This window comes from Priestia sp. TRN 1309 (genome assembly GCF_050846875.1).
Classification (GTDB): domain Bacteria; phylum Bacillota; class Bacilli; order Bacillales; family Bacillaceae_H; genus Priestia; species Priestia zanthoxyli.
Genome location: NZ_JBOZGM010000006.1, coordinates 173014 through 230684 on the forward strand (window position 1 = coordinate 173014; position 57671 = coordinate 230684).

General features: G+C 38.9%; 58 protein-coding genes, 1 tRNA gene, 1 riboswitch and 4 other annotated features (2 of these 64 only partly in view). Of the genes, 6 read left to right on the forward strand and 53 right to left on the reverse strand.

What is annotated here, in order from left to right; all coding sequences use genetic code 11:
• The 14 genes from ilvC to ACRPLQ_RS22425 all read right to left on the reverse strand — a co-directional run.
• Nucleotides 1-587: the 5' portion of a ketol-acid reductoisomerase gene (ilvC, locus tag ACRPLQ_RS22360; RefSeq protein ID WP_028411737.1), read on the reverse strand. It extends 439 nt beyond the left edge of the window; 587 of the gene's 1026 nt are visible here — the first part of the coding sequence; the start codon lies at nucleotides 585-587; its stop codon lies off the left edge, out of view.
• A 64-nt stretch (nucleotides 588-651) separates the two neighbouring features.
• Nucleotides 652-1164, reverse strand: a complete 513-nt coding sequence (gene ilvN, locus ACRPLQ_RS22365) for an acetolactate synthase small subunit (protein WP_013059375.1) — start codon at nucleotides 1162-1164, stop codon at nucleotides 652-654.
• Nucleotides 1161-2888: an acetolactate synthase large subunit gene (gene ilvB / locus ACRPLQ_RS22370; protein ID WP_205689536.1), complete on the reverse strand. Its 1728-nt coding sequence runs from the start codon at nucleotides 2886-2888 to the stop codon at nucleotides 1161-1163. Before ilvB ends, ilvN begins: the two co-directional genes overlap by 4 nt.
• 68 nt (nucleotides 2889-2956) lie before the next feature.
• Nucleotides 2957-3210, reverse strand: a binding site (T-box leader).
• Nucleotides 3211-3539: 329 nt separating this feature from the next.
• Nucleotides 3540-3613 (reverse strand) — tRNA-Arg (locus tag ACRPLQ_RS22375).
• Nucleotides 3614-3738: 125 nt separating this feature from the next.
• Nucleotides 3739-4251, reverse strand: coding sequence for a metallophosphoesterase (locus ACRPLQ_RS22380; RefSeq protein ID WP_028411739.1), 513 nt, complete (start codon nucleotides 4249-4251; stop codon nucleotides 3739-3741).
• A 15-nt stretch (nucleotides 4252-4266) separates the two neighbouring features.
• The gene (locus ACRPLQ_RS22385; protein ID WP_028411740.1) at nucleotides 4267-4860 is read right to left on the reverse strand and encodes an XTP/dITP diphosphatase; all 594 of its coding nucleotides are present in this window, start codon (nucleotides 4858-4860) and stop codon (nucleotides 4267-4269) included.
• Nucleotides 4861-4869: 9 nt separating this feature from the next.
• Nucleotides 4870-5616 (reverse strand): ribonuclease PH, encoded by a 747-nt coding sequence (rph, locus tag ACRPLQ_RS22390; protein WP_033579641.1) that lies wholly within the window; start codon nucleotides 5614-5616, stop codon nucleotides 4870-4872.
• 134 nt (nucleotides 5617-5750) lie between these two features.
• A complete protein-coding gene (locus ACRPLQ_RS22395) occupies nucleotides 5751-6836 on the reverse strand; it encodes a GerMN domain-containing protein (protein WP_033579640.1) in 1086 nt (361 codons plus the stop codon).
• Between the two features lie 113 nt (nucleotides 6837-6949).
• The gene (racE, locus tag ACRPLQ_RS22400) at nucleotides 6950-7744 is read right to left on the reverse strand and encodes a glutamate racemase (RefSeq protein ID WP_028411743.1); all 795 of its coding nucleotides are present in this window, start codon (nucleotides 7742-7744) and stop codon (nucleotides 6950-6952) included.
• A 10-nt stretch (nucleotides 7745-7754) separates the two neighbouring features.
• Complete coding sequence (locus tag ACRPLQ_RS22405) at nucleotides 7755-8198, reverse strand: MarR family winged helix-turn-helix transcriptional regulator (protein ID WP_013059382.1); 444 nt, start codon at nucleotides 8196-8198, stop codon at nucleotides 7755-7757.
• A 186-nt stretch (nucleotides 8199-8384) separates the two neighbouring features.
• Nucleotides 8385-8999: a PH domain-containing protein gene (locus ACRPLQ_RS22410; protein WP_013085147.1), complete on the reverse strand. Its 615-nt coding sequence runs from the start codon at nucleotides 8997-8999 to the stop codon at nucleotides 8385-8387.
• A 113-nt stretch (nucleotides 9000-9112) separates the two neighbouring features.
• Nucleotides 9113-10111 (reverse strand): inorganic phosphate transporter, encoded by a 999-nt coding sequence (locus ACRPLQ_RS22415; protein ID WP_071270392.1) that lies wholly within the window; start codon nucleotides 10109-10111, stop codon nucleotides 9113-9115.
• Nucleotides 10112-10126: 15 nt separating this feature from the next.
• Entirely contained in the window at nucleotides 10127-10759 is a 633-nt protein-coding gene (locus ACRPLQ_RS22420) for a DUF47 domain-containing protein (protein WP_029711160.1), read from the reverse strand.
• 442 nt (nucleotides 10760-11201) lie between these two features.
• On the reverse strand, nucleotides 11202-13220 hold the full coding sequence (locus ACRPLQ_RS22425) for a penicillin-binding transpeptidase domain-containing protein (protein WP_049166240.1): 2019 nt from the start codon (nucleotides 13218-13220) through the stop codon (nucleotides 11202-11204).
• A 238-nt stretch (nucleotides 13221-13458) separates the two neighbouring features.
• On the opposite strand from ACRPLQ_RS22425, the gene ACRPLQ_RS22430 reads away from it, so the two are divergent.
• Nucleotides 13459-13665 (forward strand): hypothetical protein, encoded by a 207-nt coding sequence (locus ACRPLQ_RS22430; protein WP_013059387.1) that lies wholly within the window; start codon nucleotides 13459-13461, stop codon nucleotides 13663-13665.
• 66 nt (nucleotides 13666-13731) lie between these two features.
• On the opposite strand, the gene ssuD is transcribed toward ACRPLQ_RS22430, so the two are convergent.
• The 13 genes from ssuD to ACRPLQ_RS22495 all read right to left on the reverse strand — a co-directional run bounded on the left by ssuD (nucleotide 13732) and on the right by ACRPLQ_RS22495 (nucleotide 24801).
• Nucleotides 13732-14856 (reverse strand): FMNH2-dependent alkanesulfonate monooxygenase, encoded by a 1125-nt coding sequence (gene ssuD / locus ACRPLQ_RS22435; protein WP_033579638.1) that lies wholly within the window; start codon nucleotides 14854-14856, stop codon nucleotides 13732-13734.
• Nucleotides 14853-15407, reverse strand: coding sequence for an NADPH-dependent FMN reductase (gene ssuE / locus ACRPLQ_RS22440; RefSeq protein ID WP_028411747.1), 555 nt, complete (start codon nucleotides 15405-15407; stop codon nucleotides 14853-14855). Before ssuE ends, ssuD begins: the two co-directional genes overlap by 4 nt.
• Nucleotides 15408-15476: 69 nt before the next feature.
• Complete coding sequence (locus tag ACRPLQ_RS22445) at nucleotides 15477-16331, reverse strand: ABC transporter permease (protein ID WP_028411748.1); 855 nt, start codon at nucleotides 16329-16331, stop codon at nucleotides 15477-15479.
• 10 nt (nucleotides 16332-16341) lie between these two features.
• Nucleotides 16342-17328, reverse strand: coding sequence for an aliphatic sulfonate ABC transporter substrate-binding protein (locus ACRPLQ_RS22450; RefSeq protein ID WP_028411749.1), 987 nt, complete (start codon nucleotides 17326-17328; stop codon nucleotides 16342-16344).
• Between the two features lie 33 nt (nucleotides 17329-17361).
• Complete coding sequence (locus tag ACRPLQ_RS22455; RefSeq protein ID WP_412762036.1) at nucleotides 17362-18105, reverse strand: ABC transporter ATP-binding protein; 744 nt, start codon at nucleotides 18103-18105, stop codon at nucleotides 17362-17364.
• Between the two features lie 187 nt (nucleotides 18106-18292).
• A complete protein-coding gene (locus tag ACRPLQ_RS22460; RefSeq protein WP_028411751.1) occupies nucleotides 18293-19507 on the reverse strand; it encodes a cation:proton antiporter in 1215 nt (404 codons plus the stop codon).
• Nucleotides 19508-20008: a cation:proton antiporter regulatory subunit gene (locus ACRPLQ_RS22465; protein WP_013085158.1), complete on the reverse strand. Its 501-nt coding sequence runs from the start codon at nucleotides 20006-20008 to the stop codon at nucleotides 19508-19510.
• Nucleotides 20009-20156: 148 nt separating this feature from the next.
• Nucleotides 20157-20483, reverse strand: a complete 327-nt coding sequence (locus ACRPLQ_RS22470; RefSeq protein ID WP_028411752.1) for a hypothetical protein — start codon at nucleotides 20481-20483, stop codon at nucleotides 20157-20159.
• A gap of 203 nt (nucleotides 20484-20686) precedes the next feature.
• A complete protein-coding gene (gerE, locus tag ACRPLQ_RS22475) occupies nucleotides 20687-20911 on the reverse strand; it encodes a spore germination transcription factor GerE (RefSeq protein WP_013059396.1) in 225 nt (74 codons plus the stop codon).
• 174 nt (nucleotides 20912-21085) lie between these two features.
• Nucleotides 21086-21535, reverse strand: a complete 450-nt coding sequence (locus tag ACRPLQ_RS22480; RefSeq protein WP_165635121.1) for an acyl-CoA thioesterase — start codon at nucleotides 21533-21535, stop codon at nucleotides 21086-21088.
• A gap of 63 nt (nucleotides 21536-21598) precedes the next feature.
• Nucleotides 21599-22372 (reverse strand): succinate dehydrogenase iron-sulfur subunit, encoded by a 774-nt coding sequence (sdhB, locus tag ACRPLQ_RS22485; RefSeq protein WP_013059398.1) that lies wholly within the window; start codon nucleotides 22370-22372, stop codon nucleotides 21599-21601.
• A gap of 3 nt (nucleotides 22373-22375) precedes the next feature.
• Nucleotides 22376-24163: a succinate dehydrogenase flavoprotein subunit gene (gene sdhA, locus ACRPLQ_RS22490; protein ID WP_013059399.1), complete on the reverse strand. Its 1788-nt coding sequence runs from the start codon at nucleotides 24161-24163 to the stop codon at nucleotides 22376-22378.
• Between the two features lie 29 nt (nucleotides 24164-24192).
• Nucleotides 24193-24801, reverse strand: a complete 609-nt coding sequence (locus tag ACRPLQ_RS22495) for a succinate dehydrogenase cytochrome b558 subunit (protein WP_028411754.1) — start codon at nucleotides 24799-24801, stop codon at nucleotides 24193-24195.
• 489 nt (nucleotides 24802-25290) lie between these two features.
• Here ACRPLQ_RS22495 and ACRPLQ_RS22500 point away from each other — a divergent pair, with 489 nt between their 5' ends.
• On the forward strand, nucleotides 25291-25818 hold the full coding sequence (locus ACRPLQ_RS22500) for a YslB family protein (RefSeq protein ID WP_028411755.1): 528 nt from the start codon (nucleotides 25291-25293) through the stop codon (nucleotides 25816-25818).
• A gap of 51 nt (nucleotides 25819-25869) precedes the next feature.
• Here ACRPLQ_RS22500 and ACRPLQ_RS22505 read toward each other — a convergent pair whose 3' ends face one another.
• The 8 genes from ACRPLQ_RS22505 to ACRPLQ_RS22540 all read right to left on the reverse strand — a co-directional run bounded on the left by ACRPLQ_RS22505 (nucleotide 25870) and on the right by ACRPLQ_RS22540 (nucleotide 35247).
• Nucleotides 25870-27102: an aspartate kinase gene (locus ACRPLQ_RS22505; RefSeq protein WP_033579633.1), complete on the reverse strand. Its 1233-nt coding sequence runs from the start codon at nucleotides 27100-27102 to the stop codon at nucleotides 25870-25872.
• 141 nt (nucleotides 27103-27243) lie between these two features.
• Nucleotides 27244-27421: riboswitch (Lysine riboswitch) on the reverse strand.
• Nucleotides 27422-27486: 65 nt separating this feature from the next.
• Nucleotides 27487-29253 (reverse strand): excinuclease ABC subunit UvrC, encoded by a 1767-nt coding sequence (uvrC, locus tag ACRPLQ_RS22510; RefSeq protein ID WP_014458075.1) that lies wholly within the window; start codon nucleotides 29251-29253, stop codon nucleotides 27487-27489.
• Nucleotides 29254-29476: 223 nt separating this feature from the next.
• Entirely contained in the window at nucleotides 29477-29791 is a 315-nt protein-coding gene (gene trxA / locus ACRPLQ_RS22515; protein WP_013059404.1) for a thioredoxin, read from the reverse strand.
• Between the two features lie 408 nt (nucleotides 29792-30199).
• Entirely contained in the window at nucleotides 30200-31180 is a 981-nt protein-coding gene (locus ACRPLQ_RS22520; RefSeq protein WP_033579632.1) for an electron transfer flavoprotein subunit alpha/FixB family protein, read from the reverse strand.
• 33 nt (nucleotides 31181-31213) lie between these two features.
• Nucleotides 31214-31987: an electron transfer flavoprotein subunit beta/FixA family protein gene (locus tag ACRPLQ_RS22525; RefSeq protein ID WP_016765685.1), complete on the reverse strand. Its 774-nt coding sequence runs from the start codon at nucleotides 31985-31987 to the stop codon at nucleotides 31214-31216.
• An 18-nt stretch (nucleotides 31988-32005) separates the two neighbouring features.
• The gene (locus ACRPLQ_RS22530) at nucleotides 32006-32779 is read right to left on the reverse strand and encodes an enoyl-CoA hydratase (RefSeq protein ID WP_028411759.1); all 774 of its coding nucleotides are present in this window, start codon (nucleotides 32777-32779) and stop codon (nucleotides 32006-32008) included.
• Between the two features lie 79 nt (nucleotides 32780-32858).
• Complete coding sequence (locus tag ACRPLQ_RS22535; RefSeq protein ID WP_013059408.1) at nucleotides 32859-33443, reverse strand: TetR/AcrR family transcriptional regulator; 585 nt, start codon at nucleotides 33441-33443, stop codon at nucleotides 32859-32861.
• A gap of 112 nt (nucleotides 33444-33555) precedes the next feature.
• A complete protein-coding gene (locus tag ACRPLQ_RS22540) occupies nucleotides 33556-35247 on the reverse strand; it encodes an AMP-binding protein (RefSeq protein ID WP_165635119.1) in 1692 nt (563 codons plus the stop codon).
• A gap of 218 nt (nucleotides 35248-35465) precedes the next feature.
• On the opposite strand from ACRPLQ_RS22540, the gene ACRPLQ_RS22545 reads away from it, so the two are divergent.
• Nucleotides 35466-36572 (forward strand): 5-methyltetrahydropteroyltriglutamate--homocysteine S-methyltransferase, encoded by a 1107-nt coding sequence (locus ACRPLQ_RS22545; RefSeq protein WP_165635118.1) that lies wholly within the window; start codon nucleotides 35466-35468, stop codon nucleotides 36570-36572.
• 151 nt (nucleotides 36573-36723) lie between these two features.
• Here the strand turns inward: ACRPLQ_RS22545 and ACRPLQ_RS22550 are convergent, their stop codons facing one another.
• The 5 genes from ACRPLQ_RS22550 to zapA all read right to left on the reverse strand — a co-directional run bounded on the left by ACRPLQ_RS22550 (nucleotide 36724) and on the right by zapA (nucleotide 42420).
• On the reverse strand, nucleotides 36724-37131 hold the full coding sequence (locus ACRPLQ_RS22550; protein WP_013059411.1) for a DUF350 domain-containing protein: 408 nt from the start codon (nucleotides 37129-37131) through the stop codon (nucleotides 36724-36726).
• Nucleotides 37132-37312: 181 nt separating this feature from the next.
• Nucleotides 37313-39676, reverse strand: coding sequence for an endonuclease MutS2 (locus ACRPLQ_RS22555; RefSeq protein WP_165635117.1), 2364 nt, complete (start codon nucleotides 39674-39676; stop codon nucleotides 37313-37315).
• 19 nt (nucleotides 39677-39695) lie between these two features.
• Nucleotides 39696-41408 carry a DNA polymerase/3'-5' exonuclease PolX gene (polX, locus tag ACRPLQ_RS22560; protein ID WP_028411763.1) on the reverse strand — a complete coding sequence of 571 codons (1713 nt, stop codon included), beginning with the start codon at nucleotides 41406-41408 and terminating at the stop codon, nucleotides 39696-39698.
• 197 nt (nucleotides 41409-41605) lie between these two features.
• Complete coding sequence (locus tag ACRPLQ_RS22565; protein ID WP_014458067.1) at nucleotides 41606-42163, reverse strand: CvpA family protein; 558 nt, start codon at nucleotides 42161-42163, stop codon at nucleotides 41606-41608.
• The gene (zapA, locus tag ACRPLQ_RS22570; RefSeq protein WP_013059415.1) at nucleotides 42160-42420 is read right to left on the reverse strand and encodes a cell division protein ZapA; all 261 of its coding nucleotides are present in this window, start codon (nucleotides 42418-42420) and stop codon (nucleotides 42160-42162) included. Before zapA ends, ACRPLQ_RS22565 begins: the two co-directional genes overlap by 4 nt.
• Before the next feature lie 143 nt (nucleotides 42421-42563).
• On the opposite strand from zapA, the gene rnhC reads away from it, so the two are divergent.
• Entirely contained in the window at nucleotides 42564-43478 is a 915-nt protein-coding gene (gene rnhC, locus ACRPLQ_RS22575) for a ribonuclease HIII (RefSeq protein ID WP_099331321.1), read from the forward strand.
• A gap of 33 nt (nucleotides 43479-43511) precedes the next feature.
• Here the strand turns inward: rnhC and pheT are convergent, their stop codons facing one another.
• The 3 genes from pheT to ACRPLQ_RS22590 all read right to left on the reverse strand — a co-directional run bounded on the left by pheT (nucleotide 43512) and on the right by ACRPLQ_RS22590 (nucleotide 48077).
• Complete coding sequence (gene pheT, locus ACRPLQ_RS22580) at nucleotides 43512-45926, reverse strand: phenylalanine--tRNA ligase subunit beta (protein WP_028411765.1); 2415 nt, start codon at nucleotides 45924-45926, stop codon at nucleotides 43512-43514.
• 13 nt (nucleotides 45927-45939) lie between these two features.
• A complete protein-coding gene (gene pheS, locus ACRPLQ_RS22585) occupies nucleotides 45940-46974 on the reverse strand; it encodes a phenylalanine--tRNA ligase subunit alpha (RefSeq protein ID WP_014458064.1) in 1035 nt (344 codons plus the stop codon).
• 54 nt (nucleotides 46975-47028) lie between these two features.
• Nucleotides 47029-47264 (reverse strand) — a binding site (T-box leader).
• 48 nt (nucleotides 47265-47312) lie between these two features.
• A complete protein-coding gene (locus tag ACRPLQ_RS22590; protein WP_176343388.1) occupies nucleotides 47313-48077 on the reverse strand; it encodes a TrmH family RNA methyltransferase in 765 nt (254 codons plus the stop codon).
• Between the two features lie 140 nt (nucleotides 48078-48217).
• Here ACRPLQ_RS22590 and sspI point away from each other — a divergent pair, with 140 nt between their 5' ends.
• Entirely contained in the window at nucleotides 48218-48424 is a 207-nt protein-coding gene (gene sspI / locus ACRPLQ_RS22595) for a small acid-soluble spore protein SspI (protein WP_013059420.1), read from the forward strand.
• 56 nt (nucleotides 48425-48480) lie between these two features.
• On the opposite strand, the gene ACRPLQ_RS22600 is transcribed toward sspI, so the two are convergent.
• A complete protein-coding gene (locus ACRPLQ_RS22600; RefSeq protein WP_155010569.1) occupies nucleotides 48481-49566 on the reverse strand; it encodes a M42 family metallopeptidase in 1086 nt (361 codons plus the stop codon).
• Nucleotides 49567-49643: 77 nt separating this feature from the next.
• Nucleotides 49644-50132, reverse strand: coding sequence for a dUTP diphosphatase (locus ACRPLQ_RS22605; RefSeq protein WP_047749785.1), 489 nt, complete (start codon nucleotides 50130-50132; stop codon nucleotides 49644-49646).
• A gap of 132 nt (nucleotides 50133-50264) precedes the next feature.
• Between ACRPLQ_RS22605 and ACRPLQ_RS22610 the strand changes: the two genes are divergently transcribed.
• The gene (locus tag ACRPLQ_RS22610; RefSeq protein WP_028411769.1) at nucleotides 50265-50642 is read left to right on the forward strand and encodes a hypothetical protein; all 378 of its coding nucleotides are present in this window, start codon (nucleotides 50265-50267) and stop codon (nucleotides 50640-50642) included.
• An 18-nt stretch (nucleotides 50643-50660) separates the two neighbouring features.
• Here the strand turns inward: ACRPLQ_RS22610 and ACRPLQ_RS22615 are convergent, their stop codons facing one another.
• The 8 genes from ACRPLQ_RS22615 to ACRPLQ_RS22650 form a co-directional block, all read right to left on the reverse strand.
• The gene (locus ACRPLQ_RS22615) at nucleotides 50661-50921 is read right to left on the reverse strand and encodes a DUF1294 domain-containing protein (protein WP_165635114.1); all 261 of its coding nucleotides are present in this window, start codon (nucleotides 50919-50921) and stop codon (nucleotides 50661-50663) included.
• Nucleotides 50922-50981: 60 nt separating this feature from the next.
• A complete protein-coding gene (rplT, locus tag ACRPLQ_RS22620) occupies nucleotides 50982-51341 on the reverse strand; it encodes a 50S ribosomal protein L20 (protein WP_013059425.1) in 360 nt (119 codons plus the stop codon).
• A 39-nt stretch (nucleotides 51342-51380) separates the two neighbouring features.
• Complete coding sequence (gene rpmI, locus ACRPLQ_RS22625) at nucleotides 51381-51581, reverse strand: 50S ribosomal protein L35 (protein ID WP_013059426.1); 201 nt, start codon at nucleotides 51579-51581, stop codon at nucleotides 51381-51383.
• A gap of 21 nt (nucleotides 51582-51602) precedes the next feature.
• Nucleotides 51603-52106: a translation initiation factor IF-3 gene (gene infC / locus ACRPLQ_RS22630; protein ID WP_013059427.1), complete on the reverse strand. Its 504-nt coding sequence runs from the start codon at nucleotides 52104-52106 to the stop codon at nucleotides 51603-51605.
• Nucleotides 52107-52175: 69 nt separating this feature from the next.
• Nucleotides 52176-52298 (reverse strand) — a sequence feature (ribosomal protein L20 leader region).
• Nucleotides 52299-52469: 171 nt separating this feature from the next.
• Complete coding sequence (gene thrS, locus ACRPLQ_RS22635) at nucleotides 52470-54428, reverse strand: threonine--tRNA ligase (RefSeq protein WP_205689533.1); 1959 nt, start codon at nucleotides 54426-54428, stop codon at nucleotides 52470-52472.
• A gap of 43 nt (nucleotides 54429-54471) precedes the next feature.
• Nucleotides 54472-54720, reverse strand: a binding site (T-box leader).
• Between the two features lie 60 nt (nucleotides 54721-54780).
• Nucleotides 54781-55641: a sporulation protein YtxC gene (gene ytxC, locus ACRPLQ_RS22640; protein WP_028411772.1), complete on the reverse strand. Its 861-nt coding sequence runs from the start codon at nucleotides 55639-55641 to the stop codon at nucleotides 54781-54783.
• 96 nt (nucleotides 55642-55737) lie between these two features.
• Nucleotides 55738-56670: a primosomal protein DnaI gene (gene dnaI / locus ACRPLQ_RS22645; protein WP_165635113.1), complete on the reverse strand. Its 933-nt coding sequence runs from the start codon at nucleotides 56668-56670 to the stop codon at nucleotides 55738-55740.
• A gap of 32 nt (nucleotides 56671-56702) precedes the next feature.
• A protein-coding gene (locus ACRPLQ_RS22650) for a replication initiation and membrane attachment family protein (protein WP_165635112.1) crosses the window boundary here: on the reverse strand, nucleotides 56703-57671 show its 3' portion. 459 nt of this gene lie beyond the right edge of the window; the window shows 969 of its 1428 coding nt (coding positions 460-1428); its start codon lies off the right edge, out of view; its stop codon occupies nucleotides 56703-56705.

Genomic DNA, 57671 nt, shown 5'->3' on the forward strand with positions numbered 1-57671 from the left:
GCTTGCTCACCGAAAAGATCTGTTTCTGTTTCTTCTTTAAACGTTGTTTCTAATACACCCGCACGAGCTGAGCCAATTGCTTTAGCATAAGCTAATGCTACGTCTTTTGCTTCGCCAGTTACGTCTTGGAATACTGCGAATAACGCCGGTACGCCAGCTCCTTCTTCATACGTTCTTCTTACAAGGTGACCAGGACCTTTTGGAGCTACTAAGAATACGTCAACGAATTCAGGTGCTACGATTTGATTAAAGTGAATGTTAAAACCGTGAGCAAATACTAAAGATTTTCCTGGTTTTAATCCTGGAAGAATTTCTTCGTTATAAACTTTTGGCTGATGCTCATCTGGAAGTAATACCATTACTACTTCTGCTTGTTGAACTGCTTCTTTTACAGATAATACAGTGAAGCCGTCTTGTTCTGCTTGATCCCATGATTTACCTTTACGTAATCCTACTACCACGTTTACTCCGCTGTCGCGTAAGTTTTGTGCGTGAGCGTGACCTTGTGAACCATAACCTACGATTGCTACTGTTTTACCTTGTAATAATTGATCCTTTGCATCTCCGTTGTAATATACCTTTGTCATAATAAATCTCTCCTCTTAGTTTATATAGTTTTATATAGTTTACTTTTTTAGTAACTAGCTAGAATTAAATGATTGATGAAAGTTTGGCTGCTGCTTTTTGCGTACCGCGCGGAACAGCTACTGTCCCTGTGCGCGTTACTTCTTTTAATCCATAAGGCTGAAGTAAATCAATCATCGCTTCAATCTTGCTGGATTCACCTGTTACTTGAATAATTAAGCTGTCGCGGCTTACATCAATGATGGTTGCACGGAAAGGCTCAATTACTGCATAAAGTTCGTTACGGCTCGCAGGTGTAGATGCTACTTTCATTAAAGCAAGCTCTCTTGACACCACGGCTTGATCCGTAATATCTTGAACTTTCAACACGTCAATCTGCTTGTTTAACTGCTTAATCACTTGTTCAGCAGCATTGTCATGCTCTACGTTTACGACAAACGTCATGCGTGATACATCTTCAGATTCAGTGTGTCCTACCGAAATACTCTCAATATTGAAATTTCTTTTTGTAAATAACCCCGTTACGCGATTTAAAACGCCCGCACGGTTTAATACAGTTGCTGTAATGATTCGCTTCATGGTTTCACCCCTACCATTTCATGTAATCCTTTTCCAGGTGCAACCATTGGATATACGTTTTCTTTAGGTGCGACAAAGAAGTTTAGTAAAACAGGTCCATCTGTTTCCATTGCTTCTTTCAGAGCCGCATGCGCTTCTTCTTCAGTAGAAGCTTGTAAACCTTTGATATCATAGGCTTCTGCAAGCTTCATTAAATTAGGCTGATTCGGAATTAAAGAGTGCGAGTAGCGTTCTTCATAGAAGATTTCCTGCCACTGACGAACCATTCCAAGCGACTGATTGTTAAGCACAACCACTTTAACAGGTAAGTTTAATTCTCTAATAACCCCTAATTCTTGAAGCGTCATTTGAAATCCACCGTCACCAACGACTGCTACAACTGTTTTATCTTTATTTGCCAGCTGAGCGCCGATTGCAGAAGGTAATCCAAAGCCCATGGTGCCAAGGCCACCTGAAGTTACCCATCGATCTGGATTATTAAATGTGTAGTATTGAGCTACCCACATCTGATGTTGCCCAACGTCCGTTGTAACAACGGCATCTCCATTTGTATATTTGTGAAGCAACTCAACTACTTTTTGTGGTTTCAACACGTCCGCTGAGTTCTGATACCATAATGGATATTCTTGTTTCCACGCCGCTAATTTCTCATGCCATTTCGTATAATCTCCAACTTCTCCTTCTTGCAGAAGCAATTGCTTTAATACTTCTTTTGCATCTCCAACAATTGGAATCTTGGTTGGAACATTCTTTCCAATTTCCGCTGGGTCGATGTCAATGTGAGCAATTTTTGCATTTGGTGCAAAATGCTTTAAGTTACCTGTTACTCGGTCATCAAAGCGCGCCCCGATACTAATGAGAAGATCACTCTCATAAATTGCCATGTTTGCTGTGTACGTTCCGTGCATGCCAGCCATTCCTAAATGAAGCGGATGATCTGCAGGAAAACAACCTAACCCTAAAAGCGTATTAATAACCGGAATATTTTGACGCTCAGCATAATTTTTTAATTCTTCTGAACCTTTACTCAATAATACTCCCGCACCTGCTAGAATAACAGGTTTCTTTGCAGCTGCTACTGCGTCTGTTAACTTTTTAACCTGCAGCTGATTTGGAAAATAAGTTGGCTGATAGCCAGGTAAATCAATTTCTCCTTCGTAATTAAATGTTCCATCACCCTGTGCCATATCTTTTGGAATGTCGATTAAGACTGGACCAGGTCTTCCTGTTGTCGCAATATGAAATGCCTCTTTGATGATTCTCGGCATGTCGCTGATATTGCGTACTTGATAGCTATGTTTTGTAATTGGCATTGTGATTCCTAATACATCTGCTTCTTGGAACGCGTCAGAACCAATTACACTTGAAGCTACTTGACCAGTAAAAACAACTAAAGGAAGTGAGTCAATCATCGCATCTGCCAAACCTGTTACGATATTTGTTGCACCAGGACCACTTGTTGCGATAACTACACCGGGTTTACCTGAAATTCTTGCGTACCCTTCTGCTGCGTGAATTCCACCTTGTTCGTGACGAGCAAGTACGTGAAACATTCCTGAACCGTATAGCTTATCGTAAATCGGTAAAACGGCTCCCCCTGGGTAACCGAAGATGACGTCAACGTTTTCTCTTCTTAGAGATTCAATCAACATGTCAGCTCCATTCATTTGTGCCCCAGCGCTTACAGGTTCTTTCGTTTGCATATTGGCTCCCACTTTTCTCATCCTTTCGTTTTCTAGATAAAAGAAAAAAGACTTCTCACCCCTAAATAGACCCTATCAAATGATATAGGTCAAGGGGCGAAAAGTCTTTTGTACTTTACGCGGTACCACCCTCGTTTGTAATCGTAATGATTACCTTATGAATGTATACTGTACATTCTTTTTGATAACGAGTGCTTTGGAAGTACACTCGGTCGCCCTTACTGAATTTCAGGGTGACACTCTGAGGTGAGTTCATTTTGACTTGGTAACGCCGGCTTCCAGCAACCCGACTCTCTGTTGATACCTAAACATCAAAACTACTTATCCTCTTCAACGTTTTAAAACGCTATATGCTTTTTGAACAATGCTTTACACATCATATTTTAAATTAATTACAATTAATTAAAATTTTTAGAAAACTTATATTTGAGGACTATCTTACGCCCATTTCTATGCATAGTCAACCACTTTTCAAGATTTTTTTAGACAATTTAGACTAAACAGAATATTTGAATGCGTTTTCATTATTGATGCAATAAGGGTTTATAGCCACTCAAAAAGTTTTTCTGAAACGTTCATTTGTACACACTGAATGAACAAACATTCACTTTTAAGATAAATAAAAAAATCCCGTCTTTTACTAAAAAGTAAAAGCCGGGATTTTTTTCTAGACGTCCCAGGAGAGATTCGAACTCCCGACCGACGGCTTAGAAGGCCGTTGCTCTATCCTGCTGAGCTACTGGGACATAATGTTAAACTGTATCAAAGACAATACTTATTATATTCAAATATAATTTAAAAGTCAACGTTTTTTTGAAATTTTATGAGAAGAGAGGTAAAAAACCTTCTCTTCTCCCTATATTTGGCTATATTATGCTGAAAGTGTACAGGTTAACTGCATGCTAGGAATATGTTTACCGCTTATATCGTAAAACTGCACGGTAGCTTCTGTACCATCCATTACTAGTATAGCATACGTACGTTCTTTTCTCATACGAGGAAGTAACATACTTCCTGGATTGATAAATAAAACTCCGTCCATGAGCTCAGCTCCCGCTATGTGAGAATGCCCAAAACAAACAACGTTTGCCCCCACTTCTCTCGCTTTGTAATGCAGATTCATCATAGACATTTTAACATTATATAAGTGACCGTGTGTAACCAGACACGTGGCTTCTCCAAGTGACTCTACTCGATCATTGACGTAAGATGCATCATAATCACAATTTCCTCGAACGCCTAAAAACGAAGACATTTCTTTGCTGTCTTGTGGCAGCTCAGAGTCACCACAATGAATCATCTTATCTACATCAGCATGTCTTTCTCTGATAGTGAGCAGTTCTTCTTGTAACCCGTGGCTATCGCTTACAATTAATAGTTTCACACGTCATCACTCCTTCTAAAATTGCGCATCAATTAGCGGTGCTAGTTTTTCTAACGCATTTGCTCGGTGACTAATTTGATTTTTTTGTTCTTTAGACAATTCTGCCATGGAGCAGTTCCATTTTTCTACAAAGAAAATAGGATCGTATCCAAAGCCGTTCTCGCCTCTTTTTTCTTCCAAGATGCGCCCTTCACACGTGCCTTCTACAAGCTCTGTTCTCTTTCCAGGCACTGCAATAGCAAGCGTACAATGAAAACGTGCCGTGCGCTTTTCAAACGGCACGTCATGTAATTTTTGAAGTACCTTCTCTATATTAGCATTATCATCTTTATTTTCACCAGCATAACGCGCGGAATAAACGCCTGGCTCTCCGTTTAAGGCATCAATAGCAAGCCCAGAATCATCGGCAATAACCGGCTTATTTAATGCTGATGAAATGGTTTCTGCCTTTAGCGTGGCGTTTTCTGCAAATGTAACGCCCGTTTCTTCCACGTCCTCAATTTCAGGAAAATCAAGAAGCGATGTTACTTTAAATCCCTTCGGTGAGAATAGTGTTTCAAAATCCTTTACTTTGCCTGCATTTTTAGTTGCAATAATGATTTCACGCACGTTAATCCCTTACCTTTCTTTAACCGGAATGTAAGCAGCCAGATGATCAAGAACTTCCTTTTGCTGTTCAATCAATTGATAAACACCCTTTTCCCCTAAATCCAGAAGATGGTTTAACTGTTCTCTCGAAAACGTCGATTCCTCTCCCGTTCCCTGTAATTCTACAAACTGTCCGCTTCCTGTCATCACAATATTCATGTCAACTTCCGCTGTCGAATCTTCTTCATAATTTAAATCTAAAATCGAATTTTCTCCATGGATACCTACTGAAGTCGCAGCTAAATAGTCACGAATAGGAATTTCTGTCAGCTTGTTCTCTTCAACCAGCTTTCCAAACGCTAAAACCATAGCCACAAATGCACCTGTAATCGATGCTGTTCTTGTTCCGCCATCTGCTTGAATAACATCACAATCAATCCAAATGGTTTTTTCTCCGACCTTTTCCAGGTCGACTACAGAACGAAGAGCTCGTCCGATCAGACGCTGAATTTCCATTGTTCGTCCTGTGACTTTACCTTTTGTTGATTCGCGTATATTTCTTTGTGCCGTAGCTCGAGGCAGCATAGAATATTCAGCTGTAATCCATCCTTTTCCTTGTCCACGCATAAAAGGAGGCACTCTGTCGTCTATGCTTGCTGTACAAATAACCTTTGTGTCTCCCACCGAGATTAATACAGATCCTTCTGGATGCTTTAAGTATGAAGTATGAAGAGATACAGGTCTCAATTCATTAAATTCCCTACCGTCCAAACGCATTAAGCATGTCCTCCTATTAATTCATTTATATGTAATAGCTTCTTCCATTTTAACTATAAAACAGCGGAAAGAGGTCGCTATTTCAGCAGACCTCTTTCTACTTAGTCCTTTACTAGTATAACAAAAATTTGTTTTTAAAAACTACCTGTGTTCACATTTTTAGGTCTTGAAACTGGCTCCGTTAGCTTTTTCCCTTTTTCATCTTTTAGCGTTTTTTTGCCATTCACCTTAATGGCAACGCTGTCTACGGCTTTTTGTTCCGTCAGCGATAACACCAAGGAGTCGAGAACATACTGAGAAATTTCCGTTCCTTTTAAATTTCCAAAGATGTTTTTATTAAAGTTCAGCGTTAACTGACCGTCCGCATACTTTGGAGCTGCTACGAGCTTTGCATCAGGATTAAAATCTGTCACTAAACCTGATGCAGGCGCAGGTCCTTCTACAAGCTCGTTCACAATTGCAGTGTACATATCTTTGTCATCAGAAGCAATTCGTTTTGTAACAGGAACATAGTAAGTTTGTTTGCCCTCTTGAGCTAAGTAATAGATCGTAACTGGCTTCGTTTGGGTTACGTCAACTACTCCAGTATTATCAAAGTTAATACCATCTGCTCTGCTCAACCCTTTACTGATTGGTGTATGATTTACAGGCATCTCATCTTTATCATAGCCGTTAATGCGAATTTTAACTTTATTTACGCCTTCAAACTGCGTCAGCGTCCACGTTACGGCCTGCAGGATACGGAGTTCATCTTCTTTTTTATATTCAGCAAATTCAGGTGAAAAATCTGCTACCATCGTGCCGTCACTTTCCAGCTTTGTCCCTAAAACTCTTGTATCAGCAGGAAGAACCGCTCGGAAATTATTTGGCAATAAGTTTGTGACTGGTCCACCCTCTACTAAATATTCAAGAGACTGTTTAGCGACACCTTTTGATTTAGGAATTTCAAGCGTCTGGGGAACAACGTACCCGTTTTTATCAATTAAGTAAATTTCTCTTTTGGTAGGCGCAGATGTTTCTGCCGCTTTACTTTGTTTTTTATTAGCTTCCGTTACTTTCGCTTCAGTCGCTAATGATTTTTCATCTTTCACATAGGTGACATCCTTTGGCGGATCAATTTCCTTTGCTGCGTTATCCCCTCCGAAAAGTCCACAGCCGGATAACAACACAGATGTGGTCACCACGGCGGATATGAGAACAAATTTGGTCTTTTTGGACATTCCTTTCCCTCCTCAGACTGTTTGTACTACTATGTATACGAGCTTATTTGCATTTTAGACCAGCTCAAACAAGTTTTTGGCCACAAAAAAAACCGAGCTTAATATGCTCGGTTTTAAAGCTTGATATGCTCAACATTATATACAGGGTGTTCAAACCATTTAGATGCAATAGATTGAAACAGTTCTGTTGAGCCTGTTGTATAGAAGTAGTGTTCGGGCTCCATGCTTCTAGGAGCTAGTAAATTGCTATAAGAAAGAATGGCACTTACCTCTATTGCCGTTTCTTCACCAGAACTGATTAACTGAACTCGAGGCCCAATTGCTTCTTGAATAACTGGCTTTAATAACGGATAATGCGTACATCCTAAAATAAGGGTATCCATATCTGTATGATAAAAAGGTTTTAATGTTTCTTTTACAATTCGCTGCGCTTCCGGTCCTTCATAATTACCGCTCTCTACAAGAGGTACAAACAAAGGGCATGCTAAATTTTCCACTTCCACTCTCGTATGAAGAGCGCGGAGTGCATGTGTATAGGCTTGGCTTTTAACGGTTCCGTTTGTGCCGATTACGCCTATTTTATGATTTTTAGTTACTTTAAGCGCAGCTCGTGATCCTGGTTCAATGACGCCTATAACCGGAATATCGAGCTGTTCTTGAATTTCATCTAGTACAACTGCCGTAGCCGTGTTGCACGCAATAACAAGCATTTTAATATCTTTATCTACTAAATAATTAGTCATCTCCCATGTGAAAGCTCGTACTTCTTCACTGGGACGAGGACCGTATGGGCAGCGGGCTGTATCTCCAATGTACATAATTTGTTCTTTCGGAAGCTGTCTCATAATTTCCTTTGCTACCGTTAATCCGCCCACACCTGAATCTATAACACCAATTGGTCTACTCAAAACAATCGCCTCATTTTTCTTTCATTTCATCATGTAATTTTCGTAACGTTACTCGTAAAACTTCTGTTTCACTAGGAGAGAAGTTTGCCAGTACGCCATTTAAATACGTTTGTCGCTTTTCAATTACTTCTTCGATAACACGTGCTCCTTCAGGAAGCAAATGAATACGCACTACGCGGCGGTCTTTCGGATCTTTGACCCTAACCACCAACTTATTTTTTTCCATACGATCTACTAAATCTGTCGTTGTACTACAAGCGAGAAAAATCCGATTTGATAAATCGCCAATCGTCATATCTCCACGTTCAAACAGCCACTGCAAAGCAATAAACTGAGGTGGCGTAATCGTATAGTCTTCTAAAATTTCTCTTCCTTTTTGCTTCACAATAGCTGCAATATGTCGAAGTGACTTTTCTAATTCTGCCACTGTATCCTCATTATTTTTTGCTGTCATACCGTAATCCTTTCCACCTATAAGTCTTATTTTCTATTATTTCTTTCAGTTAAACCCGTCTCTATTGTTTCTCTTTTCTATTTTATATTGTGCTCTTTTTTCGGTGATTTTTCAAGGTTAACATGAGGATTCTACAACGTTCAGCATTAAAAAACAGCTGCTCCATAAAAGGAGCAGCTGTTTCTATTAATTATTGATATACAGCTCGAAAACTGAGCTAAAATCTTTTGTCGTGTAGGCTGTTTTTTTATCTAATAACCAAGAAAAAGCGGCTTCGTTAATTTCTTTAAATTCACTGGCAACACTTCCACTTGTGTTTCTTGTACTGCTTAGCGTAGAAGAAGCTAGCTGAATACTTTGTTTAGCAAAATCGAGCGCAATTTCATTTTCACGCGTTATTTCAGACATTTTAAACAGCGCTTTATATAAATCTTTTACCTCTTCTATATGCTTTTTGTGTACATCAATAGAAAAAGTCTCCGAGCCAATTTTAAATTTAATTTCCACATCTAAATCGACAGTTCCAGCCGTTTCTAGCATCACGTTTGAAATGTGATTTGTGCTGTAGTTATAGCGGCGAAGCATTCGCTTTTTACTTGTAGCACTTGTTCCATCAAGGTGAATGAGCGCTTTATTGGTAAAGCAATATTCATCTGACTTTGATTTGATTAGAAAATAAATTTTTTCTTGTTCTTCATGCATAACGTAATCGTCTGCATCTACCTTGTCATAATCAACTGGCTTAATAACAGAACCAATATCACTTAGCCCCAATACATCAGCAGCTACTTTTCCAAACATTTCCCCATCTCCCTTTTAAAAACGATTGTGTTATTTTCATGCTTTAAGTGTACTGTGCAAATGAGGGGATGTAAATAAAAAAAGGAGCTTCTTTAAAAGAAGCTCCACATTTATTAAAACAACAAATTTAAAATCATATAGATAAGTGCAGCTAATGAAGCTGAAATTGGCAACGTGATAACCCATGTAATCACCATGCGCTGTGCAGTTCCCCATTTTACACCTTTCACTCGGTGAGCAGAACCTACACCTAAGATAGAAGATGAAATAACATGAGTAGTACTGACAGGTAGATGAATAAACGTTGCTCCAAAGATAATGGCAGCACCCGTTAAGTCCGCAGCTACTCCATTAACAGGACGAATTTTCATAATTTTACCGCCGACGGTTTTAATGATTTTCCATCCACCAATTGACGTTCCAAGCCCCATTGCGACCGCACAAGCCAGCTGTACCCACCACTGAATATCAGTACCGCTTTGCATATTGTTAGCAATAAGCGCCAGCGTAATGATACCCATTGCTTTTTGCGCATCATTCGTACCGTGTGTGTAAGATTGTAGGGCTGCAGTCAGGATTTGAACGCGGCGAAAACGCTTATTCGTTTTCGTCAAGTTATGGTTTTTAAACGTTAGTTTGATAATCGTATAGACAATATAACCTACTACAAAGGCTAGAACTGGTGAAATTAGAAGGGCTTCAATGATTTTGATGAAACCTTTGTAATTTAAAGCACCAAATCCAGCAGCTGCAATAGCTGCTCCTGCAATCGATCCAATAATTGCATGAGAAGAACTACTCGGGATACCGAAATACCATGTGATTAGGTTCCACGCGATAGCAGAAATTAATGCTGCTAAAATAACGACAGAACCATTTTGAAGCGTATAAGGATCAACGATATCCTTTGTAATCGTTTTGGCTACGCCCGTAAACGTCATAGCCCCGACAAAGTTCATGGTTGCGGCTAAAAGAATTGCATGTCGCGGTTTTAAAGCTTTGGTTGAAACAGAAGTCGCAATGGCATTAGCTGTATCGTGAAATCCGTTGATAAAGTCAAAACCAAGTGCACCAACTACAATTAGAATGGTTAATATTAGCATTGAATCCATTATACTATAGCCCCGTTACGCATTCTTCATAATAACTGATTCTAAGTTGTTCGCAACCGTTTGACAATAATCCGCGATTTCTTCTAGCGTTTCATAAATTTCTTTATATTGAATAACTTTAATTGGATCTTTACATGTTGCAAATAATTGTTTTAGTGCACGACGATATAATGTATCACAATGTGACTCATACTCTTTAATTTTAATTGCATGCTCACTAATTTGAAGAAGCTTTTTCTCAGACAACAAATTAATAGTAATTAAAATTTCTTCAGCACAGCCTTGAATATTTTTAACAAATTCAGCTACATATTCATCAAATGTCGTAATTGAATGAATTTCCATTAAAGCAGCAAAGCTATCGATGCCATCAAGTACATCATCCATGCTCATCGCTAGCTGTAAAATATCTTCACGCTCAATTGGAGTAATAAATGCTTTGTTCAACTCAGTAATCACTGTATGCACGTATTTATCGCCTTTTGATTCATACGCTTTTAAAACGTTGGCAAATTCCTTTAGGTCAGATACATTTTGAAGTTCAAAGCTGCCTAAAAACTCCGCTGAGTCCTTAATATTTTGGGCAATGTCCATTAACATTTCAGAAAACTTGTCTTTTTTTCTTTTGATCACGTTGCAATCCTCCATCCAATTTATCGAAACTTTACCACTCGTTTTTTCTCTCTATCTTTTTATATGTGTTCTAGTTTCTTTTTTCATTTAAAGTAATGGATAAAACCTAGCTGTTCATTACTATAACGAGAGAAACCACCTCTCTTGTGTATCAAAAAATTCTAAAAAAACAAACGTTTACCAGAGCAAAAGTCCCAAAATGTGGTTCTTTCACCTATAGGTTATGCGATTCATTTTTTTACGCCAAGTCAAAAATTACTCCTATTATTGTTAATTGTCAATAACTTTTCAAACACATTTTTTTAGGCTTCTTTACAATACATTAACAATAATACGTTGATTCCTTTTAAAATAAGGGTTTTCAGAGTTTGTATAAAATTGGGATTTACAAAAACTTAACATTACTCCCCTTGTGTAAATAATAAAAGCCAGCTCTTTTAGAACTGGCTTTTATTATTTACTTATTATATTGCTGAAATACATTTTTTACTTTCGGCACGACGTAATGACTTCCGCCTTTATCCTCTACCCCTTCAACCATCATTGAAACGAGTAAGTTTTTCTGTTTTGTGTCCACAGCTACAAACCATCCGTTTTCCTGCCCTTTTTCACCTTGAGTTTTCTTTAGCTCTGCTGTTCCCGTTTTTCCAGCCAAGGTTAACCCATCTATCTTTGCTGCATGACCCGTACCGTTTTTATCTTCAATGACATCAACTAAATCATTTTGAATTAATTGCGCCGTTTCTTTAGATATTACTTGTTTTTTCCATATTCCACTCTCATCACCGTTCATAAGAATAGGCTTTACTATATTTCCATCGTTTACAATCGATGTATACATCAATGCCAAGTGGAGAGGATTCACTTGCAGTTTCCCCTGGCCATAGCCAGAGTTTGCTAATACTCCCTCATCTTTAATATCTTGATCACCTGCAATTTTAGACGTTTCAAAAGGATAATTAACAGGCAATTTTTGATTAAACCCAAACTGTTTTAAACCACTGTTAAATTTGTCTAAACCTAGCTTCAAAGCAGTCTGCGCAAAATAAATATTATCAGATGTAACATAAGCATCACGTAAATTAACATTCGGTTTGCTGCCCACTCGTGTTACGTAGAAATTTCCCCAGCTTTTATCTTTCTGCCATTTCTTCCCGCTGATTGATATACTTTCATTTGGATTTAGCACGTCTTCATCAACCGCTAAAGCTCCAGTGACTAACTTAAATGTAGATCCCGGAGAATACGTTTTGGTAAAACGATTCATTAACGGCTTATTAGGATTCGTTGAAAGGGATTGATACGTATTAGCATCGATTCCAAAAGAAAAAGAATTCGGATCAAAAGCTGGCGTGCTTACAAGACCTAATATTTCTCCCGTTTTAGGTTGAAGAGCAGTAGCTACTCCTTTTTCATCTTTTAACTGTTCATAAAGGGATTTTTGAACATTCGTGTCTACCGTAACCTGAATGCTTTCCCCGTCTTTTGGATTCACTTTTGCAATTTCATTCTTTTTATTACCATCTTTATCTACAGTATAAATCGTGACGCCGTCTCGAGCACGAAGCTTATCTTCATACAAAGATTCTAAGCCAATCATTCCAGCTTTAGACTGAGCATTATAACCTTCATCTTTATGCTCTTTTAAATATTCAGCTGTGACAGGCGCAACGTATCCAACTAAATGAGCACACGCTTCTTCACAAGGATATACGCGCGCATTCACCTTTTTTTGTTGAATGCCTTCTACTTTTTTCAAAGAATTCTCTAAATTAGAGGCGTCTTTTTGACTAACTGTTTTAATAGGAACAAATTGATTCTCTTTCACCCAAGAAGCGCTCAGTGCTTGATTAATACTTTTTTCTGAAAGAGCAAGAGTCTTGCTTAATTGTCGTATCGCTTGCTCGCCGCCTTTAGAAAACTGCTGGGGAACAACTCCAACTTGAATCGCTTCTCCGTTTTGAGCTAAATATTTCCCTGAACGATCCATAATTTCTCCACGCACAGCTGACTGAGTAGCTACTCTTACTTGCTCTCCTTGCTTAAGTCCTTTAAAAAGCATATTAGGCTTCCAATTAATATACCAATTCTCTGTATCCCCTTGTTTTTCTTGAACCACAGCAGCATTTTCTTTAAATGAGATTTCACCGGCTACAGAGTTCATGTTTACTTCAAAAGGTAAAACAGCTTTATGGTCTTTTATTTCTAAGTCTTCTATTTTACTTGCCTTCACTTTAAGCTTGTCCGCTTCAATTGCATCATAGATATTTTTATATCGATTTACAAAGTCTTTTTCTGAAATCGTCTTTTTAGCATCTTTAGACAAGTATCCATACATACCTTCAAAATCTTCTTTATTCCACATGGCTACATATTTATCAAATCGATCCTGTGCTTTCTGTTGATCATTTGAGCAACCGGCAGTTATGAGTAAGAGAATTGCCATAGTAAAAAATAGCCACCCAATTCGTCTCATGATGATTTTCCCCCTTTTTTCAATACCATTTCTATCATATAAAATTTTACATAAACTTTCCATCAGAAAGTTACACCCAGGAATTAATTGGTATTACAACCCACTTAATTTACATATCGACAAAAAAATCAATAGGTAAATAAGAAAAAAATTGAACATTTTGTGAATATTTTGTGTCTTTTTTGGAAAGTATTTGATATAATAAGTGTAAGAAGAAAAAGAATAGGAGGCGACTAAAATGAGAAGATTCTTACAGTTTTACTTTATGTTTAGTTCTCTGTTCTGTTTTGGAAGCGTTTTCGTCCTACTTATGTCTCAAGAATATTATTTTGCACCGTTATTCCTCACACTGGGCTGTTTAAATATTTTTCTCTTTAAAGTATATATTCAAGAAAGTCGAAAAGATAAACAAGCTGCACCTGAAAAACCAAAACCAACAATTTAACGGACTCGTCTCTCGGCTGAGATGAATGTAAAAGAAGAACCGGTGAAAAATTCACCGGTTCTTCTTTTACGAGGTTGAAGCTTTTGGAAACCTATCGTTTGCAATAATCTCACCGATGCTTTCACTCTTTCCTTCACCCTCATCAATATTTAAAAGCGGGAACAATAACTCTCCTACGTGATAAGCTTCTTCTAAATGCGGATAGCCTGATAAAATAAAAGATTCAATTCCTAAAGCTTCATATTCTTTTATTCGTTTCGCTATATTTTCAGCACTGCCTACCAGGGCAGTTCCTGCACCTCCCCGGACGAGCCCCACACCTGCCCATAAGTTAGGGCTAATCGTAAGTTCCTCTCGGGTTCCTCTATGAAGGCTCGCCATTCGCTGCTGCCCAACTGAGTCATACCTTGCAAAAGTACGCTGTGCAGCTTGAATTGTGTCGTCGTCCAAATGCTGAATTAATCGATCGGCTGCTTCCCAAGCTTCTTCTTCCGTTTCCCGTACAATAATATGCAAACGAATCCCAAACTTAACGGTTCTGCCTTCTGCTTCTGCTTGCTTTCTCACAGCCGTTATTTTTTCTCTTACTTGTTCAGGAGGCTCTCCCCACGTTAAATACACGTCAGAATGTTTTGCTGCAACTTTTTGTCCTGCGGGTGAAGATCCGCCAAAATAAATAGGTGGAGAAGGTTTTTGAACAGGTGGATACAACAGCTCACTGTTCTCTACATGAATATGTTTTCCTTCATAATTAACCGTATCTCCAGCCAATAACCCTTTCCACACATCTAAAAATTCATCCGCAGCTTCATAACGTTCATCATGTGATAAGAAAAGGCCGTCTCCGGCTAATTCTGCTGGATCTCCTCCTGCTACTACGTTAACTAGTAAACGACCGTTTGAAATTCGATCAAGAGTCGAAGTCATGCGCGCTGCCACGGAAGGAGCCATAATGCCCGGACGTACAGCTACTAAAAATTTCAAACGCTCTGTTTCAGGTATAAGTGAAGCAGCCAATAGCCACGGGTCTTCGCATGATTTCCCCGTTGGAATCAGAACTCCTTCAAATCCTAACCGGTCAGCTGCTTGAGCAACTTGTCGAAAATATGAATAGTCTGCTGAACGACCTCCTCGATTTGTCCCTAGATATCTTCCATCTCCATGGGAAGGAATAAACCATAACATTTTCATGATTCAACACTCCTTTTCGTTTGTTCTAGATGATATTCAAGCTCTTTTAATGAACGTTTAATTCTCGCTTCTGCTTCTTCCGCAATAAACTCAATTTCATTTTCTTTCGTATAGGCCACCTCAGAATCAACAATATAAACTCCATGAATAAGAGCAGTAGCTCCTAAAACGGATAATGTCGGCTTAAATACATAATCAAGAGCCAGTAGATGAGCAATGGTTCCCCCTGTAGCTATCGGCAGCACGGTTTTATTGTGCAAACCTTTTTCAGGTATTAAATCTAAAAATGTTTTTAAGATTCCTGTGTAGCTAGCTTTATAGATTGGGCTGACAATAATAACGGCATCAGCATCTGCCACTTTCTTTTGAGCTTCTTGAATCGCAGGGCTAGAAAAGTTAGCATATAGTAAGTCTTCAGCTGGTAGATCGCGGACATGCACGGTTTTTACTTCATGTTTTTCATTTTGCAGATATGCTGCAATATACTCACTTAAAGCAGCTGACCTTGATTGTTTTGAAGGGCTTCCCGTAATAATTGTAAACTGACTCATTATCATCTCTCCTTTTAACTTATAAAACTGATAGATTTACAAGGATTAATAAGTATATAAATCCTTCTTTTATTTTTCACCTGCGTAGCTGTCTCTCCATTTAAGAAGACGCTTTTCTAATACTCGGACAAATGAATCAGTTAATTTGCCTACAACAGCAAAAATGATAATTCCGACAAAAACTACATCTGTTTGAGAAAACTGCCTAGCATCCATAATCATATATCCTACACCTTCACTTGCTCCCATTAATTCAGCTACTACCAGTCCGAGCCATGCAATACCTAAAGACAATCGGACACCAAGTAAAATATTAGGAAGAGCGGCTGGTAAAATGAGTTTCGTGATTTGTTTCCATTTACTAAATTGCAGAACACGCGCAACATCAAATAATTTCGAATCAACGCCGCGAATGCCTAAATACGTATTAACATAGATTGGGAAAAACGCACCGTTTGCAATTAGCAATATCTTTGAAATTTCCCCAAAGCCAAACCATAAGATAAATAAAGGAGCCAAGGCAAGGTGAGGAACAGTTCTAAGCATTTGAATGGATGGATCCATATAGTGCTCCGTTTTCTTTGAGAAACCGACAATAACACCAAATAGTAAACCTAGACCAGCTCCAACGGCAAAACCTATGGCAGCACGTAAAATACTGATTTGAAGATTAGCTCCGAGTTCTCCCGATACGATGAGCTGTTTGAAAGAAAGTACAATATCAACAGGTGTAGGAAGAACGGTTTTAGATACATAGCCCGCAGAACCAATGATTTGCCACACGACGATAAGCAAAATTGGCACGACGAGAGAACGAAGGAAAATTCCCTGCTTATTTTTCGCTTCTTCCTTTCTTTTTTTCACTTGTTGCAAGTGAGCTGCTGAAGACTGGACATGTCCTGAAACCACGGATGTTTTACTCATTTTCATCACCTCATTTTTCTTTTAATGCTTTTTCAATAAATGAATTATCAACGACATCTCCTGTATCAATTTTCTTTTTAATAACGCCTAAAGATTGTTGAAAATCAGCTGTTCGCTGTTGTTCTGCAATAATTTCTTTAGAGGTTGGGCGATTATAGGCAGGATTATTTTTTAACACTTGTCTTACTACATCTTTATCTAGATTTTTTTGTTTTGCTAGAATATCCACAGATTCTTCAAAATGTTCGTTTTGCCATTCAAGTGCTTTTTGATAAACTTGTAAAAACTTAACGACTAACTCTGGATGATCTTTTGCAAAGCCTTCTCTTACAATAGTAAAGCCTGGTGAAGCAACCTTTAACGAATCGCCGTCTGCTAAAATACGAGCTTCATTTTTTAAGTTTTGCAGGGAGATAAACGGTTCCCAAATTGACCATGCATCCACTGACCCATTTTCAAATGCTGGCTGAGCTTCGTCTGGCTGAAGCTGAATAATCTTTACGTCACTTGGCTTCAACCCATTTTGATCAAGAGCTCTGTACAATAAGTTAAAACCGCTGCTGCCTTTCGCAACCGCAATCTTTTTACCTTTTAAATCTTTTACGCTTTTAATCTTGCTGTTTTTTCCTACTAAAATAGCATTTCCTTTTAATCCGTCGCTCGAATTAGCAATTTCTAAAAATGGAATATCTGCCCCTTGACCAGAAATAACCGGTGAGTTTCCAACTTGGCCGAAATCCAAGTGTCCAGATGCTAACCCTTCAAATTGCGGAGGACCGCTTTGAAACTCTGTCCATTTAACGTTTACACCTATTTTTTTAAATTCTTTTTCAAACCATTTTTGGTTTTGTGCCAGCATTAAAGGTCCTAGGCTTTGTTGAATGCCAATATTGATCGTAACGTTTTTCGAATCTTCGCCGCTCGCTTTTTCTTTCGTCCCGCACCCAGCCAATGCGAGAACAAGTACAATAGCTGCAGTTAAAAGTAGCTTTTTCATCTGTTCTGTCTCCTTCTCTGTCTGATTGAATCTTTAATGTTCTCCTGCTTCTTCAAATTCTTTCAGCACTTGCTGCCTTAGCTGCTGAAAAGGTAGTTCTGTCTTTTTTCGCGGATGACTAATTTCTACTGGAACAACCCGACTAATTTCTCCTGGTCTGGCACTCATAATCACAATTTTAGTTCCTAAGTAAATGGATTCATCTAAATCGTGGGTAACAAAAATCATGGTTGTTTTTTCTTTTTTCCATATGTCTAACAGCACATCTTGCAGATGAGTGCGAGTAAAAGCATCCAACGCACCAAACGGTTCATCTAACAATAAAACCTCGGGATTTCTTAAAAGAGCACGCGCAATCGCAACTCGTTGAGACATCCCCCCAGATAGTTCTCGAGGATAAGCTTTTTCAAATCCTTTCAGCCTGACAATATCAATTAGCTCATCTACGCGGCGCCGAACTTTCGAATCTTTCAGCGATAAGTCAGCCGCTATATTTTGCTCCACATTAAGCCACGGGAACAAGCGGTGTTCTTGAAAGATCATTCCTTGTTTAATGCTAGGTCCGGCTATGTGCTTCCCGTTTATTTCAATGCGCCCTTCATAATCTATATCAAGTCCAGCGATCATTTTAAGCAGCGTACTTTTTCCGCATCCGCTCGGACCAATAATGGTAATAAATTCACCTTTATTAATCGTAAGATTTACATTTCGCAATGCTTGAGTTACTTGTTCTCCTTTTTGAAATGAGCGGTTAACCGATTGAATCACGACACTCACAGCAATTCCTCCTCCTTGAATTTTTAAATCAAAAGCTATTTCACCTAAAAACATAAAAGCTCCTACCTAAAAAAGGTAGGAGCTTTCGGTTGACCGATCAGCCCGTTGCTATAGTTAACTGATTTGTTATTGGATTATTTTGAATTTTATCATATTAATCCGATTTGTCAACTGTGTTTTATATATTTTATCCATTAGATTCTTGAGGATTTGGTTTTTTCCATTTAAATATTGAGTTTAAAAATCCGTATATATGCTTAGACTCCTTCGTTAACAAAGGACCAATAATAGCTAAAATCAATACATAAAGCGCAGCGAATGGCTGAAGGATGGCCGATAATCCTCCTTCAATTCCGATGTTAGCCATAATGATTGAAAACTCACCTCGTGACATGATTGTTAATCCAATATTGGTCGAAGCCTTGTGTGACAGCCCGCTTTTTCTTCCTGAAATCATACCGGCTGTAAAGTTACCAATAATCGTAAGCGCAACTGCTCCAAGGGCAAGCCAGCCTGCATCCCAGAGCGTGAGAGGATCAATACTTAATCCGAAGCTGAAGAAAAAGATGGCTCCAAAGAAATCACGAAACGGTACGACAAGATGTTCAATCCGGTCGCGATGTTCTGTTTCAGAAAATACAAGCCCAAGCAATAATGCTCCAATTGCTTCTGCCACGTGAATTGTTTCTGAGAAGCCTGCCACAAAAAACAATACCGCAAAAACGACGATTATAAAGATTTCATTCGATGAAATATTTAAAAGTTTATTTAGTAGAGGCGTAGCTTTTCGAGCAATGATAAAGAACAGCATCATATAGCCAAACGCAATTAAAATAGATGTTAAAGATCCAGCAAGCGATCCGTGGTCTCCAAGCACCAACCCTGAAACGACAGAAAGATAAACCGCTAAGAAAATATCTTCAAACATGATGATCCCTAATATCAATTCCGTTTCTGGATTTGCCGTTCGTTTTAAATCAACCAATACTTTTGCGACAATTGCGCTGGACGAAATCGTAATAATTCCAGCGATAATCAGCACTTCAAGAAGAGGATTTCCTGTCAGGTATCCATACAATAATCCTAAGGTAAAGTTAATTAAAATATAAATAGATCCTCCCACCGCGATGGACTTACCTGATTTAATTAACTTTCCAACTGAAAATTCTAACCCTAAATAAAAGAGTAAAAAGAGAACTCCAATTCTCCCCATAAATTCAATAATCTCTTGGCTTTCAATAAACTTTAAACTGAATGAGCCAAACTCAGGAGCATGGGGACCAACCGCCATGCCCAGCAGAATGAGGAATGGAATAATCGTAAATTTAAATTTATGTGCTAGTATAGCCGCTAAAGCGACTAGTAACAAAGCTGTCCCAACTTCAAATACTAAATGATCCAATTATGAACTACCTCCTTGTGAAAGCAATTCTTTAATGAGCGTTTTTAAATTTCCTCTTTCACCAGAGATGACAAGCGTATCTCCTTCTTCAATTAACGTATCTGGTCCTGGGGTGGATAATTTTTTTTGCGTGTTTTTAATGACAGCGATGATTGTGACATCATAGTTGCTGCGAACGTCAATTTCGCCAATTGTTTTACTGTGAGCTTTCGCCTGTTTTTCAACTTTGTACCATTCAATCACTAAGTCATTGAATGCCACTTCAATGGTTTCCATTGCTTTTGGCTTGTAAATCATGCCGCCTAAAATTGCAGCTAGCTGTCTTGATTCCGTATCTGTTAACGTAATGTCAAAAATGCTTTCTTCTAAATCTTTTTGATCGAAGTGGTAGATTTCACGTCGTCCATCATCATGAATAATAACGACCACACGGTTTCCTCCGCTTGTCTCAATTTCAAATTTACGGCCGATTCCTGGTAATTCCGTTTCTTTAATCATCATTGAATGATCACTCCTATAAAGTTTTTAAGAAGAATATTAAATTTTCATTGCATTATTTGTATAGAAAATCCCCATGACAAATAAGCCTAAGAATAGTAGGTAATTTTAGGTTTGAAGAAAAGGCTGCTGAAATTTCAACCTTTTTTATTTAATTGAGGTAACTTGATTGAAAGATTTTTGGATAAAAAAGTGTTTTCTTGAGGAAAAAATACGCAATTTGATGCGTCGGAATGATGAGCTTGGTACTCACCCATACTAAAGCAAAAGTTACTATCACACTTTGTATTAGAGATCCTATTTGTTTGACGCTGTGCTTAGCTCCTGGAGACATGTGCACGATATCCGTGTAATGCTGTACCGAACTTTTTGTGACCTTTACTTTTTCAAAGTCATTATCAATAAATTTATCTGGCAAACTCGCAAAAGGCAAGCAGAATATCATGCATAATAATACCCCTAACCATACATTTTTCATCATCTCACCTCTCTTTCTTTTGAAGTAGTATCTCCTTACTTAAAAGTATACGTACTCTGAAATTCAATTTCAAGCAATAAGTTTCTTTTATAAAGATTTACCTTTTTTATAATATTTTCTTAATGATATTCTTTTTAGATACATATGCGATACTTAAAAAAATATACAAAAAGCTGGCTTTCTAAAAAGAAAGCCAGCTCATGTTATAGTTCAAGTTCTCCCATTCGAAGGAGTTCTACGACTGCTTGAGAACGCCCCTTGACTCCAAGCTTTTGCATCGCATTAGAAATATGATTTCGAACTGTTTTTTCGCTAATGAATAGTTCACTCGCGATTTCTTTTGTTGTTTTGTCCTGTACTAAAAGCTCGAATACTTCTCGTTCACGCTTTGTAAGTAGCGGTTTAGGTTGAAACTCTTTTTCTTTCAATGTAACCCTCCTTGCCTGATCCTGAGTTGAACTATCGGATGGGTGTAAATTTAGTCAACATATCTTATGTGCGGTATGCCTACGCGGTTACTAGTTTTAGAAAAAATATGCAAAAAACTCTTTTTTACCTTTGAAAAAGAAAAAAAGCCTGAAGAAAGAGCCTTCAAGCCATTTTTATATAGTCGATAAATACCTTTTCATCTCTTCATTCCAAGGCACGCTTTTTCCTGTTTCTTTAGAAATTTGCACCATTGTTCCTCTCCCCGTGAGTACAACCTCTCCTTGCTCATTTTGAATCATATAGTGTAAATCAACCGAAGAACGTCCGATTTTATGGGCCTTTACAAAAACAGCTAGCACGTTACCAAAATACACTTGTTTGACATAGTCGCACTGCAAATCAGCCACCACCGGTATCGTTCCCTCATACTCACTCGTCCACTTTTGCATAAAGCCAATATGGTGAAAGAATTCCGTACGTATTTGTTCAAAATAAACAAAAGGAACCGTATTATTTAAGTGCCCAAACATATCTGTTTCCGAAAATCTTACCTTGATTTTCTGCTTAAACGAAAATGACTCTTTCCAGTGATCCATGTCTTCAATATACGAAATATTATTCATCTGTGTTTCCTCCGTTCGTCATAGACAAAATAAAACCTCTCCACGTGGAGAGGTTTTGAGTGGTTATACTTGATCGCTACCAAAGAAACTTCTGAATGCTTGAATTGTTGTGTCGCGGTTCAAAGCTGCGATTGAAGTAGTCAATGGAATTCCTTTTGGACATGATTGAACGCAGTTTTGAGAGTTCCCGCAGTTCGCTAGCCCTCCATCACCCATAATCGTCTCTAAACGTTCTCCTTTATTTAACGCACCGGTTGGATGGGCATTAAACAAGCGAACTTGAGAAAGCGGTGCTGGACCGATGAAGTTTGACTTGTCGTTTACGTTTGGACAAGCTTCTAAGCAAACGCCGCATGTCATACACTTGGATAACTCATACGCCCACTGACGTTTCTTTTCAGGCATACGCGGTCCTGGTCCTAAATCGTATGTGCCATCGATCGGAACCCAGGCTTTTACTTTTTTCAGTGAATCAAACATACGGCTGCGGTCTACCTGCAAGTCACGAACAACAGGGAATGTTTTCATTGGCTGCAAGCGAATCGGCTGTTCTAGTTTATCAACAAGAGCTGTACATGACTGACGAGGTTTACCGTTGATAACCATTGAACAGGCTCCGCATACTTCCTCTAAACAGTTCATTTCCCAGTTTATCGGAGCAACCTCTTTACCTGAAGCATCAACAGGGTTACGTCTGATTTCCATCAGTGCTGAAATAACGTTCATATTCGGACGATACGGAATTTCAAACTCCTGATTGTAAGGAGCAGATTCAGCTGAATCTTGACGTGTAATAATGAAGCGCACTGTCTTTTGGACTGTTTGTTGTTCACTCATTGATTAACGAACCCCCTCTTGTTGTTTTTTTGGTTTTTCATCTTTTTTCTTTGTGTAGTCGCGCTTACGCGGTTTGATTAACGATACGTCTACCTCTTCATAATGGAAAGAAGGAGCCGTTTTCTTATCAACGAAAGATGCCATTGTTGTTTTTAAGAATTCTTCATCGTTACGATCTGGGAAATCCGGCTTATAATGAGCACCGCGACTTTCGTTACGGTTGTAAGCTCCAAGCGTTACAACACGTGAAAGTTGGAGCATGTTTTGAAGCTGACGAGTAAATGTTGCCGCTTGATTACTCCATTTAGCCGTGTCATTAATGTTAATACGATCATAGCGTTCAATTAATTCTTGAATCTTTTCATCTGTTTTTAACAGTTTGTCATTGTATCGTACGACTGTCACGTTGTCAGTCATCCATTCCCCTAGCTCTTTATGAAGAACGTATGCATTTTCTGTACCTTGAAGATTCATGATATTGTTCCATTTCTCTTCTTCTTCTTTCACATGACGATCATATACGCTTGAAGAAATAGCATCTGCGCTCTTTTCTAAACCATTGATGTATTCAACGGCTTTAGGACCAGCAACCATACCGCCATAAATAGCTGACAATAATGAGTTTGCTCCTAAACGGTTCGCTCCGTGCTGCGAATAATCACACTCACCAGCTGCGAACAAGCCAGGGATATTTGTCATTTGATCGTAATCCACCCATAAACCGCCCATTGAATAGTGTACGGCTGGGAAAATCTTCATTGGTACTTTGCGCGGATCATCGCCCATGAATTTTTCATAGATTTCGATGATACCTCCAAGTTTAATGTCTAGCTCTTTTGGATCTTTATGTGAAAGGTCCAGATAAACCATGTTCTCTCCGTTAATTCCTAACTTCTGCGCTACGCAGACGTCAAAAATTTCACGAGTTGCAATATCACGAGGTACTAAGTTACCGTATGCCGGATATTTTTCCTCTAAGAAATACCAAGGTTTACCGTCTTTATATGTCCAAACGCGTCCGCCTTCTCCACGAGCAGATTCACTCATAAGACGAAGCTTATCATCTCCCGGGATAGCAGTTGGATGAATTTGAATAAACTCTCCGTTTGAATAGTATGCACCTTGCTGATACACGATAGATGCCGCTGAACCTGTATTAATAACTGAGTTCGTCGATTTTCCAAAGACAATACCAGGTCCACCTGTAGCCATAATAACCGCATCAGCTGGGAACGTTTTAATTTCCATTGATTTTAAATTCTGTGCAGAAATTCCGCGACAGCTGCGCTCATCATCAAGAACAGCACCTAAGAATTCCCATCCTTCGTACTTTGTCACAAGTCCGGCAACTTCATAGCGACGAACCTGCTCATCTAATGCGTACAATAACTGTTGACCCGTTGTTGCTCCAGCAAAAGCCGTACGGTGATGCTGCGTTCCGCCAAATCGTCTGAAGTCTAACAAACCCTCAGGAGTACGGTTAAACATAACACCCATACGGTCAAGTAAGTGAATAATACCAGGAGCTGCTTCACACATTGCTTTTACAGGTGGCTGGTTGGCTAAAAAGTCTCCGCCATACACTGTGTCATCAAAGTGTTCCCATGGTGAATCTCCTTCACCTTTCGTATTTACGGCTCCGTTGATTCCACCTTGCGCGCAAACTGAGTGAGATCTTTTTACCGGAACTAGTGAAAATAAATCTACTTGCTTGCCAGACTCAGCAATTTTTATTGTTGCCATCAAGCCAGCTAAACCGCCACCGACTACGATGATTTTTCCGTTACTCATCGGAACCCCACTCCTTCAAAACCTTAATTTTATGCAAATGCGAATAATGTACGAACACCTACGAATGTAAGTGCTAAGAAGATTGCTAATGTCACATAAGTTGAAATTCTTTGAGAACGTGGTGTTACAGTTAACCCCCAGCTAACTCCAAATGACCATAGACCGTTTGCAAAGTGGAAGATCGTAGATACAACACCAACTATGTAGAATGCAAACATTGCTGGGTTGCTTAAAATTCGTTCCATCATTTGAAAATCTACTTCTTTTCCAAGCGCAGCTTGTATTCTGGTTTCCCATACGTGCCATGTGATGAAGATAAGTGTGATTACACCTGAAACACGCTGAAGGATAAACATCCAGTTACGGAAAAATCCATAGTTGTTAACGTTTGTTTTAGCAGTGAATGCGATGTAAAGACCGTATATTGCGTGAAAAACGATTGGTAAGAAAATAATGAAAATTTCTAGAGCATAGCGGAAAGGTAAGCTCTCCATGAAGTGAGCTGCTTGATTAAATGATTCTTCTCCCTTTGTCGCGAAATGATTCACAACTAAATGCTGTGTTAAGAAAATCCCGATTGGTATTACTCCAAGTAGTGAATGGATTCTCCGATATTGAAACTCTCTGTTTGCCGCCATCTGCGTAGACCCCCCTTAGTTAAATGAACATAGTTTGTGAAGAACTTTCTTACTCCCACTAGACAAATAGATTAATCGTGAATACAGGAAATGAAAACCTTTGCATTTCCTAATAAAGTATGTGACAGGTTAATTTTACTCCCATCGATTAAGAGCGTCAAGGCAAGATGTTTAAATCTTCTATAAAATATAAATTTATAAAATTTTATATTTGTTAACGCTTACTGCATTGATGTTAAAGATTTTTTCTTTCTATTATAATATCGCTTGCCACAGTTAAGTAAGCGTTTACTTTATACTTTTATTGTAAACAAGTTCACAAAACATTTACACAGGTAAAAGTACCCTTTTAAAAGTAATTTTATGGATTTTTTATCTTTACATCTAACTCTTTTTACCATAATAAAGATCCTCTTACATTTTATCAAAAAAATGCGTGAGAGGTTTTTTAGATTTGTATATAATAGTAGTAAAGAAAGAGGGGAAAGCATGAGCAATTTACAAACAGAATCACAGCAAGAACTTGAAGAGACGATGGAAACATTAGAACCTAATGCCGCAGCTGAAACAGAGAGAGCTCTTGATCACGTTCCATATTTCGGATACAGCCTTTTGCGTGACGTGTTAATTCCAGAGCTTCTTGGAGACGAAACGAATACCATCTCATACTGGGCAGGAAAACACCTTGCGCGTAAATATCCATTAAATACAATGGATGAAATCGTCGCATTTTTTAAAGCAGCTTCCTGGGGAACACTGACGCTTGCCAAAAAAGATAAATATTCACTAGAGCTTGAGTTATCAGGTGATGTGGTCAGCAAAAGATTTCAGCAGGAAACTTGTTCATTTCATCTTGAGTCAGGGTTTGTGGCTGAACAGATTCAGCGTCAAAACAACTGCCTAACAGAAGCCTACTTAACACCTAAAGAAAAGAACGGAAAAGTGCTGATTTCCGTGCAGTGGGACCGAAAAGATATCTTACCTACCGAAACCCGTGCGGAGCGTTATAAAAAGTAAGAAATACGTATATATAAAAGACGTGGAGATACCACGTCTTTTTTCTTTTCTTTATACTTGCACTGCCTGCTGCTCTTCTAATTCAAATGCTACGTGAAGCGTCTCAACAGCTTTTACCATATCAGCATGCGGTACAACTGTAGATACTTTAATTTCAGACGTGCTGACCATCTTCACTTCAATTTTCTCTCCTGCCAGCACTTCAAACATTTCGGCTGCAACACCTGGATTAGATATCATGCCAGATCCCACAATCGATACTTTAGCCAGACTGCTTTCATGTTCAATACGCGTATACCCCAAGGTAGATTTATACTCTTTTAAGACGGCAAGAGCAGCTTCTACATCTACAGTTTTAATAGAAAATGAGATAGAGAGGCGATTATTAGCCGTTACGTTTTGAATAATAATATCCACATTTAACTGTTCTTTTGCTAATGCTGTAAAAATAGTAGAAAGAGTTTGTAACTCGTTGTTTAACCCTTCAATTGTCACCCGTGAAATATTATCTTCAAACGCAATTCCTCTTACGACTAAGTTTTGTTCCATTGAAACTTCCTCCTCAACAATCGTTCCATTCTCGTTTTCTAAGCTTGAACGCACTTCTAGCGGTACCTGATAATTTTTTGCAAACTCAACAGCGCGCGGATGCAGCACCCCTGCTCCTAAATTGGCTAATTCTAACATTTCGTCATATGAAATAGAATGAAGTTTACGAGCCTCTTCTACGTAGCGCGGATCCGTCGTAAACACTCCTGTTACGTCTGTATAAATATCACATTTTGCAGCTTTTAGTGCCGCGGCAAGAGCTACTGCCGTCGTGTCAGAGCCGCCTCGACCTAATGTTGTAATGCTTCCATCTTCTGAACAGCCTTGGAATCCAGCTACTACTACGATTCGACCTCTATCTAATTGGCTTTGAATACGAGTCGTGTCAATGTGCTGGATTCGTGCATTGCTGTGAACTGCTTCCGTCTGGATACCAGCTTGCCAACCTGTTAGCGAAGTGGCTTCATGACCTTTGCATTGAAGAGCCATTGTTAACAGGGAAATCGTTACTTGTTCTCCAGTTGTAAGAAGCATATCCATTTCGCGTTTACTTGGACTGTCCGTAATATCACTTGCTAATTTCACCAGTGCATCTGTGGTTTTGCCCATTGCCGATACAACAACTACTACTTGGTTACCGCGCTCTGCTTCTTGAATAACACGGTTTGCTACATGTTGAATACGTTCAACAGAACCAACAGATGTTCCACCAAATTTTTGAACGATTAATGCCATAATTTTGTTCATTCCTTTTCAATAAATTTGCATATGCAGGATGATGAGAAGCTAAATTTTTTTACTCAGACAATAAAAAAAGCAATGAGATGAGCTCTCATTGCTTAACGAACGAAAATTATAAAACATAACCGTCCACTGCCGTGAGATAGCTCTCCAAGAATCTACATCTTGACAATCCTACGTTTATTCAACGCAGAACCAGCAATCATTACTATGAGGTAATGTTCACTTCGGCAAATTTCCCTTTCCGCATCGTTCATAAGGGCTCATACCCTTCCTGATGCGTACTGATTAAATTTGCACCTCTATCTTCACTTCATTTGATGAAGTGTCGTATGAAATTAGTTAATAGCTTATCAAATATTTTCTATTATTTCAAGACTATTTTTGTAATGTTTCATAAATTTTTTCAGCAATGTTTTGAGGAACACCTGAATTTCGTATATCTTCAACCGTTGCTTCTTTCAATTTTTTCACCGAACCAAAATGCTTTAACAAAGCTTTCTTACGCTTTTCTCCCACTCCCGGAATGTCGTCTAGAACTGACTGAAAAGCGGACTTAGAGCGCACTTGACGGTGGAAGGTGATTGCAAAGCGGTGAACTTCATCTTGAATTCGCTGAAGCAAATAAAATTCTTGACTATTGCGTTCAAGCGGTATGATTTGAGGAGGCTCACCAATCATCAGGTTGGAGGTTCTGTGTTTATCATCTTTAACAAGACCTGCTGTAGGCACTAAAAGTCCCAATTCATTTTCGAGAACGTCCTGGACTGCAGCTAAATGCCCTTTGCCTCCATCTACAACAATTAAATCCGGAAGCGGAAGGCCTTCTTTTAACGCTCTGGAATACCGTCTGCGAACGACTTCCCTCATGGAACTGTAATCATCTGGTCCCTTTACGGTCTTAATTTTATATTTGCGATATTCTTTCTTTTCCGGTTTCCCATCAACAAAAACAATCATCGCAGAAACTGGGTCTGTTCCTTGAATATTTGAGTTATCAAATGCTTCAATCCGATAAGGAGCGGCAATTCCAAGCTCTTCTCCTAACCGTTCAACTGCGCCAACTGTACGCTCTTCATCTCGTTCAATTAAATAGAATTTTTCACCGAGCGCAATTTTTGCATTTTTACACGCAAGTTCTACTAATTCTTTCTTTTTGCCTCGCTTTGGATGCTGAACCTCTACTTCTACTAACTTCTCAGCTAACTCTGCATCAATCGTTGCTGGAACCATCACTTCTTTTGGCTTAATATTTTTGGCATAAAACTGACCGATAAAAGTTAAGAAATCTTCTTCTGGCTCTTTATAAAAAGGAAACATAGAAACTTCTCGCTCAATTAATTTCCCTTGGCGAATAAAGAAAACTTGAACACACATCCAGCCTTTATCGTAAGAATAGCCAAACACATCTCGATTAACAAAATCATTAAACGTTACTTTTTGCTTTTCCATTGTCGCTTCGATATGAGCAATTTGATCTCGGTATTCTTTAGCCCGTTCAAAGTCAAGTTCTTCTGAAGCTTTTAACATTTTTTCAGTTAACTCTGTTTTGACATGCTCATATCCACCATTTAAAAACCGCGTGATATTTTCAATAATTTGTTTGTTTTGCTCTTCTTTTACCTCTTTTACGCAAGGAGCTAGACATTGCCCGATATGGTAATACAAACAAGGCCTATCTGGCATAGTGGAGCACTTTCTTAACGGATAAATGCGATCAAGAAGCCGCTTTGTTTCATTTGCTGCTTGAACATTAGGATAAGGACCGAAGTATTTCCCTTTATCTTTTTTTATTTTTCTTGTAATAACAAGTCGGGGCTGTTTTTCAGCTGTAATCTTAATAAACGGATAGCCCTTATCATCTTTAAGCATAATATTGTATTTTGGGTCATGCTTTTTAATTAAATTCATTTCTAAAATAAGCGCTTCTAAATTAGAAGATGTGACGATATATTCAAAGTCGACAATGTCGTTTACAAGTCGAAGCGTCTTTCCGTCATGAGATCCGGTAAAGTAGGAACGTACTCGATTTTTTAATACTTTTGCTTTTCCTACGTAAATGACCGTTCCATATTTATCTTTCATCAAGTAACAGCCGGGCTGATCCGGTAAAATAGCCAGCTTTTCTTTTAAATAATCGTTCATACTTTTCTCCTTCCTCTTCTCTTACTCTGTCCATCTATACAATCGCTTATGAAGCGTAACCTACATTCTTTCCTGTCTTAATACATGTACATAAGCTGGATTTATGGCGGTGTTCCTTACATCTAGTATAAAACAAACGAACGCATATTCGCTAAATAAAAGTATTCCCAAAAGAGAAAAAGTGGAGAAAAAGAAAAAAACCTAGCCTGAGCTAGGTTTTGACTTACGCGTGTTTATTAATTAATTCTGTTAATGCTTCTTTTGGTTGGAAACCAACTACTTGATCAACTTTCTCTCCATCTTTGAATAATACTAAAGTTGGGATACTCATAACACCAAATTTTCCAGCTGTTTCTTGATTTTCATCAACGTCTACTTTTACGATTTTAACTTTATCGTTAAGTTCGCCATCAATTTCTTCAAGAACTGGAGCAATCATTTTACAAGGGCCACACCATGGTGCCCAAAAGTCAACAAGCACTAGGCCTGATTTAATTTCATCTGTAAAGTTTTTATCTGTAGCATGTGCAATAGCCATTTTAATTCCTCCTAAATATATGCAATATCCAAATTCTACTCACAGTATATCACCTTCAAATAAGGTTTGCTAACTTTTTGCTTACATTTATACTGTTTATTCTCCGCTCTAGTTTGTACAATTTGCCTAAAAATATGCGTAGAAAATTTCGTTTCCCATGAGGCTGAGACCTGACTAAATGAATCCAAAGACGAACAAATAGTATACATGGGTTGAACCGCTTGCGACACCGCAGTTGATTTCCATGCAAGACTTCGCTTTTCTAGCAGGAGTCTTCGCCTTGCCCTCCAATCACCTGCTAGAAAGACCTACCCTGCGTTTACCCTAACAAAAAAACGAACCACTAATCAAAAATCTTGATCAACGGTTCGTTCTTCACTTCGTCTCAAATACTTTTGTCCGAGAATCTTACGCAGACTGTACTTTCAGCTTTTTAAATTCTTCCGTTAGCAGAGGCACTACTTCAAATAAATCTCCAACGATTCCGTAGTCAGCTACTTTAAAAATATTCGCTTCAGGATCTTTATTGATTGCAACAATAATTTTTGAATTTGACATACCTGCCAAATGCTGAATAGCACCTGAAATTCCGCAGGCAATGTATAAATCTGGTGTGACTACTTTGCCCGTCTGACCGATTTGAAGAGAATAGTCGCAGTAATCTGCATCGCACGCTCCGCGAGACGCTCCAACAGCTCCATTTAACACGTCCGCTAGTTCTTGGAGAGGTCCAAAACCTTCCGTACTTTTTACACCTCGACCACCTGCAATCACGACTTTTGCTTCGGACAAATCAACCCCTTGCGTTGCTTTGCGTACGACTTCTTTTACAACAGTACGCAGGTTTTTGATTTCAACATTTAAATCCTCTACATCACCTGTACGCCCCTCATCTTTTGCAAGCGGTGAAATATTATTTGGACGAATCGTGACAAACGTAAAAGCATCGGTCATGATTTTCTTCTCAAATGCTTTACCAGAATAAATTGGGCGAGTGAAGACTACTTGATCCCCTCCCACTTCTACATCCGTCACATCCGAGATAAGTCCTTTATCTAAGCGAGCTGCCAGTTTTGGCGCTAGATCTTTGCCAAGAGCCGTATGCCCAAATACGATAGCTTCAGGCTGTTCACTTTCAATGATGGCTAATAATGCCTGAGCGTAACCATCCGATGTGTAAGCAGCTAAATCTTCATGCTCCGTCACAACAACTTTATCTGCTCCGTATGCAATAAGTTCTTCACTTAAAGATTTTACGTCCTTTCCTACTAACGCTGCAATAATTTCTCCCCCGTCAGCTACAGTAGACGCTGCGGAAATCGCTTCAAACGATACGTTTCGTAATCCCCCATCACGTGCTTCTCCAAGAACTAACACTTTGCGTCCCATTACAATACCCCCATTGTTTTGACTTTTGACTTATTAAATGACTTTTGCTTCCTTATGCAGTAAATTGACCAGCTCTGTTACTTGATCTTTTATATCTCCTTGTAATACGCGCCCCGCGTCTTTTTTCGGAGGTAAATAAATTTCAATTGTCTTTGTTTTTGCTTCTACATCATCTTCATCTAAATCTAAATCGTCTAATTCCACTTCAACCAACGGTTTCTTCTTCGCTTTCATAATCCCTGGAAGAGATGGATAGCGAGGCTCATTAAGTCCCTGCTGAGCTGTTACTAAAAGAGGAAGCGACGTTTCAATAACTTCCGAATCTCCTTCCACATCGCGTACAACCGTCACTTTTTCACCTTCAATATCCAGCTTTGTAATCGTTGTAATATAAGGGATTTCTAACTGTTCTGCTACGCGCGGTCCCACCTGGCCTGAACCTCCGTCAATCGCTACGTTTCCTGCTAAGATTAAATCAGGAGATTGCTCTTTTAAGTACTGTGCCAGCAGCCTAGAAGTCGTGTACTGATCGCCATCTTCTATGTCATCTTCCGTATTGATTAAAACCGCTTTATCTGCTCCCATAGCCAAAGCTGTTCGGAGTTCTTTTTCTGATTCTTCCCCTCCTACACTCACGACCGTAATCTCTCCGCCATGCTTTTCCTTTAGCTGAATAGCCTCTTCAACTGCATACTCATCGTAAGGATTAATAATAAATTCAGCTCCATCTTCAACAATTTGACCATTTTTTAGTGAAAGTTTCTCCTCTGTATCGAACGTTCTTTTTACTAACACATAAATATTCATTCAATTCCCCTCCTAAGCTTATTTTCCTAAAAATTTAGGCTGGCGCTTTTCAATAAAAGCGGCTACGCCTTCTTGAGCATCACGGCTTTTGAATACGCTTCCAAAAAACTGTGCTTCTTTTTTGATGCCGCTGTAATAAGCATCTGTTTTTACATGTTGAAGCAGCTGCAAGGTAGCTTTAACAGAGATTGGGCTTTTTTTGGCAATTTTTCTAGCAAGTAAAAATGTTTCATTGATAAGCTGACTTTCTTCAAAAGCTGCGTTTGCCAATCCTAACTCCACTGCCTCGCTGCCCGATATTGGATCACTTGTCAGCATCATCTCACAAGCCTTATGAACCCCTACATAACGAGGCAATCGCTGAGTTCCTCCAAACCCTGGTATAATTCCTAACTGAAGTTCAGGCAAGCCCAGCTTAGCATTTTCTGTTACCAAACGGATATGGCAGCTCATAGCAAGCTCTAATCCTCCGCCTAAAGCAGCTCCATGAATAGCTGCAATAACTGGTTTTGGGTAATTTTCAATATACTCAAAGAGCTCTTGGCCGTTAACAGCAAGTTTCTCGTAATCTTTTTCCTGCTGCAGTGATGTAAACTCTTTTATATCAGCTCCAGCACAAAAGAATTTCCCTTCGCCTTTAATGACGATAACCCTTGTCTCTTTGCTATCTTCTAAATGTTTTAAAACACTTGAAAGATCTTTTAATAAATCTTGAGACAAAGCGTTAGCAGGTTGTCTATTCAACGTAATGAAGCTTATTGCATCAACAGTTTCAACCTGGATAATCTCCATTTGTTTCCCCCACCCTTTCTTTCTATTTTCATTACCTTGCGCTTCTCCCCTCGCAAGGGAGCAGCAGGCTCACTTACGATTATGAGCCGCTGCAGCCGTTTAACAGCAGGGAATGGACTTTATCTACCGATTCTATTAGACCATATCGATGATCGTTCATTACCCATGTTGTGACAGTTTCATCAATCGTTCCAAAAATCATCTGTCGCGCAAGACGAATATCTATATTTTCAGAAAACTCACCCGTTTCGATTCCTGTCTGTAAAATAGAATCAATGAGAGTCAGATAATCTTTTAATACATCGTTAATTTTCAATCTTAAATCTTTGTTCGATTGACGCAGTTCAAGCTGTGTCACTGTAGCTAAATGATGATCCTCCGCTAGAAACGAAAAATGCTTGTCAATTAATACGTGAAGTTTTTCTGCCGCAGTTTCAATTCCCGCCAGTTCTTCATAAATTTTTTCTACAAACTGTCCCATCTTCTCTTGAAATAAGGAAATCAAGACATCTTCTTTGTTTTTAAAATATAAATATATCGTACCGTCTGCAACTCCAGCCTGCTTAGCAATTTTAGAAACCTGAGCATTGTGGTATCCGTTTTCTGCTATTACTACTACAGCTGCATCGATAATCTGCTTATACTTTGGCTTATTTCTTCTCAATCTTATACGCTCCTTTAAAATATGAATGATTATTCATTCATATCTTTATAATAAAGAAACCGCAAGTATCTGTCAATTATGTTTCAGCAAAAAAATCAAAGGCGACGATCGATTACGTCGCCTTTTTATGCTTTTCATTTTCTTCTTCAATCAGCGCTCGTCGCAGAATCTTCCCGACCGCTGTTTTTGGAAGCTCATTTCGAAATTCATAAAGGCGCGGAACTTTATAAGCAGCTAAATACTTTCTAGAAAACTCATTTAACTCTTCTTCAGTACATCTTACACCATTTTTTAATACAATGTAAGCCTTCACTGTTTCTCCTCTATATGGGTCAGGAACACCTACCACTACAGCTTCTTGAATTTTTTCATGCTCATATAATACTTCTTCAACTTCTCGAGGATAGATATTATATCCCCCGGCAATAATAATATCTTTCTTTCGATCTACTACATAAAAATAACCTTTATCATCCATATAGCCAACATCACCTGTTAGCAACCACCCGTCTCGCATAACAGCCTCCGTTTCTTCAGGCTGCTTCCAATATCCTTTCATGACCTGAGGACCTTTAACCGCAATTTCTCCTACTTCGCTTACAGCAGCTTCTTTACCTGTTTCAAACGAGAGAATTTTGGCATCTGTGTCTGGCCAAGGCACTCCAATGCTTCCTGGTATTCTCTCTTTCCAAAGAAAATTAGCATGAGTAACAGGAGAGGTTTCCGTCAATCCATATCCTTCCACTAGTTTACCTCCAGTGAGCTTTTCAAACTGCTCCTGCACTTCCACAGGAAGAGGAGCCGAACCGCTCATACATGAATCAATAGAAGATAGGTCGTATTTTGCTAAATCAGGATGGTTTAATAATGCGATGTAAATTGTCGGAGCACCTGGAAATAAAGTAGGCTGCTGCTTATGAATGGTTTTGAGCGTCGTTTTTGCATCAAATTTAGGCAGAAGCACCATCTCGTAGTTTTGCAAAACCGATAGAACCAGAACCGTTGTTAAACCATACACATGAAAAAACGGGATAATTCCAAGCACTTTTTCTTCTCCATGCTTGCAGCGGTATAACCAATGTGAACACATCGTTGCATTGGCTACCAAGTTTTTATGAGTAAGCATGACTCCTTTTGGAAAACCTGTTGTTCCCCCGGTGTATTGCAAAATCGCGATATCTTCGTCTGAAATTCCCTCAGCATTACATACTGCTGGAGAGGATTCACTTATAATGCGTTTAAATAAATGAGTAGTCTCCGTATGACTCACATCCACGCTTATCTTCTGCTGTTTGCGCTGAATAAATGGATAGATTATGTTTTTGGGAAATGGGAGATAGTCTTGAATAGAGGTGATGACTACGTGTTTTACACTTGTTAACGCTTTCATTTTTACTACACGCGGATATAGCAAATCGAGTGCAATAATCATGGTCGCTTCTGAATCATTCAGCTGATACTCTAACTCCCTTTCCGTATACAAAGGGTTTGTTTGAACGACTACTCCTCCGGCAAGAAGAACAGCATAAAAGGAAATGACAGCTTGAGGGCAATTTGGAAGCATAATGGCTACTCTATCCCCTTTTTTTAATCCCAGTTCAATAAGGTAAGATGACAGTTTCAAAGAATCTTGATGCAGTTGGGAAAACGTCATTTTTTTCCCTAGAAAATAGATTGCGTTTTTTTTAGGGGCTTTTTGAACTGCTTCTTCAAAAAGCTGTGCTAAATTTTTTTGCTCATAATGAAGCGTAGCAGATATTTCCTCTGGGTATTGAGAAAGCCATATCTTTTCGGTGGATTCCACACGTATCCTCTCCCTCAAAAAAATAAAAAATTAGAATTTTCTAATTAAAATTATAGTTCATTCTTTTTTTAGATGCAATCGTTATTGAATGTTCTCTTTCCTGTCTAATCACTCTTTCATCCTGCAGCGTAATAAATAAAAATTGGATTTATCCCTGTACATTATCCGAATTTTTTGTATATAATAAAAATTAGATTTTTTTTAAGGAGCTGTATGAATTGATAACAACATTGACTAAAGGACCGTTCAAAGCAGATCACGTTGGAAGCTTTTTGCGTCCTGAGCGTATCAAGCAAGCACGATTACAGGTAGAAAACGGTGAAATGACAAAGAAACAGCTTCGAGCAATTGAAGATGAAGAAATTAGTAAGCTCGTAGAAAAGCAAAAACAAATTGGATTAAAAGCCATAACAGACGGTGAGTTTCGCCGTGCGTGGTGGCACTTTGATTTTCTATCAGAACTTGTGGGCGTAGAACTTTACGAAGCAGAGTCGGGAATTCAGTTTCACGGGGTCCAAACAAAAGCTCACGGTATAAAAGTTACTGGAAAACTAGATTTTAATCACCACCCTATGATTGAAGATTATAAATTTCTTCATCAAGCGGCTGGAAAAGAACACGTGGCTAAGTTCACCATTCCAAGTCCCAATATGCTGTTTTTCAGAGGTCATATTGAAGAGTCTGCTTACTCGGATACGGATGTATTTTTTGCTGATTTAGTTAAAACATACCAAAAAGCCATTCAAGCATTTTATGATGCTGGATGCCGCTATTTACAGTTAGATGATACTGCGTGGGCGGTCTTTTTCTCAGAAAAAGGACAAGAACAAATCGCGTCAAAAGGATTTACGCCCCAAGAATTACTGAAACGTTTTACGGATGCGATCAATGAATCCATTGCGCATAAGCCAGATGATATGGTTATTACAATGCATATTTGCAGAGGGAATTTCCAGTCTACTTATACAGCAAGCGGCGGATATGAAAATGCGTCAAAAGCTATTTTCAGTCAGTTAAACGTAGATGGACTATTTTTAGAATTTGATGATGAACGCTCAGGAGGATTCCAACCTCTTCGACATGTAAAGCGAAATGACCTTCAGATTGTCCTTGGTCTTATCACATCAAAATTTGGAGATTTAGAAGATCCTGAAGCAGTGAAAAAACGAATTGCTGAAGCGGCAGAATTTGTTTCTCTTGATCAAATTTGTTTGAGTCCCCAGTGCGGATTTGCTTCTACAGAAGAAGGAAATTTACTAACTGAAGAACAGCAGTGGGATAAAGTAAAGCACGTGATTTCAATTGCTGAAGAAGTATGGAAGTAATCATTAAAAAAGCTGACCTGCTTTAAGGCCAGCTTTTTTGCTGTCATCACAATGTTAGGAAAAGCTATATAGATAAATAGATAAGACCAATAAGCATAAACACTCCGCATAAAATGAGTAAAATTTTCGCTAACTTCTCCATGACTCTCTCCTATCCTATCCCTGCTCCTATTACATAGGACATACCGATTGAAATAACAAGTGAAATAAACCCAACGGCTCTGTTATCTTGTTCAATTTCATCATCGATTCGAAATTTCGGCGTCAAAAATTCGAAAATAAAATAGCTGACTAGTAAAAGAACAAACCCATATATTCCCCATCCAAGCATTCTTAACAAATTGTCGTTATGCTCAATTGAATAGCGAAAAATATTAGCTAATCCAAATATTTTCCCACCTGTTGCCATCGCAACAGCCATATTTCCTTTTTGAATCTCTTCCCAATTCTTATATTTAGTAACGAGCTCAAACACAACAAGAAAGACGACAATGCTCAAGACAACCACGCTGTAATAAGCGGCGGATTCAATATACGGGTCTTTCCAAAAATCCCTCATTTTTGCATCACTCCTAATTTATATTACACTCCACGTAATGAACTGACAGGTCTCTTTCCTTTACTTGCATCGTTCTTAAAAGAGATAGAAAACCCAACATAGTTCATGAGCCATGTCGGATTTTCCATCTTCATATATGCTTGTTCAGCGCATCCACTGACACCTTTATCTCAGCATTCTTTTACTTAAATTCCACAACCGTAACGCCAGAACCTCCTTCAGAAGCTTCTCCGAAACGAATATTTTTAACAGAACGATGATTTTTCAAATATTCCTGTACACCTTTACGAAGAGCTCCGGTTCCTTTACCGTGGATAATCGAAACGCGCGGATAGTTGGCTAACAAAGCATCATCAATATATTTTTCAACTCGAATCAGCGCATTTTCATAGCGCTCTCCTCTTAAATCCAGTTCTAGATTTACATGATAATCTTTTCCTTTTACCGTAGCAAGCGGCTTTGTTTCTACAGGTTTTGGGGAACTAATATATTCGAGATCTTTTTCTTTCACCTTCATTTTCATGATTCCCATTTGCACTTGCCATTCATTATTACTTACTCGTTCCACAAGCGTTCCTTTTTGTCCCCAGCTTAAGACTTTCACTTCATCTCCAGCTTGAAGAGTGCGCTCTTGTTTTTTCAGCACAGCCGGTTTCTTTTTACTTTTTTCAAGAGTTGGAACTGCATCTTCTAGACGCTTACGTGCTTCAATCAATTCATGCTCTTTTACAAGCGCATGATTTTTTTGACTCATTTTACGCAAATCGCTAATGATTTTCTCTGCTTCTTCAGATGCTGCTTGAACTGTGGCTTGAGCTTTTTCTTCAGCTTTTTCGTACAGCTTATCTCGTTTTTCATTAAACTCAATAATCTGACTCTGTAATTCTTTATGAAGCTTCTGAGCCTCTTTTCTTAGCTGTTCAGCTTCTTCTAGCTCATGTTCAGATTGACGGCGGCTATCTTCAAGAGAAGCGATCATATTTTCTACTTTATTTGTTTCTGAGCCAATATAGCCTTTGGCACGTTCAATTACTTCTGCACTTAAACCTAAACGTTTTGAAATTTCAAAAGCATTGCTTCGACCCGGTACACCAATCAGCAGCTTGTAAGTAGGGCTCAATGTTTCAATATCGAACTCTACGCTAGCATTGACCACTCCTTCACGGTTATAGCCGTACGCTTTTAATTCAGGATAGTGAGTAGTCGCAACTACGCGAGCGCCTCTTTCATATACTTGATCTAAAATCGAAATCGCAAGCGCTGCACCTTCTTGGGGATCTGTTCCGGCTCCCAATTCATCGAACAAGACCAGACTTTCATGATCTACTTTTTGTAAAATATCTACAATGTTGACCATATGAGATGAAAAGGTACTCAGACTTTGTTCAATGGACTGCTCATCTCCAATATCAGCAAATACGTGTTTAAACACAGCCATTTCCGATCCATCCAGCGCAGGAATCTGCAAACCTGCTTGAGCCATTAATGTGAATAACCCAAGTGTTTTTAACGTTACGGTTTTACCGCCGGTATTTGGTCCTGTAATAACGATAGACGTATATTGATCACCTAGCTCAATATCATTTGCAACGACATCTTCCTGTGCAATAAGAGGATGTTTTGCCTTCACTAACTTAATATAGCCTCGATCGTTCATTTTAGGTTTTGAAGCTTTTAGCTCATGGCTATAGCGCCCTTTAGCAAACATGAAGTCCAGCTCACCTAACAAATAAACGTTTTGACGGAGTTCATTTGCCACTTCCGCTACCTGAACGGTTAGAGCAATAAGAATACGCTCAATTTCTTGTTTTTCTTTTACTTTTGCTTCTTGAAGCTCATTATTTAACGTCACAATCGCCTGTGGCTCAATAAATAACGTTGCTCCAGATGAAGACTGATCGTGCACAATGCCTCCATACGCACTGCGATATTCTTGCTTAACAGGAATAACGAAACGTTCGTTTCGAATGGTAACAATCGCATCTGACAACATTTTCTGAGCAGACGAGGAGCGAATAAGACTTTCTAGCTTTTCGCGAATACGAGACTCCGTCGAGCGAAGTTTTTGACGAATGCCTCTTAGCTGGTCGCTTGCACCGTCTAGTACTGTGCCATTCTCATCAATGCTCATTTTAATTGTTTGTTCTACCTCAGGAAGAGGCATTAGTTTTTCGATATGTTCAGTTATAATTGGAAGCTGTAAATCTTCGTCTTCTACTACTTGCTCGATAAATTGCTTGACTTGTCTTGCAGCATAAATAGTACTTGCTACATCAAGAAGTTCATTAGAGCTTAGCGTTCCTCCAATTTCAGCGCGCTTTACGCTAGGTCGAACGTCAAAGATGCCTCCTAGCGGTACGTTGCCACGCAATCGCAGCACGGTTGTAGCTTCATCTGTTGCTTCCTGCCATTTGACTACTTCTTCATACTGAGTCGAGGGAATCAAATTCGCTACTTTTTCTCGGCCTAAAGAAGAAGCTACTTTTTTCTGAAGCTGTTCCTTAACTTTATTAAACTCTAGTACATGGAAAATACGTGATTGCAAAACTGATTCCTCCTGTTGCTTATTTATGTCGATTTAAAAAGGCGGTTAATTCTTTGAGGCTATACGTATTTAATACCGTTTCTGGTTTAAGCCAGCCTTTAATTCCCGTAGATATTCCAATTTCCATATGCTCTAGCATGTCTAGATTGTGAGCATCTGTATTAATTGCAATTTTAACTCCTGCCTCTTGTGCTTTTTTTATGTGCTCAGCGGCTAAATCTAAACGGTTTGGATTCGCGTTTAGTTCAAGAGCCGTTTTTGTTTCCTTAGCTAATTCAATTAGCATATCAATATCTACATCATATCCGTTGCGGCGACCAATCAAACGACCGGTCGGATGAGCGATTAAATCTACATGAACATTATTTAACGCTTGCTTTAAACGATTCATAATTTCTTCGCGTGATTGTGAAAAACTAGAGTGAATGGACGCAATAACAAAATCTAGCTCAGCTAGCATTTCATCATCATAATCAAGTGTTGCATCGGGCAAAATATCCATTTCAATTCCTGCTAGTATTGTAAAATCATCGAACTGTGCGTTTAAACGATTAATTTCTTCACGCTGTTTGCGAATGCGTTCAGGCGTTAGACCGTTAGCTACTTTTAAATACTGAGAGTGGTCTGTAATCGCCATGTATTCATAGCCTCGCGCGCGACATGCTTCCGCCATTTCTTCAATTGAATACGCTCCGTCGCTCCACGTGGAGTGCATATGCAAATCACCTTTTACCGCACCGTAGGTCACAAGCGTTTGAGGTTTTATAAATGCATCTACTTCCGTTCCATCTTCACGAAGTTCCGGCGGAATAAAAGACAGCCCAAAATGTTCATAGAATGCTTGTTCAGACTCAAATGTCATAACTTCGCCTGTCTCCGCATTTTCAACGCCATACTCGCTAATTTTTTCACCGCGTTCTTTTGCTAATTGACGCATGCGCACATTATGATCTTTTGATCCTGTAAAATGATGAAGCGTCGTGGCAAACGCTTTATCTTCTACAAGACGAAAATCCACGGACACATCGTACTCATAGGCTAACGTTACCGATACTTTTGTATCTCCATTTGCAATGACATCCTTCACATTTGGCAACGATACTAGCTGTTCACGGACAGCATGAGGCTCAGCTGTTGAAATAATAAAATCAAGATCTTTTACAGTTTCTCTCATGCGGCGAATGCTCCCTGCTTGAGAAAAACGCTCAATGCTATGCATATGTTTAAGGGCTTCTAAAATTTCTTCCGCTATTGGAAGCATAAAAGCAAGAGGCAAACGATCAGGACGTTTCCCAAACTCTTCAATAGCAGCGATAATTTTCTCTTCCGTCTTTTTACCAAAACCGCTTAGTCCCTGCACTCGATTTTCCATACAGGCCTGATGCAGTGATTCCATGTCTTTAATATCTAGCTCTTTATATAATTTAGCGATTTTTTTACCTCCAAGCCCCGGCAGCTTAAGCAGAGGAATAAGTCCTTCAGGAACTTCTTGCTTTAGTTCTTCTAGTACGCTTGACTCATTTGTTTCCATATACTCTGTAATAACTGCAGCCGTTCCTTTACCAATCCCTTGGAGCTTGGTAAAATCCTCAATCTCTGTCAGCGTTCTCTCGTCCGTTTCTAGCGCTGCAGCTGCTTTTCGAAAAGCAGAAATTTTAAAAGGGTTATCTCCTTTTAATTCCATATATGTAGCAATTGTTTCTAACAATTTAATAATATCCTTTTTATTCATCTCTTTTCACCAGCCTATTATCATAATAACGAAACTTTCAAAACATGATGAGTGACATATGTACTCTCTCAAATTTTTATCTAGACATACTTTTATCTCCGTGAAAACCGCAGAACAGACTGCGATAAAAAAAGAGGGTATCTCAAAAGTATTATGACACTTTCGACACACCCTCTCAACAAGCTATTGTAATTTCATTACATTACACCATACTGAGTCCACAAATCTTGAATGGCAGACGATAAGTATGGAGTATTTTGTACGATATTGATTGCAATTGAAGACTGTTGAATTGGCGTTTGAATTTCACTTACAGGAATCACGGCTCCAATGTATAACAAAATAAAAACGATGATATACACTTCAACGAATCCAAGTGCACCTCCGCCCCATTTATTTAACTGGCGCAGAATTGGCAGTTCCGTTAAAGCCGTTAAAACAGAGCCTGCAAGGCGAAGTACAATGTGAGTAGCAAAAAATAAAATCGCAAATGCAATCATTCGATAAAAAGCGTCTTCTATCGTTCCAGAATCAAATACAAACGATGCGACACTTTGCTGCTGAATATTGTCTGGAAACGGAATCAACAAGCGAAGTCGACTTGCCAAATCTCCACTAAACATATAAGCGACGATAAACGAAACCGCAAAACTGACAATATGAATGAGTTGCAAAATAAATCCTCTTTTAAGACCTGTTACAAAGCCTAAAAGAAGCAATATAATTAAAATGATATTAAGCATTGACTCAGTCATTCCTCTTTTCCATAAAGTTTTTGTTCAAGTCTCTCATAGTCTTCTTTCAGTTTTATATATTCGTGTACAGCATTCACAGCTGTTAATACTGCTAATTTATTGATATCTAAAGAAGGGTTTTTAGTACTGATTTCACGCATTTTTTCATCCACTATAGAGGCGACAAGTCGAATATGGCTTGTACTTTCGCTACCGACGATGCTGTACTGCTGACCAAAGATGTCAACTGTCGCACGTGTTTTATCTTGTCTTGACACGAGAAAATCCTCCGTTCCACGAAAAATCCTAATCCCTATCATACCACGAAGAAGACTTCAATGGAAACATATCTATATTTAAGCTATCATAAGGGATAGTGCTTATAAAGTAAACTAAAATACCCCGAAAGGAGTGAAGCATTATGTCACATGCTGTTATTAAGGTATCAGCTGATCAGATAGCTAAAATGAAGCTTCATTACACATCCTATTTGCAGCCTAAATTGCCGCAGGGAAGTATTTTTTCGGCTAAAACTCCCGGCTGTTCTATCACTGCATACCGCTCTGGAAAAGTACTTTTTCAAGGAAAAGAAGCTGAAACAGAAGCAGCTAAGTGGGGAGGTCCTTTAGATGCTTCTAAAAAGGCTCCCGTCTCACATCTCCCATCAAACTTCAGTTCACTATCGGTCATTGGTTCTGATGAAGTAGGAACGGGAGATTATTTTGGTCCCATGACCGTAGTTGCTGCCTATGTTCAAAAAGAGCAGCTTCCTTTGTTAAAAGAATTAGGAGTACGAGATTCAAAAGAGTTAACGGATGCTAAAATCATTGAAATTGCCAAGCAGCTTGTTTCGTTTATTCCTTACAGTTTGCTTGTCTTACATAACGAAAAGTATAATGCATTTCAAGAAAAAGGCATGTCACAAGGTAAAATGAAAGCTCTGTTGCACAACAAAGCTTTATCCAACGTGTTAAAAAAATTGGATTCTGAAAAACCTGATGCGATTTTAATTGACCAGTTTGTTGAAAAAAACACCTATTATAAACACATCGTAAAGGAAAAAGAGATTATCAAAGAAAATGTCTTTTTCAGTACAAAAGGAGAAAGCGTTCATTTATCTGTAGCCGCTGCTTCCATTATTGCCAGATACGCATTTTTAAAACAAATGGATTTACTAACGGAAAAGACGGGGATGGTCATTCCTCGCGGAGCTGGAGCACAAGTTGATATCGCCGCTGCTAAAATTATTAAAAAACATGGCGTCAATGCGCTGAACTCTTTAGCTAAAATCCATTTTGCTAATACAGAAAAAGCTTTAAAATTAGCTAAAAAATAAGAGATGTGGAAATCCACATCTCTTTTTTTATTCTTATGAACGAAGCGTTGCACCAAATTCTTTTTCAACAGCTTCTAAAACTGCACCATGTGCTTTTGCTACTTCTTCATCTGTTAATGTACGTTCAGGATCTAAGTAACGTAAAGAGAAAGCTACAGATTTCTTGCCTTCTTCCATACGCTCGCCTTCATATAGATCAAATACTGTCACGTCTTTTAAAAGTTCTCCGCCCGTCGTATAGATGACGCGCTGAACTTCTCCTGCAAGAACGTTTTTATCTACAACAAGTGCAATATCACGTGTAATAGATGGGAATCTTGGAATAGCTGAATAACGAACTTCTTCGACATCTGCAGCTAATAGCTCTTGAAGGTGTAATTCAAACACGTATGTTTCACGAAGGCCATACTGTTTCTGAGCAACAGGATGAACTTGACCCACGTATCCAATTTCTTTTTCATCTAACCATACAGCCGCTGTACGTCCAGGGTGCATACCGTCTTTTTTAACGGGAGCATATGAGATTCGTTTCTCTAAACCAAGCTGTGCAAATAACCCTTCTAGTACACCTTTAATCACATAGAAATCAACGACTTTCTTTTCACCTTGCCAGCCGTGAGCATGCCATAGACCCGTGATTGCACCAGCTACGCGCTCCTGCTCATCCGGTAATTCCCCTTCACCTTTAGATAAGAACACTGAGCCTGTTTCGTATAGCGCAATAGAATCCGATTGACGAGCATTATTGTGCTTCACTGCTTCAAGTAAATGAGGCACTAAGCTTTGACGAAGGATGCTGCGATCTTCACTCATCGGCATTGCTAAACCAATCGTACTTGTTGCATTGAGTGCAAACTGAGTAGCTTTTTCAGCGCTCGTTAACGAATAGGTTGTTGTTTGCGCTAGCCCTGCTCCCTCTAAGAAACGGCGAACTTTACGGCGTCCAAGCTGATACTCTGTTAATTTTCCTGGAGTTGCCACTGTTACAGGAAGCGTTGTAGGAAGGTTGTCATAGCCATACATGCGCGCTACTTCCTCCACGATATCTTCTTCAATTGTAATATCGCCTCGACGAGTCGGTACCGTTACAACGATTGTTTCATCTTCGACTTTGCTTTCAAATTGAAGACGGTTCATAATATCTTGTACTTCTTCCATCGACAGTTCTGTACCAAGCACATTGTTAATACGTCCAAGTGACACAGCTACAACAGCAGGTTCCACAGTTAGTGTATCTACTTCTACAGTACCGCTTACCACTTCACCTGAAGCGTATTCAGCCATTAATTCTGCTGCGCGGTCAGCAGCTACACGCGTACGGTTAGGATCAATTCCTTTTTCAAAACGAGCACTTGCCTCACTGCGAAGACCGTGGTCTTTGGAAGCTTGACGAACTGTTAAACCTTTGAAGTAAGCTGATTCAATAAGAACATTTACCGTATCGTCTTTTACTTCAGAGTTTGCTCCCCCCATTACACCTGCAAGGGCTACCGGTTCACTGCCGTTTGTAATAACAAGCTGATTGCCTTTTAATACGCGCTCTTGATCGTCAAGCGTTACAAACTTCTCGCCTTCTGACGCGTGACGTACAACAATTTCTTTTGAACCAAGACGATCATAGTCAAAAGCATGCAGCGGCTGGCCGTATTCAAGCAAAATATAGTTGGTAATATCAACAACGTTGTTATGAGGTCGAATACCAGCTGCCATTAAACGCGTTTGCATCCATAATGGTGACGGAGCAATTTTTACGTTTTTCACAACGCGCGCTACGTAAAGGGGATTGTCTTCTTTTGCCTCTACTTTAACGGAAATATAATCAGCTGCTTGCTCATCAGACGTTTGCACGTTTACTGACGGATACTTCACTTCACGACGTAAAATAGCAGCCACCTCATGTGCTACACCTAACATACTTAAGCAGTCTGAACGATTTGGTGTTAGCCCTAGTTCTAATACTTCATCGTTTAAGTTTAATGCATCTAGCGCATCCGCTCCTACTTCAGCATCACTTGGGAAGACGAAGATGCCTTCTTGATAATCTTTTGCCACAAGCTTGCTTTCAATGCCAAGCTCTTGAAGAGAACAAATCATACCGTTCGATTCTTCACCGCGAAGCTTAGCACGCTTGATTTTAAAGTTACCTGGAAGTACAGCTCCCACTTTTGCAACCGCTACTTTTTGACCTTGTGCCACGTTAGGTGCTCCGCACACGATTTGAACGATTTCTCCTCCGCCAAGATCTACTTGACAGCGGCTTAATTTATCCGCATTTGGATGCTGTTCACGTTCTACAACGTGACCAATTACCACTCCGCTGATGCCTTTATTTAAGTTTTCTACACCTTCAACTTCAATTCCACTTTTTGTGATTTTATCAGCTAACTCTTCTGCCGTTACGCCTGATAAGTCAACATACTCTTGTAACCAACGATAAGATACAAACATCGTAGTCCCTCCTTTATACTTGTTTAAATTGATCTAAGAAACGAACATCATTTGTATAGAAATGACGAATATCATCCACGCCGTGTTTTAACATAGCAATACGCTCTACACCGATTCCAAAAGCAAAACCACGATATTTAGTTGAATCGTATCCAGCCATTTCAAGAACATTTGGATGAACCATACCGGCTCCTAAAATTTCAATCCAGCCTGTTTGTTTACATACATTACAGCCTTTACCTCCACATTTTGCACACGATACGTCTACTTCTACAGACGGCTCAGTGAATGGGAAGAAACTTGGACGAAGACGAATTTCACGGTCTGCACCGAACATCTTTTTCACAAATACTTCAAGCGTGCCTTTTAAATCGCTCATACGAATGTTTTCGTCTACTACAAGACCTTCAATTTGCATAAATTGATGTGAATGCGTAGCATCATCGTCATCGCGGCGGTACACTTTACCTGGGCAAATAATTTTAACAGGTCCTTTGCCTTCATTCTTGTTCATAACACGAGCTTGAACAGTTGATGTATGCGTACGAAGAAGCGTTTCTTCCGTAATATAGAACGTATCTTGCATATCACGTGCTGGGTGACCTTTTGGCAAGTTCAGCGCTTCGAAATTATAGTAGTCCTGCTCTACTTCTGGTCCTTCTGCTACTTCATAGCCCATTCCTAAGAATAAATCTTCTACTTCTTCAACCACGCTTGTGAGCGGGTGATGCGTACCTGCTTTAACCGGGCGTCCCGGCAGCGTTACGTCAATTGTTTCTGAAGCAAGTTTACGCTCTACCTCGGCTGCTTCTAACGCCGTTTGTTTTTCTTCAATTTTAGATGCAATCGCTTCACGTACTTCATTTGCAAGTGCTCCCATTACAGGACGCTCTTCAGCTGAAAGTTTTCCCATACCGCGAAGTACTTCTGTGATAGGGCCTTTCTTTCCTAAATAAGCTACGCGTACGTCGTTTAATTCTTTTAAAGCACTTGCTGCTTCGACTTTTGCAATTGCTTCTTGTTGAAGTTCTTGTAAACGTTCTTTCATCACTTATTCCTCCTTTTAACGTAAAAAATGACAAATAAAAAAACCTCCTCCCAAAAAAGGGACGAGGATTAGTCGCGTTACCACCCTTGTTAACTATATACACAGACGTATACAGTTCACTTCATTCAAGTTAACGGAATCTCCGGAACACCTTTACATCTATGTAAGATGGTCTAAGTGTCAACTCAAGAGGTGAATTCACTTATTACATTTATAAAAATGCTTTCAGTCATGGCATTTTCTCCCTGCATAAACGGACATAAGCTACTGCTCTCTTTCATCGTTTTTTACATATGTAACTATTGTATTATTATAGTGAAAACACGTTCTCGATGCAACTACATTCCGCGTAAATAATAAAGTAAGATTCCAGAAGCGATGGCAACATTTAACGACTCGCTCTTTCCATAGATGGGAATGTACAGATTCTGATCCGTTTGTTCCAACACTTTCTCGCTTACGCCGTTTCCTTCATTTCCCACAATCAGCGCAAATTCGTTTGAAGGTTTTACGTGTGTGTAGACCTTTCCATTTTGTAACGACGTGCCGTAAACTGCTATTCCTCTTTCTTTTAACAATGAAATTATTTCGAGTAAATCGCCTTTTACAATTGGAAGGTGAAAAATAGCTCCTTGCGTTGAACGAACGACTTTTGGGTTGTACACATCCACGCTGCCCTCTCCAATGATAATAGCCTCCACTCCCGCAGCATCAGCGGTTCGGATAATGGTGCCTAGGTTACCTGGATCTTGCACGGCATCTAAAAGCAATACTTTCTGTGCTGTATGAATAATTTCCGCATGCTTTGTTTGAAAACACACGGCAATAATTCCTTGAGGTGTTTCTGTGTCAGATAATAACTTACTAATTGCTTCGTTTACAACGATTATTTCGATACCGTCTATATCCCACTGTGCGGGCACTTCGGTCGATTCGCGTATAATTAGTTCCTTTACACAATCCTTATTTTTGATAGCCTCTTCGACTAAATGAAAGCCTTCTACCATAAAAAGGCCCTGCTTATCACGGTCTTTTTTATTATGCAGTTTTTTCCACGCTTTTACCTGCGGATTTTTAACTGAATCAATTTGTTTCACAAACATAACTCCTTTATCTATACAAAAATAAATAGTTCGATTACATTTTGTTCAATAATCATTAGATAAGTTTCACTTTATTGTACATAGAAATCGCAAAGAAAACAAAAACTATTGGTAACTTTACGATAGCTGAGGTGAAAATGATGGATCTTAATTTACGAAATGCTGTTATTGCAAACGTTTCAGGAAACTCAAAAGAAGAGCTTGAGGCTACAATTTCTGACGCTATTCAAAGCGGTGAAGAAAAAATGCTCCCTGGACTTGGTGTTTTATTTGAAGTGCTTTGGGAAAAGTCTCCGGAATCAGAAAAAGAAGAAATTCTGACAACGCTTGAAAACGGTTTAAAATAAATAACCTTTTCCTATGTACAACAAAAAGCTCATTCTCCTAGGAGAATGAGCTTTTTTCAATTATACGTAATGGCGTTAACCGTATCTCGGTCTAAGCGCTTAATGACTTCCGCAATTAATTTAACTGCGTTTTCATAATCATCACGATGAAGCATTGCTGCATGAGAATGGATATAACGAGTTGCAATTGTAATCGAAAGTGCTGGCACCCCGTTAGCTGAAATATGGATAGAACCCGAGTCCGTACCGCCTCCAGCAATTGCATCAAATTGATACGGAATATTTAATTCATCTGCCACATCTACCACTGTATCTCGAAGTCCTTTATGAGAGACCATGGAAGCATCATATAAAATGATTTGCGGACCCTGCCCCATTTTAGAAGAGGCTTCTTTATCAGAAACACCAGGTGTATCTCCAGCGATACCGACATCAACAGCAAATGCAATATCCGGTTCAATAAAGTTAGCAGATGTTTTTGCACCTCGGAGTCCAACTTCTTCTTGCACCGTTCCTACACCATACACAACATTTTCATGTTTTTCATTTTTTAAAGCTTTTAATACATCGATAGCGATTGCACAACCAATACGGTTATCCCAGGCTTTCGCTAGCAGCATCTTTTCATTGTTCATAACCGTAAATTCGAAATAAGGTACAACCTGATCACCAGGTTTTACTCCCCACTCCGCTACTTCTTCTCTGCTAGAAGCACCAATATCGATGAACATATCTTTAATGTCAACTGGCTTTTTGCGAACTTCTGGAGGCAAGATATGAGGTGGCTTTGAGCCAATAATCCCCGTTACCTCTCCTTTAGATGTCACGATGGTTACGCGTTGAGCAAGCATAACTTGAGACCACCATCCGCCTACCGTTTGAAAACGAATAAAGCCGCGTTCATCAATTTGAGTCACCATAAAACCAACTTCATCCAAGTGACCGGCTACCATAATTTTAGGCCCTTGTTCGTTGCCTACTTTTTTTGCAATCAAACTGCCTAGCCCATCCGTCGTTACTTCATCTGCATGAGGTGCAATATATTTCTTCATAACCTCACGCGGTTCACGCTCATTTCCAGGAATTCCTTTTGCATCTGTTAGTGCTTTAAGCATCGTCAATGTTTCATCTAACTTTGTCATATGGATTACCCCTTTCATATGTATACCTCTATTATAGCTAAAAAGAGGTTGAAGTAAAATTTCCCATCCCTTTATGTCTAGTATCCTTGTTCTTGCCGTTTAAAATTCACTTCATTTTTTGACATGTACGCCTCTTCAATATGTTCAGCAGAAAAACCAAACATATCGCCAAGCGTCATGTAAGATGCAAACATGTTCACATAGTTTTCTTTTGACAGGTCCTGCTCGAAAGCAGAAACTTGTGCAAATACCTGTAAAAATTGTGCTGTTTTTGAATCAGCTGCTTTTACTTTTGGCAGCTCAGTTAAATCATCGTATCCTTTTTCAATACCTAAAGAAAGAATGAAATGTACGCCGTCCACAAATTCTTCTAAAATAACAGCATCTTCAGCCGGAGGTTTAACGCTCCAAAATTTGAAGCAGCGCGTTTCGTTTGCCAGCTCTCCCATTTCAACAAGCAGAGCTAAAAGTTTTCTTGGAACCAAGTCTTCCTTATGAAGCTGATGCTTGTCCTCTATATGCTGATCCAGCTGGCGCTGCATGGTAAATAGCTGTTGTAAATTCAATGTAATCACTCCTGTAATTATGTATATCTTCTTCTTTTTAAACCAATAAAGAAATTATATCAAAAATCGTGAAACTTTTTAGAGACTGAAACGTAAAGTAAGAAAACTGTGCCTTGTAAAGGAGGGAGCGTTATGTTTGTTATTGTTATCGTTCGCGTGTTCATTTTCGCGCTTGTTGCTTACACACTATTAAAGCTGGTTCAGCATTTTCGCAGTCCAAAGCGGAAGCTTGTAGCAGCTCAGGAACATCAGCAATTTTTTGTCGTTGACGAAAAAACGAATATCCGCAAAAATTTTCTACTAACGTATAAAGGTATTTTATTTGAAGGAGAAAAATACAGCAATCCCAATGAACCAGAGTCTTTGTCGATTACAATGGTGTTAACAGATCCATCTCGATTGCATGAACTGCAAAAACAAGATTTCAAGCTGCTGGAAAATCACGTACACAACATGTATCCAAATGCTCCTATTCGCTGGAAAAGCCCCGTTCGAGAATTTTTACACTGAGCACAAAATCATTTGTGCTCAGCTGATAACAAAAAAGAAAAGTAAATCAAGAGCGGCAAGAATAGGAAAACCTACTGTAAACGATGTGTGCTTCGTTTTATGACGATAGCAATACATACCAATCAGTCCTCCAATGGCTCCTCCGATAGCAGCTACCGTCCACAGTGTGCTTTCGGCAATTCTCCACTCATGTCTTTTCGCTCTTTGTTTATCTCTATACATCATTCCTATCCCTATTATATTAATAACAATAAAATAGGTAAGCAGCAGTTCATTCATGATATGTCCTCCGATAGCAAAAAAGCCTCATCATCTAAAGATGACGAGACTTTATATTCATTACTTATCTAAGCCTTTTTTAGCAGCAGTTGCTAATTCAGCAAATGCTTTTTCATCAGCTACAGCTAAGTCAGCAAGCATTTTGCGGTTAACTTCAATACCTGCTAATTTTAAACCGTGCATTAAACGGCTGTAAGAAAGACCGTTCATACGAGCAGCTGCATTAATACGTGTGATCCATAATTTACGGAAGTCACGTTTTTTCTGACGACGGTCACGATAAGCATACATGTGAGATTTCATAACTTGCTGATTAGCAACTTTATATAATCTATGCTTCGAACCGAAGAAACCTTTAGCTAATTTTAAAACTTTTTTACGACGTTTGCGTGTTACTGTACCGCCTTTTACGCGTGGCATAATTGTTTACCTCCTGTATTGTTTCTATCTCAACCCAAATTACTTAATGTTATCTAATAAGTGACGGATACGTTTGAAGTCACCTTTGCTTACTAAAGAACCTTTACGTAATTTACGCTTTTGTTTTGTAGATTTGTTAGCGAATAAATGGCTTGTGTAAGCACGAGCACGTTTTAATTTACCGCTTCCAGTCTTTTTGAAACGCTTTGCAGCGCCACGATGTGTTTTCATTTTTGGCATGGGGTGTTCCTCCTCGTTCTATTACTTTTCGTTTTTAGGTGCCAAGACTAAGAACATGCTGCGGCCTTCCATTTTAGGAGCCGATTCAACTGAACTTACATCTTCGCAAGCTTGTGAAAAACGTTCAAGTACTTTTTGGCCAATCCCTTTATGAGTAATGGCACGACCTTTAAAGCGAATAGACGCTTTCACTTTGTCACCTTTTTCAAGGAACTTGCGTGCGTTACGAAGTTTAGTGTTAAAATCATGTTCATCAATTGTTGGACTTAAACGAACTTCTTTTAAGTTTACAACTTTTTGGTTTTTACGAGCTTCTCTTTCTTTACGTTGTTGCTCATAGCGGAATTTACCGTAGTCCATAATACGACATACCGGCGGTTTCGCATTTGCAGCAACCATTACTAAGTCAAGATTTACTCGTGAAGCAATTTCTAATGCTTCATTTTTTGATTTAATTCCTAATTGTTCACCATTTTGATCAATTAGACGAACTTCGCGAGCTCGAATGCCCTCGTTTACCATCATGTCCTTGCTAATAAGTAGCCACCTCCAAGGTTTAATGAGCGAATACGCTTGCTTAGACCGATTATTAACTCACACAAAAAAGTGTGAGTACATACTGCACCCACACTTCTATCGTTTTAATTAAGATACGATGTACCTGCTAACTGCTTTATGCGTCACTCAGGTGAGAAGCGGGTGCTTCTTCTTCTGTATAAACAAGTATTCAATTACTTAAGCTATTATAGTATCAACAAAGACAAAAGTCAATGATTTCGTTCTTTTTTCACAACAAAAATTATTGTATCAAAGGAAAACCATTTATGCAACAGTTTTTTATAAATGTTAGATAAAAAAGCAGAGAATTTCAATTCTCTGCTTTTTTCATTAACGAGATGCTTCTGCTTTTACATTTTGTAAAAAGGCTTGGAAATCCACTGTTTCTGAATTCTGCTCACCATATTTACGTACGTTTACTGCTTTATCTTCTACTTCTTTATCCCCTACAACAAGCATGTAAGGAATTTTTTGCATTTGAGCCTCACGAATTTTATAGCCAATTTTCTCATCGCGAGAATCAAGTTCCACACGAATACCCGCAAGCTGAAGCTGTTCTTGCACTTCTTTTGCATACTCAAGATGAACCGTAGGTGATACTGGAATCACTTGAACTTGTACAGGTGCTAACCACGTTGGGAAAGCTCCTTTGTATTCTTCGATTAAGAAAGCGACAAAACGTTCCATTGTTGACACCACGCCGCGGTGAATAACAACAGGTCGATGCTGTTTTCCGTCTTCCCCTACATACGTTAAATCAAAGCGTTCAGGAAGTAAGAAATCCAATTGAACCGTAGATAGCGTCTCTTCTTTACCAAGAGCTGTTTTAACTTGAACATCTAGTTTTGGACCGTAGAATGCCGCTTCGCCTTCAGCTTCATAATAATCAAGGTCAAGCTCATCCATTGCATCTTTTAACATGCTTTGTGCTTTTTCCCACATTGCATCATCATCGAAGTATTTTTCTGTATCTTCAGGATCACGATAAGATAGACGGAATGAATAATTTTCAAATCCAAAATCTTTATAAACCGCTTCAACTAAGCGAACCACACGAATAAATTCTTCTTTGATTTGATCCGGACGTACAAAGATATGTGCATCATTTAACGTCATGCCTCGAACGCGCTGAAGTCCTGATAATGCTCCTGACATTTCGTAGCGGTGCATTGTTCCAAGTTCAGCAATACGGATTGGAAGCTCACGATAGCTGTGAATACCTTGTTTGTACACCATCATGTGATGAGGACAGTTCATTGGACGAAGAACCAGGTCTTCGTTATCCATTTCCATTGCAGGGAACATGTCATCTTGATAGTGCTCCCAGTGACCAGACGTTTTGTAAAGTTCTACACTTCCAAGCACCGGCGTGTAAACGTGCTGATAACCAAGGCTTACTTCTTTATCTACGATATAACGCTCGATAATACGGCGGATCGTCGCACCTTTTGGAAGCCATAAAGGCAGACCTTGTCCTACTTTTTGAGAATTTGTAAATAAGTTTAACTCTTTACCAAGTTTACGGTGGTCACGTTCTTTTGCTTCTTCAAGAAGACGAAGATGCTCGTCTAAATCTGCTTTTGTAAAGAATGCTGTACCGTAAATACGCTGCAGCATTTGATTGTCGCTGTCTCCGCGCCAATAAGCACCTGCTACGCTTAATAGTTTAAACTCTTTAATTTTGCCTGTTGACGGCACGTGCACACCTCGGCAAAGATCAAAGAATTCGCCTTGTTGGTAAATCGTCACCTTTTCACCTGCTGGAATCGCATCGATCAATTCAAGCTTTAGTTCATCGCCAACTTCTTTAAAAAGTTGAATGGCTTCTTCACGAGAAACTTCTTTTCGTTCAATTTCAATATTTGAATTAACGATTTTTTTCATTTCTTTTTCAATTTTACCTAAATCTTCAGGAGTAATTGATTCTTCCATATCGATGTCATAGTAAAACCCATTTTCGATAACCGGGCCTACACCTAGCTGTACTTTTACATCTTTGTATAAACGTTTGATTGCTTGAGCCATTAAATGCGCTGTACTATGGCGCATAATTTCAAGCGCTTCAGGAGCATCTTGCGTAATGATTTCAAGACTGCCATCTTGTTCGATTGGCGTACGTAAATCCAGCAGCTCGCCGTTTACTTTACCTGCTAATGCTTTTTTCTTTAATCCCGGGCTAATAGAAGCCGCAATATCTTCTGTTGATGATCCTTTTGGATACTCTTTAACAGCTCCATCAGGAAATGTCATTTTGATTACTTCTGACACAACTTTCCACTCCTTTAACATAACTAATAAACTTTTTGTAAAAACAAAAAACTCGTCCCTTATAAAAAGGGACGAGTTGTGTATACACGCGGTACCACCCTTGTTTCCTCTTCGTATCTTGGATAACCCAAATAACCCGAAGCGGCTCGAGGTTTTATAACGGAAATTCCGTCAGTAATTACTAGAGACGCTGCTCGTTTACTACTGAAGTTTAGAGGTGGTAAGAATATATTCCGTGTTAGGAGATTTTCAGCCTAGATCTCCCTCTCTATAAACCGTAAATATACACTCATGTCCTCATCATAACTTGTGACATATAGCTGTTTTTCAATATGCATTTATTATATTCATTTTCAAAATAGAAATCAACCTTTCACGTTATATTTTGCTTTTGATCAAACGGAAATTCATTTTTTTCGTATAACATCACTTTTTCTTGAAAAATATTTTGAATGGTATAAACAAAATCATGATCATGCTGGTCGCTATACAGATGAATAGCAGCTGGAGATAAACTCAGCAAAGGCGCGATGATAGTTGAGTCTATGTATACTGATTCTTGTTCAGATAGAAAGGCCTCTGCTAGGGCTGCACATTCACGCTCCGGAACATATCTACTGCTTTGGTCGTACAATACAAACTTGTTTTTATTCAAATGCATTACATACACATCGCCTGTAGATGACTGTCTTTCATTAGCTGCTTGACGCAGCTGATGAATAAGAATTTGATAGTCTTGTTCAAGCTTATATTCATCAATCGCCAGCTCAGCATAATAGCGCAGCCGCTCTTGATATTCTTTTAAACGGAATTGGAGAAAAGACTCAAAGGTGAATGTTACATTATGAATGAAGAAGTCTTGAAGAGCCTGGCGGATAAGTAATTCTCTTGGAAGGGAAAATGTTTTTTGCGGAATTTCGCCTCTCTCTCCTTCCATAATCCCCCCCATAATTTGAAGCAGCAAATCTTGTTCTTCCTCTTCTGAATAGAAAAATTGTTCTTTTAATATGTTTACCATCATCTTTTTTTCTTTCTTTTTTAAAATCACGTGCGTTAATACCGGTATCACCATGTCTTGTAAAATGGCCTCTCGATTGTATGTCTCATCAATAACTAAAAGCTGATTATTCACCAACTTCAAGCACTGTGAACCATATGATAAAGCGCTTCGCTTCGCGCATAAAGACTCATATACAATGACTGCGTCTTCTACATATTTAAAGAATATTTTCATTCCTCATAGCCCCCCTTTGGACACGCTTTATTAATGTATATGGGGCAACATGCAAAAAAATGAGCAAGTCGCTACAAGAAATGTAAAACGACCTGCTCATTTATTTCGTTTATTCTCTCCTTTCACTTCAACAGGAGTTGCTAAAGACTTAATTCGCTCCATGACACGAGCTGCTTTAATCTCTTCCTGCTCGCCTCTTTGGGTATAAGTGAAATGATGTTGAAGCTCATCTAAATTTAAATTTGAACTGAAAAATGTCGGCAAATTTTCAAGCATACGGAACTGCAAAATTGTGCCAAGCACGTCGTCTCTCATCCAGCTCGTTACGGATTCAGCTCCGAGATCATCAAGCATCAGAACCGGTACTTTTTTAACATACTCTATTTTCTCATTAAAGCTTTGATCTTGAAACGAGCCTTTTAACTCACGCAAAAACTCTGGGACGTATAAAATTGTTGATCTCACTTTCCGCTCAGCCAAGGCATTTGCAATAGCTCCTAGAAAATACGTTTTTCCAACCCCGAACAATCCATGTAAGTACAGTGCTTTCATTTTCTTGTTCGGTTCATATTCGCGAACAAAATTTTTAACTAAATTAATTGCTTCCAATCTTCCTTTTTCAATTTCGATATCCTTGATAGTTGCCTGTAAAATTTCTTTCGGCACATACATACACTGAATAAGAGATTCTTGTTCTTTTCGCTCATCTGCTTGTACTTTCCTAGGACAGCGTTCATACTGCACATCAATATTACGGCCTTTTACAACCAGCTGAGGGTGGTATCCCTTTACCATATTGACGCAGCTTTGTAAAGAAGGACATTTATCGCAGCATTTGCTTTGGTCGATAAATTCATACATCTTCATTAAACCTCGGTCAACCATTTGCTCATCTAACTCATAGCGATGTTCTTGCATAAATGCTTTTACATCTTGGTTTGACATAACACTATTTTTTAATGCTTCTAATCGCGCTTTAAAATCTTTTTTATTAATCAACTGATTTAATGAGTCGTTAATAGGCTTCATCTTTTTCACCTCCATTCCATCATACCAATTTTTTATTGTTTACGCTTTTGTTTAAGCTCTTGATCGAGTTCTTTTAACTCTTTTTCTAATTTACGCTTTTCTTCTTCAAAATCTGCATCATATGCCGGCTCTTCTTTCTTCTCTAGGTGCTCTTTATTTTTGAACCATTCCGGCACCATTTCTTTACGCACAATTTTTCGTCCGGCCGTTTTTTTATTTTGCTTTGCCTCGGTCCAGTTCTGATATTCTTTCTGTTCATTTTTAGCTAAATTCATGGCATCTTGAACAGTTTGTACCTTTTTGCGCGCCCAGTGTCCAGCAATTTTCTCTACATAGCTCTTAGATAATTTCATATCGGATCTTAGCATAACATAGTAAATCAGAACATTTACTACCCCTGGTGAAAGCTTTTGATTAAACATCACTTCTTCAATCATTTGCAAATCTGCTTTTGATGGCTCTGCCCCCCCTGAAAACTCGATCAATAGCTGCCGAGGAGAGGTGACTTCTAGCTGTTGAATGAGCTGCTCTTCCTTAGTCTGAGGCTGCTTTTCCTGCATGGTACGAAGCATAGGAGGCTGAATTTGTTCGCTTAGATTGGGAAGTGCTTCTCCATTTTCAAATTGGTAAAAGGACTGTGCTGCTTTTCTAAGCAATTCAATATCAACTTGATCATTCTCATTTAGCGAATCGAGCACTACATTTTTCATTTGAAGAGGATCAATGCCGTATAAAAAAGCTAACTTTTCAATCGCTTGTTTTACTTTAGATGTAATGGACCTTTTCGAAATCATTGAATCTGTTAGGCCTGCTAAAAATAAATCAAAATCAAAGGAATCCGGGCTCATCTCAATAGAAGCACGGTTTGAAGAATCTATAAAGTCCGTTTGAGCATCAGGAGAAAATACATCCTTGCTTTCAGACTGAAAACTTGGAGCCAGCTCCGTTGCTTTAACTGATTTAAATACATCGTTAAATGAATGCGTCACATCTTTGAACGA

What these genes read in the sequence shown, in the direction of transcription:
- ACRPLQ_RS22590 (WP_176343388.1), bottom strand. Translation starts at nt 48,077, where the DNA reads ATGTTTGTGAAACAAATTGATTCAGTTAAAAATCCGCAGGTAAAAGCG.
- ilvN (WP_013059375.1), bottom strand. Translation starts at nt 1,164, where the DNA reads ATGAAGCGAATCATTACAGCAACTGTATTAAACCGTGCGGGCGTTTTA.
- ssuD (WP_033579638.1), bottom strand. Translation starts at nt 14,856, where the DNA reads ATGAAAATGTTATGGTTTATTCCTTCCCATGGAGATGGAAGATATCTA.
- ACRPLQ_RS22615 (WP_165635114.1), bottom strand. Translation starts at nt 50,921, where the DNA reads ATGAATGAACTGCTGCTTACCTATTTTATTGTTATTAATATAATAGGG.
- ACRPLQ_RS22410 (WP_013085147.1), bottom strand. Translation starts at nt 8,999, where the DNA reads ATGTTTGGAAAAGTAGCTGCTGATGTATTGGGGCTAAGTGATATTGGT.
- sdhB (WP_013059398.1), bottom strand. Translation starts at nt 22,372, where the DNA reads ATGAGTGAACAACAAACAGTCCAAAAGACAGTGCGCTTCATTATTACA.
- ACRPLQ_RS22600 (WP_155010569.1), bottom strand. Translation starts at nt 49,566, where the DNA reads ATGACAAAGTTAGATGAAACATTGACGATGCTTAAAGCACTAACAGAT.
- ACRPLQ_RS22465 (WP_013085158.1), bottom strand. Translation starts at nt 20,008, where the DNA reads ATGATGATTAAAGAAACGGAATTACCAGGAATCGGCCGTAAATTTGAA.
- ACRPLQ_RS22500 (WP_028411755.1), top strand. Translation starts at nt 25,291, where the DNA reads ATGAGCAATTTACAAACAGAATCACAGCAAGAACTTGAAGAGACGATG.
- ssuE (WP_028411747.1), bottom strand. Translation starts at nt 15,407, where the DNA reads ATGAGTCAGTTTACAATTATTACGGGAAGCCCTTCAAAACAATCAAGG.
- sspI (WP_013059420.1), top strand. Translation starts at nt 48,218, where the DNA reads ATGGATCTTAATTTACGAAATGCTGTTATTGCAAACGTTTCAGGAAAC.
- rnhC (WP_099331321.1), top strand. Translation starts at nt 42,564, where the DNA reads ATGTCACATGCTGTTATTAAGGTATCAGCTGATCAGATAGCTAAAATG.
- ACRPLQ_RS22610 (WP_028411769.1), top strand. Translation starts at nt 50,265, where the DNA reads ATGTTTGTTATTGTTATCGTTCGCGTGTTCATTTTCGCGCTTGTTGCT.
- pheT (WP_028411765.1), bottom strand. Translation starts at nt 45,926, where the DNA reads ATGTTTGTATCTTATCGTTGGTTACAAGAGTATGTTGACTTATCAGGC.
- ytxC (WP_028411772.1), bottom strand. Translation starts at nt 55,641, where the DNA reads ATGAAAATATTCTTTAAATATGTAGAAGACGCAGTCATTGTATATGAG.
- ACRPLQ_RS22420 (WP_029711160.1), bottom strand. Translation starts at nt 10,759, where the DNA reads ATGGAGGATTGCAACGTGATCAAAAGAAAAAAAGACAAGTTTTCTGAA.
- polX (WP_028411763.1), bottom strand. Translation starts at nt 41,408, where the DNA reads ATGAATAAAAAGGATATTATTAAATTGTTAGAAACAATTGCTACATAT.
- ACRPLQ_RS22450 (WP_028411749.1), bottom strand. Translation starts at nt 17,328, where the DNA reads ATGAAAAAGCTACTTTTAACTGCAGCTATTGTACTTGTTCTCGCATTG.
- ACRPLQ_RS22470 (WP_028411752.1), bottom strand. Translation starts at nt 20,483, where the DNA reads ATGAAAAATGTATGGTTAGGGGTATTATTATGCATGATATTCTGCTTG.
- rpmI (WP_013059426.1), bottom strand. Translation starts at nt 51,581, where the DNA reads ATGCCAAAAATGAAAACACATCGTGGCGCTGCAAAGCGTTTCAAAAAG.
- infC (WP_013059427.1), bottom strand. Translation starts at nt 52,106, where the DNA reads ATGATGGTAAACGAGGGCATTCGAGCTCGCGAAGTTCGTCTAATTGAT.
- ACRPLQ_RS22425 (WP_049166240.1), bottom strand. Translation starts at nt 13,220, where the DNA reads ATGAGACGAATTGGGTGGCTATTTTTTACTATGGCAATTCTCTTACTC.
- ACRPLQ_RS22495 (WP_028411754.1), bottom strand. Translation starts at nt 24,801, where the DNA reads ATGGCGGCAAACAGAGAGTTTCAATATCGGAGAATCCATTCACTACTT.
- ACRPLQ_RS22520 (WP_033579632.1), bottom strand. Translation starts at nt 31,180, where the DNA reads ATGGGACGCAAAGTGTTAGTTCTTGGAGAAGCACGTGATGGGGGATTA.
- pheS (WP_014458064.1), bottom strand. Translation starts at nt 46,974, where the DNA reads ATGAAAGAACGTTTACAAGAACTTCAACAAGAAGCAATTGCAAAAGTC.
- ACRPLQ_RS22405 (WP_013059382.1), bottom strand. Translation starts at nt 8,198, where the DNA reads ATGACAGCAAAAAATAATGAGGATACAGTGGCAGAATTAGAAAAGTCA.
- ACRPLQ_RS22530 (WP_028411759.1), bottom strand. Translation starts at nt 32,779, where the DNA reads ATGGAGATTATCCAGGTTGAAACTGTTGATGCAATAAGCTTCATTACG.
- trxA (WP_013059404.1), bottom strand. Translation starts at nt 29,791, where the DNA reads ATGGCTATTGCACATGCTACAGATAAAAACTTTACAGATGAAATTAAA.
- uvrC (WP_014458075.1), bottom strand. Translation starts at nt 29,253, where the DNA reads ATGAACGATTATTTAAAAGAAAAGCTGGCTATTTTACCGGATCAGCCC.
- dnaI (WP_165635113.1), bottom strand. Translation starts at nt 56,670, where the DNA reads ATGAAGCCTATTAACGACTCATTAAATCAGTTGATTAATAAAAAAGAT.
- ACRPLQ_RS22480 (WP_165635121.1), bottom strand. Translation starts at nt 21,535, where the DNA reads ATGAATAATATTTCGTATATTGAAGACATGGATCACTGGAAAGAGTCA.
- rph (WP_033579641.1), bottom strand. Translation starts at nt 5,616, where the DNA reads ATGCGTTTGGACGGTAGGGAATTTAATGAATTGAGACCTGTATCTCTT.
- ACRPLQ_RS22445 (WP_028411748.1), bottom strand. Translation starts at nt 16,331, where the DNA reads ATGAGTAAAACATCCGTGGTTTCAGGACATGTCCAGTCTTCAGCAGCT.
- ACRPLQ_RS22525 (WP_016765685.1), bottom strand. Translation starts at nt 31,987, where the DNA reads ATGAATATTTATGTGTTAGTAAAAAGAACGTTCGATACAGAGGAGAAA.
- ACRPLQ_RS22415 (WP_071270392.1), bottom strand. Translation starts at nt 10,111, where the DNA reads ATGGATTCAATGCTAATATTAACCATTCTAATTGTAGTTGGTGCACTT.
- ilvB (WP_205689536.1), bottom strand. Translation starts at nt 2,888, where the DNA reads ATGAGAAAAGTGGGAGCCAATATGCAAACGAAAGAACCTGTAAGCGCT.
- ACRPLQ_RS22430 (WP_013059387.1), top strand. Translation starts at nt 13,459, where the DNA reads ATGAGAAGATTCTTACAGTTTTACTTTATGTTTAGTTCTCTGTTCTGT.
- rplT (WP_013059425.1), bottom strand. Translation starts at nt 51,341, where the DNA reads ATGCCACGCGTAAAAGGCGGTACAGTAACACGCAAACGTCGTAAAAAA.
- sdhA (WP_013059399.1), bottom strand. Translation starts at nt 24,163, where the DNA reads ATGAGTAACGGAAAAATCATCGTAGTCGGTGGCGGTTTAGCTGGCTTG.
- ACRPLQ_RS22565 (WP_014458067.1), bottom strand. Translation starts at nt 42,163, where the DNA reads ATGACTGAGTCAATGCTTAATATCATTTTAATTATATTGCTTCTTTTA.
- ACRPLQ_RS22505 (WP_033579633.1), bottom strand. Translation starts at nt 27,102, where the DNA reads ATGGCATTAATCGTTCAAAAATTTGGTGGAACATCTGTTGGTTCTGTT.
- ACRPLQ_RS22395 (WP_033579640.1), bottom strand. Translation starts at nt 6,836, where the DNA reads ATGTCCAAAAAGACCAAATTTGTTCTCATATCCGCCGTGGTGACCACA.
- thrS (WP_205689533.1), bottom strand. Translation starts at nt 54,428, where the DNA reads ATGTTAAAGGAGTGGAAAGTTGTGTCAGAAGTAATCAAAATGACATTT.
- ACRPLQ_RS22550 (WP_013059411.1), bottom strand. Translation starts at nt 37,131, where the DNA reads ATGAGGGATTTTTGGAAAGACCCGTATATTGAATCCGCCGCTTATTAC.